Below are 55,307 nucleotides of genomic sequence, written 5' to 3' on the forward strand. Positions count from 1 at the left end.
AGTTTTACCGGTCGATACCTGGCGCCGCTGCTGAAACGCGACGCCGCCAAAAAGTAATGCTGCACACCCCAGGTTGGAGATGGAAATAAGCCATGACCAAGCGTAACGAGGCGCCCGATGAAGGGCAGGTGCAGGATCTGCGCCCACGCCCGGTCAGGCTGACGAGCGACATGAGCCTGCCGAGGCTGTCCGCGGTCGAGATCGGCAGTTACCTGCTGATGCTGTTCGGCATGTGGGCGGTGCTCAATCTCAGGCTGCTCGGCGCGTTGCTGGCCGGGCTGCTGGTGTACCAGCTCATCCAGACGCTCGCGCCGCGCATCGAAAAGCACATGTCCAGCCAGCGCGCGCGCTGGCTCTCGGTGGTGATCCTCGCGGTGGTGATCGTCGGCGGGCTGACGGGTCTCGTAATCGGCATCATCGATCATTTCGAAGGCGACGTACCGAGCGTGCAGATGCTGCTCGACCAGGCCATGCAACTGATCGACGAGGCGCGCGGCCGGATTCCGCAGTTCGTCGCCAACTATCTGCCGGTCGACACCGATCAGATGAAAGCGCGCGCCACCGAGCTGATGCAAACCCACGCCGGCATGCTGCAGCAAGGCGGCAAGAATGCGGCGCGGGTCTTCACGCATATCCTGATCGGCATGATCATCGGCGCGATCATCGCGGTCGGCGCCCAGAAGCACATGCAGCGGCTGCCGCTGTCCACCGCGTTCGTCACCCGCGTGACGCGGTTTGCCGACGCCTTCCGCCGCATTGTCTTCGCCCAGGTGAAGATTTCCGCGATCAACGCGGTGTTCACCGGCATCTTCCTGCTGGTGCTGCTGCCGATCTTCCACGACCGGCTGCCGCTGTCGAAGACGCTGGTGCTCGTCACGTTCATCGTCGGCTTGCTGCCGGTGATCGGCAATCTTATATCGAACACCATCATCGTCGCCGTGGCGCTCTCGGTAAGCTTTCCGGCCGCGGTCATGTCGCTCGTGTTCCTGATCCTGATCCACAAGCTCGAGTACTTCCTGAACGCGCGGATCGTCGGCGGCCAGATTGAGGCGCGTGCGTGGGAATTGCTGGTGGCAATGCTGATCATGGAAGCGGCGTTCGGCATCCAGGGCGTGATCGCCGCGCCGATCTTCTATGCGTATATCAAGCGGGAACTGATCTATCTGCGGCTGGTTTGATGGATCGATGATTTGGCGGCGGCCGTCTTTTTTTACCCAATGCTCCCGGCCGCCTCCGATCAGCGGAACACGACCGTCTTGCTGCCGTTCAGCACGACGCGATGTTCGACATGCCACTTCACCGCCCGCGCCAGCGTCACGCATTCGACGTCGCGGCCGATCGCCGTGAGTTGATCCGGCGTCATGCTGTGGTCGACCCGCTCCACTTCCTGCTCGATGATCGGACCTTCGTCCAGATCGGTCGTCACGTAGTGGGCGGTGGCGCCAATCAGCTTCACGCCGCGATCGAACGCCTGATAGTACGGCTTCGCACCCTTGAAGCTCGGCAGGAACGAGTGGTGAATATTGATCGCACGGCCAGCGAGGCGTTCGCACAACTGCGGCGACAGGATCTGCATATAACGCGCAAGCACCACCAGATCGGCCTTGTGCTCGTCGATCACTTCGAGCACACGCGCTTCCTGCGCCGCCTTGCCCTCGGGCGTCGACGCCATCAGCGGGAAGTGGTGGAACGGAATGTCGTAGCTCGCCGCAAGTTGATAGAACTCCTTGTGGTTCGAGATGATCGCCGGAATCTCGATGCCCAGCTGGCCGGTGCGGTAGCGGAACAGCAGATCGTTCAGGCAATGGCCGATCTTCGAGACCATGATCACCACGCGCGGCTTCACCGTCGCGTCGTGCAACTCCCAGCGCATGCCGAAGCCGTCCGCGAGCGTGCCGAACGCGCTGCGCAGCGCTTCCAGCCCCGGATCGCCGCCCACCTGCTGGAAATGCACGCGCATGAAGAACTCGCCGGTATGGCTGTCGCCGAACTGCGCGGAGTCGAGAATGTTGCTGCCGCGCTCGAACAGGAAGCCCGATACCGCGTGGACGATGCCGGGCCGGTCGGCGCACGACAGTTTGAGAATAAAGCTGTGATCGGTCGACATGACCTGGGTGACTCCCTTGTTCAATGCGTGATTCGTTGAAAGCGTCGTTGAAAGCGCCGTTGAATGGTTATGCGACGGCCGGCGGCACGAACAACGCGTCGATCCCCACGCAGTCCTCTGCATCGATCCAGCGCCGGCGCAACAGGCAGTCGAGCGTGGCGAGGCTGGCGTCGACGGTCAGCGCGTCTTCCTCGATCCAGCGGGCCACTTCGTCGATGCGTGCCAGGCGGTGCTCGCCCACTTCGCCGTCCTGATTGCGCGGCGCGAAATCCGCCGGCAGCGCGAGGTCGTAGACGAAAATCTGCTCGGCCTGGGTGCCTTCCGGCAAGGACTGCAGCACATGCACCGTGCGCCCCGGCGTGGCGCGCGCAGCGATCTCTTCCGGGATGCCGGCTTCTTCCCAGCACTCCTTGACGATTGTCGCCTCGATCCCGAAGCCCCAGCCTATCCCGCCCGCGACCACGTTATCCAGCATGCCGGGGTCCGTGGCCTTGGTGTCGCTGCGGCGCGCGATCCACAATTGCGGCGCGCCCTCCGCGTATTCTACGACGCCGTTCAGATGCACCGCGTAGGTCATGGTGCCGAAGAAGCGCGAGGCGGCGCGTTCGATATACGCGAGCGGCGGTGCATCGAACGCATTGCGGATCGCGTAGGTCTCGTCGCGCCAGCCGGGAATGCGCCCTTCGGCGGCCAGCGCACCGATCACGGCCCCAAGCGCCGCGCTACGCATATCCACGGTGTTCAAGCGCGGCAATAACACCACGCGCGTGGCGTCGATCTCGAAGACGTCGGGCCAGCGGGCCAGCAGGGGCACGTCCGTCGAGCGAATCCAGCCCACCTGCTGGGCGTCGATCCAGAACGGCCGATGCGCGTGCGCATCGAAGCGGCGCGCTTTGATGATAGAGGGCAAGGTCATGAATACTCCAACTGCACGAACGCGATCAATCGCGCAGCGCCACGCGAATGCCGATCGCGATAAAGGTTGCGCCCGCAAGGCGATCGAGCCACACGCCGACACGCGGACGGCGCTTCAGCCAGCCGCCGATCATCCCCGCGCACACGCCGAACAGCGAAAACACCAGCACCGTCTGCAGCATGAACACGAGGCCCAGTTCGAGCATCTGCAGCGGCACGCTCTGCACGCCATGCGGCTCGATGAACTGCGGCAGGAACACGAGGAAGAACAGCGTCACCTTCGGGTTCAGCATATTGCCGAACACGCTTTGACGGAACACCGACCACAGCGGCTGAGCCGGCCGCTCATGGGCCGTGGCGAGCCCCTGGCTGCGCAGCGCCTTGATGCCGATCCAGATCAGGTAAGCGGCGCCGGCGTACTTGATGGCCTGGAAAGCCAGCGGCGACGAGCGCAGCAACGCGGCCACGCCCAGCGTCGCGAGCGTCGTGTGGAACGTGATGCCGGCGGCGAAACCGAGTGCCGCGACGAGTCCGGCGGCACGGCCCTGCGAAATGCCGCGCGCCAGCACCTGAAGGTTGTCCGGGCCGGGAGCCAGCGTGATCGCCATCGAGGTGGCGAGAAACAGCAGGAAATTGGGCATGCGTCTTACCTCATCGCGATGGTCTTGCTGAATGATCGAAGGCGGTTGAAGCGCGGTCAAGGCGCGCTTGCAGCACTCGCCGCGCCGGACACCGGACGTCCCCGCCCGCGGCTTAGTGGCCGCTAAACTCGGTGACGGTGAAGAGCGGCAACCCCGCCGAGCGCAACAGCGCCGAGCCGCCCAGCTCCGGCAGGTCGATGATAGCCGCGCCTTCGATCACCACCGCGCCCAGCCGCTCGAGCAGTTGCTTGCCGGCCATCATGGTGCCGCCGGTTGCGATCAGATCGTCGACGATCAGCACGCGGTCGCCCGCTCCACACGCGTCGGCGTGAATCTCGACGGTCGCCGTGCCGTATTCGAGCTCGTACGACTGCGACTCCGTCCGGTAGGGCAGCTTGCCCTGCTTGCGGATCGGAATGAAGCCCACGTTCAGTTCGTACGCCAGCACCGGCCCGATGATGAAACCACGCGCGTCGAGCCCCGCGATGTAGTCGAGCTTCGCGTCGATATAGCGCTGCACGAACAGGTCGATCAGCACCCGAAACGTCTTCGGATGCTGCAGCAGCGGCGTGATATCGCGAAACTGCACGCCGGCCTGCGGCCAGTCGGGCACGGTGCGAATCTGGCTTTTGACGAACGCAGCCGCGTCGAGCGGTGCGCTCGCAAGCGCGTTGGACATGATGGCTCCAGACGGATCCCCAGGGACCCTGGTAAAAGACTTAAGAATCTCGCGCGGCGGCTTCGGGTCGCGCGCCTCGAATCCCGGCCGCGTGCGTGTGCGCGGCACGGCCCGCTGCCGCATGTTCGCTTATGCCGCCGCCCGCTTCAAACGGCCGGTGCGCCCGCCCGGCGATGCTTCGACAGCCGCTCTTCGGCTGCGGCGAGCGCTTCGGGCAAGCCGCGCAGCACGACGATGTCGCTGGCGCGCAGTTTGGTCGACGGGTCCGGCTCCACGCCGCGAATGCCATGACGGCGGATCGCCGTCACCTCGACGCCCAGTCCGAACAAACCGACCTCGGCCAGCGTACGGCCCACCGCGTCCGCGTTCTCGTCGACCGGCACCGATTGTAGTCGCACCTGCTCGTGACTGTCGTCGTCGCCCACGTCGTCGGCGCCGTGAAAATAGCCGCGCAGCAGACTATAGCGCTCGTCGCGCATCTCCTCGACCCGCCGCACCACGCGCCGCATTGGCACGCCCATCAGCACCAGCGTGTGCGAAGCGAGCATCAGGCTGCCCTCGACGATCTCCGGAATCACCTCGGTCGCGCCGGCCGCGAGCAGCTTTTCGAGGTCGGCGTCGTCGACGGTACGCACGATGACCGGCAGCGTCGGCTCCAGTTCGTGGATGTTGTGCAGCACGCGCAGCGCCGACGGCGTATTGGCGTAGGTGATCGCGACCGCCGCCGCGCGGTGGATACCGGCCGCGAGCAAGGACTCGCGCCGCCCGGCGTCGCCGAACACCACGGATTCGCCGGCCGCCGCGGCCGCCGCCACGCGGTCGGGGTCGAGGTCGAGCGCCACGTATGAAAGACCCTCGTGCTCGAGCATGCGCGCAAGGTTCTGTCCCGCCCGCCCGTAGCCGCAGATGATCGTATGGCCGCTTTGCTTCAGGCTTTGCGTGGCGATGCGCGTCATCTGCAGGGACTGCATCATCCATTCAGTCGACGACAGGCGCAGCACAATGCGGTCCGCGTTCTGGATCATGAAGGGCGCGGCCAGCATGGACAGCAGCATCGCGGCGAGAATCGCCTGCAGGAGCGTGGCGTCGACCAGATGCTTGTCGAGGATCAGGTTCAGGAGCACGAAGCCGAATTCGCCAGCCTGCGCGAGGCCGATGCCGGTACGCATCGCCACGCCCGGCGACGCGCCGAACAGGCGCGACAGCGCGGTGATCATGATCAGCTTCAGCAGCATCGGGCCGAGCAGGAAAGCCAGCACGATCAGCGGATGCGTCCAGATCACCATAGGGTTGAGCAGCATGCCGGTGGTGACGAAGAAGAGGCCCAGCAGCACGTCGCGAAACGGCTTGATGTCTTCTTCAACCTGATGCCGGTAAGGCGTCTCGGCGATCAGCATGCCGGCGATGAACGCGCCCAGCGCAAGCGACAAACCGAATTTATCCGTGATGAACGCCGCCCCGAGCGTGACGAGCAGCAGGTTCAGGATGAACAGCTCCTGCGAGCGGCGCCGCGCCACCACATTGAACCAGCGGGTCATGAACTTCTGCCCGACGATCAGCAGCAGGGCCAATGCGACCACAATCTTCACTGCCGCGAGCCCGAGCGCCGTCATCAGGGTGCGGGAATCGCCACCGAGCGCCGAGATGACAATCAGCAGCGGCACCACCGCCAGATCCTGGAACAGCAGCACGCCGAAGATATTGCGGCCGTGCTCCGTCTCGATCTCGAGCCGCTCCGCCAGCATCTTGCTGACAATAGCCGTCGACGACATAGCAAGCGCCCCGCCCAGCGCGATGCTGCCCTGCCACGTGATATGCACCCAGCGCTCCAGCACGAAGCCGAGCGCCACTGCTACCGCCACCGTGCCGATCACCTGCAGCAGGCCGAGGCCGAACACCAGCCGGCGCATCGAGCGCAGCTTGGCGAGCGAAAACTCCAGCCCGATCGAGAACATCAGGAACACCACCCCGAACTCGGCAAGGTTCTGCGCGCCGATCGAATCCGGAACGATACCGAACGCGTGCGGCCCGACGATGATCCCCACCGTCAGGTAGCCGAGCATCGGCGGCAGGTTCAGGAAACGGAAAACGACGACGCCCGCCACCGATGCCAGCAGCAGGAACAGCGTCATTTCGAGCGGGGAAATCATCTGAAAGCGTCCTGGTTCGTCGACATAACCATCGCACGCAAACCGCCGTGCGACAAGGTTGAGGGGCCGGTGAGGGCAGCGGCCGGAGACAGCCGTCCCGGCGCGGCGAACAAACGCCTTTGCTATACTCCGCGAATGATAGCGAAAATCAATGGCGACCGGGCACTCGCGCTCGCTCGCAACGTGCTCGACATCGAAGCGGACGCCGTGCGCGCGCTTCGCGATCAACTCGACGACGGTTTCGTCGAGGCGATCGATTTCATCCTGGGCTGCCGTGGACGCGTCGTCGTTTCCGGCATCGGCAAATCCGGCCACGTGGCCCGCAAGCTGGCGGCAACCTTCGCCAGCACCGGCACGCCCGCGTTTTTCGTGCATCCGGCGGAGGCCAGCCATGGCGACCTCGGCATGGTCACCTCGGATGACGTGTTCGTGGCCATGTCGAACTCCGGCGAATCCGAAGAGCTGATGGCGATTCTGCCTATCATCAAGCGGCTCGGTTCAAAGCTGATCGCGATCACCGGCAAGCCGGGCTCGAGTCTCGCGCAACTGTCCGACGTGCATCTGAACGCCGGCGTCGCAAAAGAAGCCTGCCCGATGAATCTTGCCCCCACCGCCAGCACCACCGCCGCGCTCGCGCTTGGCGACGCACTTGCGGTTGCCGTGCTGGACGCGCGCGGCTTCGGCCCGGACGACTTCGCCCGCTCGCATCCGGGCGGCGCGCTCGGCCGCCGCCTGCTCACCTATGTGCGCGACGTGATGCGCACCGGCGACCAGGTGCCGAAGGTGATGCCGGAGTCCACCGTGCGCGACGCCCTGTTCCAGTTGACCGCCAAGCGCATGGGCATGACGGCGATCGTCGACGAAAACCAGCGCGTCAAAGGCATCTTCACCGACGGCGACCTGCGCCGCGTGCTCGAGCGCAGCGGCGACTTCCGCGACCTGCCGATCGCCTCCGTAATGACGCCGGGCCCGCGTACCATTGGACCGGATCAACTGGCGGTCGAAGCGGTGGAACTGATGGAACGCCACCGGATCAACCAGATGCTGGTTGTCGACGACGCGGGCAAGCTGATCGGCGCGCTCAACATGCACGACCTGTTCTCCAAGAAGGTGATCTGATGGCTACCGCGTCCCTTACCGCTACCGAGCGCGCGCGCCGCGTCAAGCTGATGATTTTCGACGTCGACGGCGTGCTGACCGACGGCGGCCTGATGTTCACCGCCGAGGGCGACACGATGAAGTCGTTCAACTCGATGGACGGCCACGGCGCGAAGCTGCTACGCGAAGCCGGCATCGACACGGCCATCATCACCGGGCGCAAGTCGGGCATCGTCGCGGTGCGGGCCAAGGAACTGAAGATCACCCATCTGTATCAGGGCATCGAAAACAAGCCTGCGGCCTTCGCCGAGCTGCTCAAGGAAACCGGCCGCACCGCCGAGGAATGCGGCTACATGGGCGACGACTGGGTCGATCTCGGCGTGATGCTGAAGGTCGGCTTCGCCGCCGCGCCCGCCAATTCGCATCCTGAAGTGATCGCGCGGGCCCACTGGGTCAGCGAAGCGCGCGGCGGCCACGGTGCCGTGCGCGAAGTATGCGACACCTTGCTGCGCGCGCAGAACAAGTACGACGCGCTGCTCGCGGCAGCCTGCGCCGGCGGGCAACAGCAGGGCCTTGTCGGATGAACCAGTTCCGCTTCACTTCGCTGATTCCGCTGGTTGCCATGGCGGTGCTCGCCGGGATCACCTGGTGGCTGCTGCAGGCCACCGCGCCGCCGCCGCACGAAGGCGAGATCAAGCCGAAGGAACACACGCCCGACTACTTCGCCGACAACTTCTCGGTGTCGGAGCTGGATCAATCGGGCGCCACGCAGTACCGGCTGACGGCCACCCACCTCGTCCATTACGAAGACGACGAGTTGAGCGATCTCGTCAAGCCGGCCATCCGCGCCTTCCAGCCGGGCAAGCCCATCGTGACGGCGACCGGCGACACCGGCACCGTCAACGGCGATGCCTCGATCGTCGATCTGTACCAGAACGCCCGCATCCTGCGCGCTGCCGGCGACGGCGACCCGGCGATGCAGGCCGATTCCTACCATTTTCGGGTCCTGGTCAACGACGATGTGATTGAGACCGAAAAGCCGGTTAAACTTCAGCGCGGCCTGTCTGTCATGACGGCCAGCGGCATGAACTACAACAACGTCACCCGGGTAATGCAGCTGTTCGGCAACGTCCGTGGCGCGATCGCCGCGTCCGACGCCTCCGGCGGCTCCCTGAAGCAACCCGGGTAATCCAATCCAGCGTGACTGCATGAACGAATCGTTCCCCCGTTTTGACACCGGCCGCGCGCGCACCTTGTCCGCGTGCCGCGCTGGACTTGCTGCGCTGCTGGTCGCGTTGCCGCTCGCAGGCTTTGCGCCGCTGGCGCACGCCGAGCGCGCCGACAAGGACAAGCCGCTCAATATTGAAGCGGACAACATGACCTATGACGACCTGAAGCAGGTCAACATCTTCACCGGACACGTCGTGGCCACCAAAGGCACGATCGTCATCAAGGCGGATCGCGTCGAGGTGACGCAGGATCCGCAGGGCTATCAGTACGCCACCGGCACCTCGAGCGGCGGCAATCTGTCGTACTTCCGCCAGAAGCGCGAGGGGCTGAACGAGTATGTGGAAGGCACCGCCATCCGCATCGACTACGACGGCAAGCAGGACCTCACCACCCTGACGACCAACGCCACCGTGAACCGCCTGCAGGGCCTCTCGACGGTGATGGATACGGTCCACGGCAGCGTCATCACCTATGACGGCCAGAGCGACTTCTATACCGCGAAGGCGGGTCCGGACGTCGCCGGCCCGGGCAATCCGAGCGGCCGCGTGCGCGCCATGCTGTCGCCGCGTAACGGCGGCGCCGCACCGCTGTCCGGCGCCTCGGCCACGCTCGCGCCGTCCACCACGCTTCAGGGAGCCCCGGCCCAGTGAACTCAGTGAATTCGCCTTCCCTCCCCCATCGCAAGCCGGCTGGGACCAGCAGTTCGCTGGTGGTTCGCAATCTGAAGAAGCGCTATGGTTCGCGCACCGTCGTGAAAGACGTGTCGCTCGACGTCAAGAGCGGCGAGGTGGTCGGCCTGCTCGGCCCGAACGGCGCAGGCAAGACCACCTCGTTCTACATGATCGTGGGCCTCGTGCCGCTCGACGCGGGCGAGATCGACCTGGACGGCAAGTCCATCAGCCTGCTGCCCATTCACAAGCGCGCTTCGCTCGGCCTGTCGTATCTGCCGCAGGAAGCCTCGGTGTTCCGTAAGCTCACGGTCGAAGAGAACATTCGCGCGGTGCTGGAGTTGCAGCTCGACGAGAGCGGCAAGCGGCTCAACAAGGACACCATCACCACCCGCACGGAAGCGCTGCTCGACGAACTGCAGATCGCGCATCTGCGCGGCAATCCGGCGCTCTCGCTGTCGGGCGGCGAACGCCGGCGTGTGGAAATCGCGCGGGCGCTGGCGACCAATCCGAGCTTCATTCTGCTCGACGAACCGTTCGCCGGCGTCGATCCGATCGCGGTTCTGGAAATCCAGAAGATCGTCAAGTTCCTGAAGCAGCGCAACATCGGCGTGCTGATTACGGACCACAACGTGCGCGAAACGCTCGGCATCTGCGACCATGCGTACATCATCAGCGATGGCAGCGTGCTGGCCGCCGGCGCGCCTGGCGACATCATTGAAAACGAAAACGTGCGGCGCGTCTATCTGGGCGAGCACTTCCGCATGTAACCGCGCAAGGGGCATGCACGGCGGCATCCCCTGCCGCCCGTCCCTTGCTGCGACGGCCTCAGCGTATTTTTGACGCAACGGGCCGCCCGCTTCCCCCGCAAGCCCAATCCGGGCGCACGCGTTATTGCGAATGTCGCAAGGTATCGCGGTCGTGGCAAACTCTTTACAATGAATCTCAACTTGCCATGAAAGCCAGCCTCCAACTCCGCCTGTCGCAGCATCTTGCGCTGACCCCTCAACTGCAACAGTCCATCCGGCTGCTGCAGCTGTCCACGCTCGAACTGCAGCAGGAAGTCGCGATGGCGATCTCCCAGAATCCGTTGCTCGAAAACGAGGACGACTGGATCGCCAGCCCGCTGCGAGTCGCCGCGGACGGTTCGCTGATTGCCCAAGCGCCGAGCAACGCCGCGCCCGAGCAGATGGGCAGCAGTAGTTCTTCGTCGTCCACCAGCACCAGCGAGCGCGCCGAAAACGGCGAGCCGCAGGGCGTCGACGAGTACAACGGCCTCTCCTCGGACAGCAACGGCGACTCCACCCAGTGGAATCTGGACGACTACGGCCGCTCCGGCACCGCCTCGGACGACGACGACCTGCCGCCGCTGCAGATCCACGAATCCAGCACCTCGCTGCGCGACCACCTGATGGCGCAACTGCGCGTCACCCAGGCGAGCCAGCGCGACCGCGCGTTGATCACCTTTCTGATCGAATCGCTCGACGACGACGGCTATCTGACCGCGACCCTCGATGAAGTGCAGGCCGACCTGCCCGAAGAGCTCGACGTCGACCTCGACGAGCTGAACGCGGCGCTCGCGCTGCTGCACAGCTTCGACCCACCCGGCGTCGGCGCACGTTCGGCGTCCGAGTGCCTGAAGCTGCAATTGCTGCGACTCGATGCCTCGGCGACCCGCACGCTCGCGCTCGAGATCGTTGCGCACCATCTGGAACTGCTCGCCGCGCGCGACTTCACGCGCCTGCGCAAGCACCTGAAAGCCGGCGACGACGACCTGCGCGACGCGCACGTGCTGATCCGCTCGCTCGAACCGTTCCCCGGCGCGGCTTACGGCAAGGCCGAAGCCGACTACGTGGTGCCCGACATCATGGTGCGCAAGACGGGCCAGGGCTGGCAGGCCGAGCTGAATCCCGAGGTGGTGCCGAAGCTGCGCATCAACCATCTGTACGCGAACATCCTGCGCAACAACCGGGGCGATCCGGGCAGCGGTTCGCTGCGCCAGCAGCTCCAGGAAGCGCGCTGGCTGATCAAGAATATCCAGCAACGTTTCGAGACGATCCTGCGAGTCGCCCAGGCTATTGTCGAGCGTCAGAAGAGCTTTTTTGTCCATGGCGAAATTGCCATGCGGCCCTTGGTTTTGCGGGAAATTGCTGATACGCTGGGCCTACACGAGTCAACTGTCAGCCGTGTGACAACCGGTAAATACATGCTGACCCCATTCGGGACGCTTGAATTTAAGTACTTCTTCGGATCACACGTTTCAACTGACACGGGCGGGGCAGCCTCTTCCACGGCTATCCGCGCGCTCATCAAGCAACTGATAGGAGCGGAAAACACCAAATCTCCTCTTTCAGACAGCCGCATCGCCGAATTGCTGGCGGAGCAAGGATTCGTGGTCGCACGGCGTACTGTGGCCAAGTACCGCGAAGCCCTCAAGATCCCAGCAGTTAACCTGCGCAAGTCTCTTTAGCCCGTCGCGTAGTGTGGCGGGCATTTTCCGGCCGCTCCGCCCGTTGGCGGACAGGCCGGCCGATGCGACCTGCCAGTAGTCAGTCAACGGGGGACGACACAGGCGAGCCGTCAGATCGACCGGTACTGCCCCATCGTGCGGACCAAGCGGCCACTAGCTTGGAGAAGCACTATGAATCTGCAGATCAGTGGACACCATCTCGAAGTAACGCCAGCGTTGCGAGAATACGTGATCACCAAACTGGATAGGGTGCTAAGACATTTCGATCAGGTGATCGATGGCAGTGTGGTCCTCTCGGTCGACAACCACAAGGAAAAGGAAAAGAGGCAGAAGGTTGAAATCAACCTGCATCTGAAGGGCAAGGACATCTTTGTCGAGAGCTGTGACGGCGACCTGTACGCCGCGATTGATCTGATGATCGACAAGCTCGACCGGCAAGTCATACGTCACAAGGATCGCCTGCAGGGTCATCAGCACGAAGCGATCAAGTATCAACCGCTGGCGCCGCAAGTGGACGTGCCGCCGCAATAAGTCGTATCAGGCAGGACCCGTCAGGATCCGAAGGTTTTTCCTGACGCAGCTAAACCGCCCGGCAACGGGCGGTTTTTCGTTGGATGCATCTATGCATGGCGCGCCGCACCATCCATGGTCGTGCTGTTCTATAATGGGCCGGTTACCATCGGGGTCAATCGGGGTTATTCAGCGGGAGTCCTGCCTTTTTGGCCTCCCAAGCACATCGCCGTGAGCATCAGTCGAGAATGGAACGCCACTCAAACGCCACAGCGAGGAATATCCAGGCCACGTTTCCGCCTGCCAACATGAATCGTTTAGCCAAATTTCTTCCCCTCGAAAACGTCGTCGTCGGCCTATCGGTCACCAGCAAGAAACGCGTCTTCGAGCAAGCGGGCCTGATTTTCGAAAACCAGAACGGCATCGCCCGCAGCACGGTCACTGACAATCTGTTTGCGCGCGAGCGCCTCGGGTCGACGGGTCTTGGCGAGGGTGTCGCGATTCCGCATGGCCGGATCAAAGGCTTGAAGCAGCCGCTCGCCGCATTCGTTCGGCTCGCCGAACCGATCCCTTTCGAATCGCCCGACGGTCAGCCGGTCTCGTTGCTGATCTTCCTGCTGGTGCCCGAACAGGCCACCCAGCAGCATCTGGAAATCCTCTCGGAAATCGCCCAACTGCTGTCCGACCGCGAAGCACGCGAGCGGCTGCACACGGAAGAAGACCGCGAAGCGTTGCATCGCCTGCTCACTCAGTGGCAACCTTGATGCATCAGCGACAATCCGCATACGAGCGGGCTCAGCCCCGCACCGAAGCCGGCTCTAGCCGGCCGGCCCGGCTGCGTTAGCGCAGCCGGCGTACGCGGGACAGCGGCCCACACTGGAGTCACGGACTCATGGATACGTCCAGCATCAACGCCCAAAGCATTTTCGACGACAACGCCGCCATGCTGAAACTCAGCTGGCTGACGGGGCATGAAGGCTGGGAGCGCGGCTTCTCGGCAGAAACGGTTGCCTATGCCACGTCGAGCGCCGACCTCGTGGGCCACTTGAACCTGATCCACCCGAACCGCATCCAGGTGCTGGGCGACGCTGAAGTCGAGTACTACCAGCGTCAATCCGAAGAAGACCGCTCACGCCATATGGCCGAGCTGATCGCCCTCGAGCCGCCGTTCCTGGTAGTGGCGGGCGGAGTCGCCGCGCCGCCGGAACTGGTCCTGCGCTGTACGCGTTCCTCCACGCCGCTGTTCACCACGCCCATGTCGGCCGCCGCTGTGATCGACAGCCTGCGCCTCTACATGTCGCGCATCCTCGCGCCGCGCGCCACGCTGCACGGCGTGTTTCTCGACATTCTCGGGATGGGCGTGCTGCTCACCGGCGACTCCGGTCTCGGCAAAAGCGAACTCGGCCTTGAACTGATCAGCCGCGGGCACGGCCTCGTGGCCGACGACGCGGTGGATTTCGTGCGCCTCGGGCCGGATTTCGTCGAAGGACGCTGCCCGCCGCTGCTGCAGAATCTGCTGGAAGTGCGCGGCCTGGGCCTGCTCGACATCAAGACCATCTTCGGTGAAACCGCCGTTCGGCGCAAAATGAAGCTGAAGCTGATCGTTCAGCTGGTGCGTCGTCCGGATGGCGAATTCCAGCGCCTGCCGCTCGAAAGCCAGACCGTCGACGTGCTCGGCCTGCCTATCAGCAAGGTCACCATCCAGGTGGCGGCCGGCCGCAACCTCGCGGTGCTGGTGGAAGCCGCCGTGCGCAATACGATCCTGCAATTGCGCGGCATCGACACGCTGCGCGACTTCATGGATCGCCAGCGCCTCGCCATGCAAGACCCGGACAGCCAGTTTCCCGGCAAGCTGATCTGAGCGGCCACGCGGTTGCCGGAGGTGCCCGCCCACCCCGCGTATGCGCCGGCAGGGGGCACGCGCAGGGGGACCAGATGCTATGATGAAACGTACAGATTCGACCACTCCATGCGCATTATTCTGATCACCGGTATTTCCGGCTCCGGCAAATCCGTTGCACTGAACGCGCTTGAAGACGCTGGCTATTACTGCGTCGACAACCTGCCGCCGCGCTTTCTGCCGCAACTCGCCACCTATCTCGCGGAAGACGGTCACGACCGTCTTGCGGTCGCCATCGACGCGCGTTCGAGCGCCTCGCTCGACGACATGCCCGCGATGATCCGCGACCTGTCGCGCCAGCACGATGTGCGGGTGCTGTTCCTGAACGCAAGCACGCAGGCGCTGATCCAGCGTTTCTCCGAAACGCGCCGCCGCCATCCGCTCTCCGGTTCCACCGCGCACGACGCGGACGTCGGCCTGCTCACCTCGCTCGAAGAAGCGATCGAGCGCGAACGTGAACTGGTCGCGAACCTGGCCGAATTCGGCCACCAGATCGATACCAGCAATCTGCGCGCGAACGTGTTGCGCGCGTGGGTCAAGCGCTTCATCGAACAGGAACACAGCGGTCTGGTGCTGATGTTCGAGTCGTTCGGCTTCAAGCGCGGCGTGCCGCTCGACGCCGATTTCGTGTTCGACGTGCGCACGCTGCCGAACCCGTACTACGATCATGAATTACGCCCACTCACCGGGCTCGACCAGCCGGTGATCGATTTCCTCGGCGCACTGCCCGTGGTGCACGACATGATGGGCGACATCGAGACGTTCCTCGCGAAATGGCTGCCGCACTTTCGCGACGACAACCGCAGTTACCTGACTGTGGCTATCGGCTGCACAGGCGGCCAGCACCGGTCGGTGTTCATTGCCGAGACGCTCGCCGCGCGTCTTGCCAAGCAGGCCAATGTAATCGTGCGGCACCGCGATGCGCCGGTCGACGTCGGCGAATCATCGAAGTTAGTGGCTTAACCGGCCGCATCGCGCGGCCTTAACTGAAGCGTTGCGCCATGTCCTCTACTTCTGTGCTTGCCGATGTGCCGCTGTTTCCGCTGCATACGGTGCTGTTCCCCGACGGGCTGCTGCCCCTCAAGATCTTCGAAGCGCGCTACCTCGACATGGCGCGCGACTGTCTGCGCGAAAAGACCCCGTTCGGTGTCTGCCTGCTGAAAAGCGGTGGTGAAGTCGCGCTGCCGGATGAACCGTCGGTCCCGGAACACGTTGGATGTCTCGCTGAAATCGACGAATGCGATGTCGAAACCTTCGGCATGCTGCTGATCCGCGCGCGCGGTACGCGGCGTTTCCGGCTGCTGTCGCATCGCGTGGAACATAGTGGCCTGCTGGTGGGGATGGCGGAGCCGCTGCCCGACGACGTGCCGCTCGAAGGCAACCAGCATCTGGCCAAATTCGGCGCATGCGCGGAAGTACTCGAGCGGATCATCGCGACGATTCGCGAGCGCGATCCCGACGGTCTGCCGTTCGCGGAACCGTTCAAGCTCGAAGACCCGACGTGGGTGTCCAACCGGCTCTCGGAAGTGCTGCCAATTGCGCTAAAGGCGCGGCAAAAGCTGATGGAACTGACAGATGCCGGGGCGCGCATCGACGTGGTTCATCACTACATGCAGCAGCATCAGTTGCTGTGAAGGTGAAGGTGAAGGTGAAGGTGACGGCAACGGCAGTTGGCGCGCTCGCGCCAACCTGCCCCAAGGCAAAGCACTAGATCAGCGACCCTTGCAGGCCGTCCAGCAGCTTGCGCACCGGCGCCGGCACGCCATACGCGTCGATATTGCGCAGCGGCACCCACACGGTTTCCGCGTCGCCCAGCACGGCGCTGCCGCCCCCGGCTCGATCCAGTTCCGCGAGGCGCGGCTCGATATCCAGCTTGAAATGCGTGAATGTATGCGTGAGCGGCGCAAGCGGCGAGACCGCACCGTCACCGCCGAATTCACGTGCGCGCTCGGCGAGCGCGGCTTCATCCGCCGCTTCCGGCAAGCTCCATAGGCCGCCCCAGATACCCGACGGCGGCCGTTTTTCGAGCATCACCGCATCGCCGTCGCACAACACCAGCATCCACGTGCGACGGGTCGGCACGGCCTTCCTGGGACGCGCGGCCGGCAATTGCCGCTGCCGTCCGCTCACGTTCGCCACGCAGTCCGGCGCGAACGGGCAGCGCTCGCAGTCCGGCTTGCCGCGCATGCACAGCGTCGCGCCGAGGTCCATCAAGCCCTGCGTATAGGCGCTCACCTCTGCGTTGCCGGCGTTGGACGGCAAGAGCGATTCGGCCAGCGTCCACATCGCGTTCTCCACACGCTTTTCGCCCGGAAAACCTTCGACGCCGAACACGCGTGCGAGCACGCGCTTCACGTTGCCGTCGAGAATCGTCGCGCGTGCGCCGAACGCGAATGAGGCGATCGCCGCTGCAGTCGAGCGCCCAATGCCCGGCAGTTCGGCCAGCGCTTCCACGGAAGCCGGAAACGCCCCACCGTGCAATTCGACCACCGCCTGCGCGCAACGGTGCAGGTTACGGGCGCGCGAGTAGTAGCCAAGGCCGGCCCACAACGCCATCACATCGTCGAGCGGCGCGGCGGCCAGCGCGGCGACATCCGGAAAACGCTCGAGGAAACGCGCGTAGTACGGAATCACTGTGGACACCTGGGTCTGCTGCAACATGATTTCCGACAACCAGATGCGATACGCGTCGCGCGTATTCTGCCAGGGCAGGTCGTGGCGGCCATGCTGACGCTGCCACGCGATCAGGCGTGCAGAAAAATCGGCGAGCGCCGGCGAAGCGGACAGGACGGGTGCGGCGGCTGTCGAGGACGGCGTTAAGCGAGAGGGCATCGGAAAATTAGCGCTGGCAAGTCGGACAAAAGTAAGTCGAGCGCTGCCCCTGCACGATCTGTCTGATCGGCGTCCCACACACTCGGCATGGCAGCCCCGCGCGATCATAGACGAAATAGTCGAGCTGGAAGTAGCCGCTTTCGCCGTCGCTGCCGACGAAATCGCGCAGCGTACTGCCGCCCTTTTCGATGGCGGCCGCGAGCGTCAGGCGCACGGCGTCCGCCAGCAGGTCGTAGCGGACCAGCGAGACGCGGCCGGCCGGCGTGGTTGGCCGGATGCCGGCGCGAAACAGGCTTTCGGACGCGTAAATATTGCCCACGCCCACCACGATCTCACCTGCCAGCAAGGCCTGCTTGACGGAGACCTTGCGCCCGCGCGTCTGCCGGTGCATCAACGCGCCCGAAAAAGCCGGCGAGAATGGCTCGACGCCGAGCCCCGCGAGCAGCGGATGCGCCAGCACGTCGCCGTCTGCGCGCGCATGCCACAGGACGGCGCCGAAGCGCCGCGGGTCGCGATAGCGGAGAATGAATTCGTCGAAGATCCAGTCGACATGGTCGTGCTTCGCAGCCGCCGGCAGGTGCGGCAGATTGCGCAGCACTCGCAGCGTCCCGGTCATGCCCAGGTGCACAATGAACCAGCCCGCGTCGATCTCGAACAGCAGGTACTTGCCGCGCCGTTCCACCTTGTGGACCACACGGCCCCGCAAGGTTTTAGCAAGGTCGGCGGGAATCGGCCAGCGCAGTGCGGGCGTGCGGACGTCGACGCGTTCGACCCGGCGTCCGGAGACATACGGTTCAATTCCGCGTCGGGTAACCTCAACTTCTGGCAACTCTGGCATGTCTAACTGGTCTGCAACTTGCGTGAGTGGTTGTGCGCTTATTGTAGCGAGCGCGTTACAATCGTCCGAAACATTGAACGGATTTCCATGAACTTGTCCTTCGTGAAGCTGTTTTCGAAGCGCCCGGCGCGCACCTCCCGCGTGCCGCACGCTGTGTCCGCTCGCCGTCTGCTCGGCGCCGCAGCGCTTGCCGTGTGGGCGCTCGCCGCCATGCCGGCGCATGCCCAGGATCCCTCGCCAGATACGGACGACAACTCCGTGTCCATGCCCGATGCGTTAGGCGCGCCGACGGCTGACGATCAAAAGAATCTGCCTGACGTCGCGCTGTCGAGTCAGATCGTGTTCCAGGTGCTCGCGGCCGAAGTCGCGCTGCAGCGGGACCAGCCGGCGCCGGCGTATCAGACCTATCTGGCACTGGCGCGCGACACGCACGATCCACGCATGGCGCAACGCGCCACCGAAATCGCGCTGGCCGCCCAGAGTCCTTCGGACGCGCTGGCGGCTGCGCAATTGTGGCAGCAGTATGCGCCCACGTCGGAACGCGCGGCGCAACTCGATGCATCGCTACTCGTGTTGTCGGGCAAGCCCGACGACGCCGAGCCGCTGCTCGCACGCGAACTGGCGAAGGTGCCTGACGAGAACCGCGGCAGCGCCATCCTCGCGCTGCAATTGCTGGTGTCGCGCGGGCCGAATCGCGTCGGCGGCCTGCACGTGCTGCAGGATCTGCTCAAGAACGACATGAACCGGCCCGAGGCGCAACTGGCCATCGCCCGTCAGCAGATCGTGGCGGACGACGCACCGGGCGCACGCAAGTCGCTCGAGCAGGCGCTCACGCTCAAGCCCGACTATCTGCCGGCCGCGTTGACGCTGTCGCAGATGGGCCCGGAAGAGCGCAAGGAAGGCATCGCGTCGCTCGAAAAATACGTCGCGCAGAATCCGAAATCGCATGATGCGCGGCTTGCGCTGGCGCAGATGTACCTCGCAAGCGACCGTCTCGACGACGCGCAAAAGCAGTTCGAGGCGATGCACAAAGACAACGCGAACGACCTGACGCCGTTGATGGCGCTCGCGCTGATCGACATCCAGAAGAAGGATTTCGCGGGCGCGCAGCCGTATCTGGAGCAGTACGCGCAGAAGGCGGAGAAGACGCCGGGCGCCGATCCGGGCCAGGCGTACATCTATCTCTCGCAGCTGGCGCTCGAGCAGAAGAACGACGCGGCCGCGAGCGACTGGCTCAACAAGATTTCACCCCAGAGCCAGCAATATATTCCTGCGCAGATCACGCGCGCCCAGTTGCTTGAAAAGCAGGGCAAGCCGGACGACGCCCGCAAGCTGCTCGCCGGTCTGCAGGCTCAGGATCCGCGCGATCAGGCCTTGATCGCGCGCACGGACGCGGCCATCCTGTTCGACGCGAAGCGCTATCAGGAAGCGGAAGACCGGCTGGCGCAGGCCACCGCGGACTACCCGGACGACCCCGATCTGACGTACGACTACGCGATGGCGGCCGAGAAGAACGGCCACTACGACACGATGGAAGCGCAGTTGCGCAAGCTGATCGAGACGCAGCCGGATAACCCGCAGGCCTACAACGCGCTGGGCTATTCGCTCGCCGATCGCGGCGTGCGGCTGCAGGAAGCGGACAAGCTGATCCAGAAGGCGTCGTCGCTGGCGCCGGACGACGCGTTCATCATGGACAGCGTGGGCTGGGTCAAGTATCGCCTCGGCGACACACCGGACGCACTCAAGCTGCTGCGCAAGGCCTACGACCTGCAGCCGAATGCGGAAATCGGCGCCCATCTGGGCGAAGTGCTGTGGAAGTCGGGCGCGCAGGATCAGGCGCGCGACGCCTGGCGCGAAGCACGCAAGCTGGAACCTGACAACGATACGCTCCTCAAAACGCTCAAACGTTTTCAGGTCAACGATCTCTGATGCTCATTTCGAACCGCTCTACCCGTTTGTTCGGTCGCCCGTTCGTTAGTCCCCAGGCGCCGCGTCGCGCGGCGCTGGGGCTCGCCGTGGCGGCTGCCGTGGCACTGACCGGCTGTGCGTCGGTCAAGCCGCGTGAGCCGTCCACCTCGAACGCCACGACCTCCGTCACCGCGCAGACGAGCCGCGCCTATCACGGCCGCTTTGCCGTGCAGTACGTCGACCAGAACGGCCAGCAGCGCAACGCCTACGGCAACTTCGACTGGCAGGAAGCAGGCGACACGGTCACGCTGCAGTTGCGCAACCCGCTCGGCCAGACGCTCGCCATCGTCACGTCGTCGCCCGCCTCAGCTTCGCTTGAACTGCCGAATCGCCAGCCGCTCACCGCCGACAACGTGTCCACGCTGATGCAGAACGCGCTCGGCTTTGCGTTGCCGGTCGAAGGCCTGCGCTACTGGCTGCAGCCGTCGGCCGCGCCCAGCTCGCGGGCGAAGACCGAGCAGGATCCACAAGATCCGTCGCACCTGAAGGAAATCGTCCAGGACGGCTGGACCATCGACTATCTCGCGTATGCTGATGCACCGGCCACCGGCCTCAAGCGCGTCAACCTGAGCCGCGAGCAGCCGCCGCTCGACATCAAGCTCGTGCTCGACCAATAGACCGGTAAGCCGCGCCACTGCCCTTTGTCCTGAGTCATGATTGAAACGAACGATTCGCTGCGCGATTGCCTCGCGCCAGCGAAGCTGAATCTCTTCCTGCACATCACCGGTCGCCGGCCGGATGGTTATCATGCGTTGCAGACCGTGTTCCAGTTGCTCGACTGGGGCGATTCGCTGCATTTCACGCGCCGTGACGACGGCCGTGTCACGCGTAGCACCGACGTCTCCGGCGTGCCGCCGGAACACGACCTGACGGTGCGTGCCGCGCTGCTGCTGAAGCACCACACGGGCACGGCGGAAGGCGTCGACATCGAAATCGACAAACGCCTGCCGATGGGCGCGGGCCTCGGCGGCGGCAGCTCGGACGCCGCCACGACACTGCTCGCGCTGAACCGTCTGTGGAAGCTCGATCTGCCGCGCGCGGAATTGCAGGCGCTCGCGCTGAAGCTCGGTGCGGATGTGCCGTTCTTTGTATTTGGAAAAAATGCGTTTGCAGAGGGTGTCGGAGAAGCGTTAGAGACTGTACAATTGCCCGCTCGTTATTTCCTAGTTGTGACGCCGCGGGTTCATGTTCCAACTGCAGCGATTTTTTCCGAAAAATCGTTGACAAGAGATTCAAAACCCCTCACAATTACGGACTTTCTTGCACAACATAGTTGCAGCGCAGAATGGCCAGACAGTTTCGGCCGCAATGACATGCAGCAGGTTGTCGTGGGAAAATACGCGGAAGTTGCGCAGGTGCTGGGATGGTTTGATAACATCGCGCCGGCGCGGATGACTGGATCGGGGGCAAGTGTTTTTGCCGCGTTCCGCAATCGCGATGAAGCAGAAGCGGCGCAAGCCAAACTGCCGAGCGAGTGGAACAGCGCAGTCACAGCAAGCCTGGATACACATCCACTCTTCGCTTTCGCGTCATAGGTTTTGCATCGTCGAGCGGTCCTACACGCTCGGTGAAGCTCAAAGTTAGTGTAGGGGAGTCGCCAAGTTGGTTAAGGCACCGGATTTTGATTCCGGCATTCGAGGGTTCGAGTCCTTCCTCCCCTGCCAAAAATTCTCGCAGTTCCTCGCCCCCCAGCCAGAAGCAGGTGCATGATGAGCAGCCATGACGGCCTGATGGTTTTTACTGGCAACGCGAATCCCGCGCTTGCACAAGAAGTCGTAAAAATCCTCGGTATCCCCCTCGGCAAAGCGATGGTCAGCCGTTTTTCGGACGGCGAAATCCAGGTCGAGATTCAGGAAAACGTGCGTGGCAAGGATGTCTTCGTCCTGCAATCCACGTGCGCACCGGCGAACGACAACCTGATGGAACTGATGATCATGGTCGATGCGCTCAAGCGCGCATCCGCTGGCCGGATCACCGCTGCTATCCCCTACTTCGGCTATGCCCGTCAAGATCGTCGCCCGCGTTCGGCGCGCGTTGCGATCTCGGCCAAGGTCGTGGCGAACATGCTGGAAATCGCCGGCGTCGAGCGGATCATCACCATGGATCTGCACGCTGACCAGATTCAAGGTTTCTTCGACATCCCGGTCGACAACATCTACGCCACGCCTGTGCTGCTCGGCGATCTGCGCAAGCAGAATCACGAGAACCTGCTGGTCGTGTCGCCGGACGTTGGCGGCGTGGTCCGCGCCCGTGCGTTGGCGAAGCAACTGAACTGCGATCTCGCCATCATCGACAAGCGTCGCCCGAAGGCGAACATCGCTGAAGTGATGAACATCATCGGTGAAGTCGAAGGCCGTACCTGCGTGATCATGGACGACATGGTCGACACCGCCGGCACGCTCTGCAAGGCGGCTCAGGTGTTGAAGGAACGCGGCGCGATCAAGGTGTTCGCATACGCCACTCACCCGGTTCTGTCGGGCGGTGCTGGCGAGCGTATCGCGGCTTCCGCGCTCGACGAACTGGTCGTGACGGATACGATCCCGCTCGGCGAAGAAGCTCGCTCGTGCGCGAAGATCCGTTCGCTGACAAGCGCAGGTCTCTTGGCCGAAACGTTCTCGCGGATCCGCCGCGGCGATTCGGTGATGTCGCTGTTTGCAGAAAGTTAAGTATTTGCGAAGGCGCAACGTGCATTGCAACATCGCACGCTGCGCTTTTGCACAATCGGCATGAGCGAACGAAGGTTCGTGCCGTCGAGTCTGGGGCCTCAGCCATAATGGCATGAAGGCCCCGTTTTTACTGCCTGGTCGCGGGCAGTGCATTGGAGATTCAACATGAAAGTAGTCGCTTTCGAGCGTTCCCTGCAAGGTACGGGTGCGAGCCGCCGCCTGCGTATTTCCGGCAAGACGCCGGCAATCGTTTATGGCGCTGGTGCTGAACCGCAATTGATCGAACTCGATCACAACGCGTTGTGGCACGCCCTGAAGAAAGAAGTTTTCCATTCGTCGATTCTCGATCTGGAAATCGGCGATAAGGCGCAACAGGTTCTGCTGCGCGACGTGCAATACCATCCGTTCCGTCAGCTCGTGCTGCACGTGGACTTCCAGCGCGTCGATGCAACGAAGAAGCTGCACACCAAGGTGCCGCTGCACTTCATGAACCAGGAATCGAACCCGGCTGTCAAGCTGTCGGGCGCGGTGATCTCGCACGTTCTGAACGAAATCGAAATCGAGTGCCTGCCGTCGGCACTGCCTGAATTCCTCGAAGTCAACCTCGCAACGATCGAAGCTGGTCACACGATGCACGCCAAGGACATCGTCCTGCCGGCTGGCGTCGCACTGGTTGCACACGTTGAAGCTGAAAACCCGGTGGTCGCCTCCGCGACGATCCCGGCTGGCGCGATCGCCGAAGGCGACGCTGCTGCTGCAAGCGAAGGCGAAACGCCGGCCGCTTAAGCTGCATACAGCGAGCAATCCTCTCGATCCGTTTCAATGGAACGGACGATGTGACCCGCCGCGGTTCGCCCCGGCGGGTTTTTTTGTTTTTTCGGGCCGCGCGGCACGCCGCCGGCCTTTAACCCATCATGACTCAATCATGATCAAGCTGATCGTGGGGCTCGGCAACCCGGGCGCCGAATATACCGCGACGCGTCACAACGCCGGTTTCTGGCTGGTCGATCAACTGGCGCGCGAAGCCGGCACTACCTTGCGTGACGAACGCCGCTTTCACGGTTTCTACGCGAAGGCTCGCTTGCATGGCGAAGAGGTGCACCTGCTCGAGCCGCAGACGTACATGAACCGCTCGGGGCAGTCGGTTGTCGCGCTTGCCCATTTCTTCAAGATCCTGCCCGACGAAATTCTCGTCGCGCACGACGAACTCGATCTGCCGCCCGGCACCGTCAAGCTGAAGCTCGGCGGCGGTAGCGGCGGGCACAATGGCCTGAAGGACATTTCCGCGCATCTGTCGTCGCAACAGTATTGGCGGCTGCGCATCGGCATCGGCCATCCGCGCGATCTGATCCCCGAAAGCGCGCGCGCCGGCGCCAAGCCCGACGTCGCCAACTACGTGCTGAAGCCGCCGCGCCGCGAAGAGCAGGACGTGATCGACGCGTCGATCGAACGTGCGCTTGTGCAGATGCCGCTCGTTGTCAAAGGCGAGCTCGACCGGGCGGTCATGCAGTTGCATCGCAACGCGTAGGCGGCGGGTTTCGCCGCGATTGCCCGGCTATCATCAGGATCGAATCGCAGCCATCTATTGGAGTCCCGCTTGAGCCGCTACTGGAGTGACATCGTTAGTCGTCTGACGCCGTATGTGCCGGGTGAACAGCCCGCACTCGCCCATCCCGTCAAGCTCAATACCAACGAGAACCCGTATCCGCCGTCGCCGCGCGTGCTGGCGGCGATCCGTCACGAACTCGGCGACAGCGCGGAATCGCTGCGCCTTTATCCCGATCCGACTGCGCGCAAACTGCGCGAGACCGTCGCGGCACACCACGGCATCCGCGCCGAGCAGGTGTTCGCCGGCAACGGTTCGGACGAGGTGCTCGCTCTGACGTTCCAGGCGCTGCTCAAGCACGACAAGCCCATCCTGTTCCCGGACATCACGTACAGCTTCTATCCGACGTACGCGCGGCTCTTCGAGGTCGACTACCGCACCCTCTCCGTCGACGACGCATTCGCCATCCGCGTCGACGACTACGTTTTGCCCAACGGCGGCGTCCTCTTGCCGAATCCGAACGCGCCAACGGGCCACCCCTTGCCGCTCGCCGAGATCGAACGGCTGGTGGCGCGGCATGCGGAATCCGTAGTGGTGGTCGACGAAGCGTATGTGGATTTCGGCGGACAATCGGCGGTTTCGCTGATCGACCGCTATCCGAATCTGCTGGTGGTGCAGACGGTCTCGAAGTCGCGCTCGCTGGCCGGCATGCGGGTGGGATTTGCGTTCGGCAATGCGGCGCTGATCGAGGCGTTGACCCGCGTCAAGGACAGCTTCAACTCGTATCCGCTCGACCGGCTCGCCCAGGTCGCAGCGATTGCCGCCTACGAAGACGACGCGTGGTTCCGCAACAGTTGCGCGAAAGTCGTCGCGAGCCGCGAGCGTCTTTCCGCAGGCTTGACGGCGCTTGGCTTCAACGTCGTACCGTCAGGAGCGAATTTCGTGTTCGCTCGCCATGAAGGCTACGACGCGGCCACGCTCGCCGCCCGGCTGCGGGACAAGGAGATTTTCGTGCGCCATTTCAAGGCACCGCGGATCGATCAGCACTTGCGCATTTCGATTGGCACCGACGCGGAATGCGACACACTGCTCGATGCACTGCAGGACGTGTTTCGCGCTTACGTGGGATAAGTGGACTGCGTGGGACAGGTGCCTGCGCCGCCTCGCCCACGCACCCTCAGGCCTTCGCGGCCTGCAACGCGTGGTACTTCGCCATCAGGCCTTCAGGCGTCTCCAGATGCTCCGGGTCGCGCGGAATGCATTCCACCGGGCACACCTGGATACACTGCGGCTCGTCGAAATGACCGACGCATTCGGTGCATTTCTTCGGATCGATCACATAGATTTCCGGGCCCATCGAAATGGCGTCGTTCGGGCACTCAGGCTCGCAGACGTCGCAATTGATGCACTCGTCGGTAATCATCAGGGCCATACTTCTCTCACTTCACGCCGGCGCAAGGCCGGCTGTCATTCCGTCAAGACCACAGTTTACGCCGGTTAGGACTGCCCTGCCTGGCCGTTATCCTGATCCAGCAAGGCCACCTTGTCCTTCAGCCATTTTTCGACGGACGGGAACACGAACTTGCTGACGTCGCCGCCCAATTGCGCAATCTCGCGCACGATGGTGCCGGAGATGAACTGGTATTGATCGGACGGCGTCATGAACATGGTTTCGACGTCGGGCAGCAGATAGCGGTTCATGCCGGCCATCTGAAACTCGTATTCGAAGTCCGACACGGCGCGCAGGCCGCGCACGATGACGCGAGCGTTATTGCTGCGGACGAAATCCTTCAATAACCCCTTGAAGCTCATGACCTGCACGTTCGGATAGTGACCGAGCACTTCGTGGGCGATATCGAGGCGCTCTTCGAGCGTGAAGAACGGCTTCTTGTTGCGGCTGTCGGCGACGCCTACCACCAGCGTGTCGAAAATACTCGACGCGCGCCGAACGAGGTCTTCGTGACCGCGCGTCAGCGGGTCGAACGTACCCGGGTACACGGCGACTACCATGAGACTTCTCCTCTCTTCAGACAAATGGGCACGTCAAGCACGCCCGCAGGACGCGTTTGCCGCCGGTCGCGCGCGTGACGGCTAGCCGTCCGGCGCTTGTTTTAGAACGCGCATTATTCCTCATTTTCGCGCTGCAGCAAATGATAGTGGACCGCTCCCGCCTTGCCCTGCCGCACGATGGTCCAGCCCGCCAGCGCGGGCGTCTGTGCGATCTCGAGCGCCTCGCCGGCTTCCACATAGAGGAATCCTTCGGCGCTGACGAGCCGCACCGCCAGCTCCAGCGCGCGGCCCAGCAGGTCGGAGTCGAACGGCGGGTCGAGGAACACCACGTCGAACGACGCGGGCGCAAGGCTTGCCGCGAGGCGCAGTGCGTCGGCCTCGGCGACTTCAATCGTGTTGGGCGCGAGGCGCGCCTGGTTGGCGCGCAACTGCCCGGCTGCCTTCGCGTGGCGCTCGACCATCAGAACCCGGGCCGCGCCGCGCGACGCCGCCTCGAAGCCCAGCGCGCCGCTGCCGGCGAACAGGTCCAGACAGCGCAGGCCGTCGAGCCGCTGGCCGAGCCAGTTGAAGAGCGTTTCGCGCACGCGGTCCGGCGTGGGGCGCAGACCGTCGAGGTCGAGCACGGGCAACGGCGTGCGCTTCCAGTCGCCGCCAATGATGCGGATGGCGTGCGGCTTGCCGCGGTTGGACGACGCGCTGTGCTGACGGGGTGCAGAAGTACGGGGCATGCAGATTCGAACAGTTGAACAGGTTAGGCGATTTGCCCGCAGGCGCTTGCTGGCACCGGGGTTGGAGCGCCAACGTTACCACATGGGGGCACGCATCTCACCCTGGCCGGACGGCTAATGCTATCCATGCGGGCTTGCCTGATAAAATAAGCGGCTTCCAGCGCCTTGCATCCCGCATTGCCACGCTGCCTGCCGCTGCCACCGGTGTTCGCCGGCTGCGCGCACCGGCGCTCGCTCTCACCACGCCAGACCATGTTCAGCTTTTTCAAACGATTCAAGGGTTCGAAAGAGCCCGACGCAACGCCCGAGGAGTCGCAGACGGCGCCGGAATCCGTTGCGCCCGCGGCAGGCGCCGCTGCGCCTGCCGGGACGCAGCGTAGCGCCTCGCCAGCCTCCGCAGCCGCCGTGGAGCGGCCAGCAGCGCCGGCAGCTCCCAAGGCCGCCGCTGCGCCGCAGCCGGCCAGTGTCAATGGCGCGCAAGCGGCACCCACCCTCAGCCGGCCGCAAACGCCGCTTCAGGCAGAACCTGACGAAAGCGCGCTCGAAACCGTCGAGATCGTGCCGCCGCCGCTGCCCGAAGCCTCGGCGAAGAAGTCCTGGCTCACGCGCCTGAAGAGCGGCCTGTCGAAGACCAGTTCGAACCTGACGGGCATCTTCGTCGGCACCAAGATCGACGAGGACCTGTACGAGGAACTCGAAACCGCCCTGCTGATGTCCGACGCCGGCGTCGACGCCACCGAATTCCTGCTCGAATCGCTCCGCGAAAAAGTGCGCGCCGAGCGGCTGAGCGATCCGCAGCAGGTCAAGACCGCGCTGCGCACGCTGCTGATCGACCTGCTCAAGCCGCTCGAAAAATCCCTGATGCTCGGCCGCGCCCAGCCGCTCGTGATGATGATCGCGGGCGTGAACGGCGCGGGCAAGACCACCAGCATCGGCAAGCTGGCGAAGCATCTGCAGAGCTTCGATCAGTCCGTGCTGCTCGCCGCCGGCGACACGTTTCGCGCCGCCGCCCGCGAACAGCTCGCGATCTGGGGCGAACGCAACAACGTGACGGTCGTATCGCAGGAAAGCGGCGATCCGGCCGCGGTGATCTTCGACGCGGTGGGCGCCGCGCGCGCGCGCAAGATCGACGTGCTGATGGCCGACACGGCTGGCCGTCTGCCGACCCAGTTGCATCTCATGGAAGAGCTGCGCAAGGTCAAGCGCGTGATCGGCAAGGCCATGGACAGCGCGCCGCACGAGGTGCTGCTCGTCATCGACGCGAACACCGGTCAGAACGCCCTCACGCAAGTGAAAGCATTCGACGACGCGCTGGGCCTCACCGGTTTGATCGTCACCAAGCTCGACGGCACGGCCAAGGGCGGCATTCTTGCGGCGATTGCACGGCAACGCCCGATCCCGGTGTACTTCATTGGAGTCGGGGAGAAGGTCGAAGATTTGCAGCCGTTCAGCGCGGAAGAGTTTTCCGACGCGTTGCTGGGCGGTTGACCAGCAACGCGGCCAAAAGGGCTGCAGGCAAGCCGCACAATCACCGCACCAACAAAGAGGGCACCCCGCGGGGTGCCCTCTTTGCTTTTAGCCTGACCGCCAGCCAAACCGGCCAGTCAGTCAGCTACCTTCGTCACTCCGCATCCGGCTGCACACCAGGCGCCGCCCGCGCGAACGCGTCGAGTTGCGACGCGTGATCGTGAATGCGCTGGATCGTCGGAAATCGCGTCACGTCGATCTTGAAGCGTTGCGCGTTGAACACCTGCGGTACGAGACACGCATCGGCGAGCGTCGGCGTGTCGCCGAAGCACAGCTTGCCGGTCCGCGAATCGCCGGCCAGATGCTGTTCGAGCGTCGTAAAACCCGCCTCGACCCAGTGACGATACCAGGCGTCCTTGGTCTCGTCGTCGGTGCCCACCGTGTGCTTCAGATACTTCAGCACACGCAGGTTGTCCAACGGATGAATCTCGCAGGCAATCTGCAGCGCCACCGAGCGCACATAGGCACGATCGGCCGGCGCCTTCGGCAATAACGGCGGCTCGGGATGCGTCTCCTCCAGATACTCGATGATCGCGAGCGACTGCTGCAGCACGTTGTCGCCATCCACCAGCGTGGGCACCACCCCATCCGGATTCAGCTTGCGATACTCCGGCTTGAGCTGCTCACCGCCATCGCGCAGCATGTGGATAGGCGCATAGTCGTACGGCAGATTCTTCAGGTTCAGCGCAATGCGCACGCGATACGACGCCGAGCTCCGAAAATAGCTATAAAGCTTCATATTGATTTGTCTCCTCCCCACCGTGATTTCAGACGACCCGCACGCTGAACTCGCCTAGCCCGTCCACGCCACCTTTCATCGTATCGCCCTTCACCACCGCGCCGACGCCTTCAGGCGTGCCCGTGAAGATCAGATCGCCGGGGTACAGTTCGTACAGCGTCGACAGGTAAGCCACCGTCTCCGCCACCGACCAGATCAGTTGCGACACGTCCGAACGCTGCTTTTCCTCACCGTTGACGTTCAGCCAGATCGCGCCCTTGCCGACCTGTCCCACTGTCGACACCGGATGGATCGGACCCAGCGGCGCCGAGTGATCGAAGCCCTTCGCGGTGTCCCAGGGACGGCCCAGCTTCTTCGCTTCAGCCTGCAGATCGCGACGCGTCATGTCGAGTCCGAGCGCATAGCCGTAGACATGCTCAAGCGCCTGCTCGACCGGAATGTCCTTGCCGGCCTTGCCGATGGCGGCGACCAGTTCCATTTCGAAATGGACGTTCTTCGACTGCGCCGGATACGGGAATTGGCCGGTCTCGCCTGGTGCGACATAGACCACGGCGTCGGCGGGCTTGCTGAAGAAGAACGGCGGCTCACGGTCAGGGTCGTGCCCCATCTCGCGCGCGTGCGCCTCGTAATTGCGGCCCACACAGTAGATGCGGCGCACCGCGAACTGATCGCTGGACCCCACGACCGGCACCGCGACCACCGGTGCGGGAGCAAACACGTAACTCATCCCGTTCTCCAATCTTTAGTAAGCGCCGCGGGCGCGGCAATAAAACGTTGAGTGTAACGCGCAGGGAAACATGGGTGGCGCGAGGAAGGCACAAACGCGCCGCCCAGCGGGCCTTATGGCCGGATGGCCATACCGCCGCCATCTTCCCGCCAGCTTGCAAGATCGCTGCAGATGCGATACTCACTACAGGTACCGCTTCGAGTACCGCCTCCGGCACGGCCGGCGGCAGCACCTTAACCTTTGAATACCGTGACCAACCGCGTCGAGCGCGAGGCCACCCAGCCACACTGAACCCGATGACCGAATCAGCCGAAACCGTTGCCTCCGAGTTCCCCTGCGCCCGCTTTATCAAGGAGATCGGCCGCGGCCCGAACGGCGCCCGCGCGCTCACGTCCGAGGACACGCACGCGCTCTATCGCGCGATGCTCGACGGACGCGTCGGCGATCTGGAGCTCGGCGCGGTGCTGCTGGCCTACCGGGTGAAAGGCGAAACCGCCGACGAACTCGCCGCGATGCTGGCGGCCGCTCACGCCTCGTTCGAACCGATCCAGATTGCGCACGGCGCCTACCGGCCGGTGTCCATTCCCAGCTACAACGGCGCGCGCAAGCAGCCCAATCTGGTGCCGCTGCTCGCGCTGCTGCTGGCCCGTGAAGGCGTCCCGGTGCTCGTGCACGGCGTCACCGAAGATCCGGGCCGCGTGACCAGCGCGGAGATTTTCACGCATCTGCAGATTGCGCACGCGCAAAGCCACGCGGAGATCGAAGACAACCTCGCCGCGCGCCGGCTAGCCTTTGCGCCAATCACCGCTCTCGCGCCGAAGCTCGCGCGCCTGCTCGCCTTACGGCGCCGAATGGGCGTGCGCAATTCCACCCATACGCTCGTCAAGATCCTGCAGCCGTTCGCGCCGGCGGGGCTGCGGCTCGTCAACTACACGCATCCGCCCTATCGCGAGAGTCTCACCCAGTTGTTCAGCACACATCCGGATGCCGCCGCCGGCGGTGCGCTGCTCGCGCGCGGCACCGAGGGCGAAGCGGTGGCCGATACGCGCCGCCAGGTCCAGATCGACTGGCTGCACGACGGCATCTGCGACACGCGGGTGGCCGCCGAACGCTCGTCGGCCGACGCGCCTGAAGTGGAACTGCCGGAAGCGCGCGACGCCGCGACCACCGCCGCATGGATCGACGCCGTGCTGCGCGGCGAGGCGCCGGTGCCGGGCGCGATCGAGCGGCAGATCGAAGTGATCGTGGATATCGCCAGAACCCCTCTATGACGGGCGTCGCGGTATCGCCGAAACCCCAGTCATGACGGGCGTCACGGCGTGCTAAAGCCCGGCGCGCGACGCCGTGCAACGTGTCATTGCGCGGATCGGCGGTTGACACGCCGCGGCTCGCTCGCATACATTGGACCCATGCGTTCCCTTCCGAACACCCTCCGAATTACCTCCGGCCGCCTAGCGCGGCCCCTATCGCTACGTCTAGCGTAAGCCAGGCGTAGCGCCGCGCGTTGGCCGCCTCCGCGGCTCAGGCCCGGTCCTCAAAGCAGTTCCCGTAGTTCAGCGTCACCCCAAACCGTCGTTCCTTTTACAACCTGTCAGTCGTCTGCATTCGTCCGTTTACCATTCGGACGAGTCGCGAGGGTCACATGCACGTTGCCTCTGCATCACTCAATCCCTTTACCGGCGTCATGATCGCCATGATGTGCCTTGTCCGCGCCCGTTCGTTGCTCCCGCTAGCGCCCGGCTGGCGGGCCGTGCACCTGTGGCAGCCCGCCCGCCGCTCGACGCCACACCCCTTGGCATCCAACGAAACGAACGAGGCTCACCATGTTGCGCAACCCCGCTGAAAAATACCGTCCCTTCCCCGCCGTCCGTTTGACCGGCCGAAAATGGCCCAGCCGCACGATCCAGCAGGCGCCGGTCTGGATGAGCACCGATCTGCGCGATGGCAACCAGGCGCTGATCGAACCCATGAACAGCGCGCAAAAGCTCGAATTCTTCGAGATGCTGGTCGCGATCGGCTTCAAGGAAATCGAAGTCGGCTTTCCGTCGGCTTCGCAGACCGACTTCGATTTCGTGCGCAAGCTGATCGACGAAAAACGCATTCCCGACGACGTGACGATCGAAGTGCTCGTCCAGGCACGCGAGGAACTGATCGCGCGCACCTTCGAGGCGCTCGACGGCGTGCCGCGCGCGATCGTGCATCTCTACAACGCAATCGCGCCGTCGTTCCGCAAGATCGTCTTCAACCAGTCGAAGGATGAGGTGAAAGCGCTCGCGGTCGAGGGCACCCGGCTCATCAAGCAGTACGCGCAAGCGCGGCCGCAGACGCACTGGATCTACCAGTACTCGCCGGAAACCTTCAGCATGACCGAGCTGCCGTTTGCCCGCGAGGTGTGCGACGCGGTCGCGCAAACGTGGCGGCCCACGCGCGATCACAAGATGATCGTGAACCTGCCCGCCACGATCGAGTCCGCCACGCCGAACGTGTACGCCGATCAGATCGAATGGATGGACCGCAACCTCGGCTACCGGGACAGCATCGTGTTGTCGGTGCATCCGCATAACGACCGCGGCACCGCGGTCGCGGCCGCCGAGCTCGCGCTGATGGCCGGCGCCGACCGCATCGAAGGCTGCCTGTTCGGCAATGGCGAACGCACCGGCAACGTCGACCTCGTCACGCTCGCGATGAACCTCTACTCGCAGGGCATCGACCCGGGCCTCGATTTCTCGGACATCGACGCCGTGCGCCGCGTGGTGGAGCGTTGCAACCAGTTGCCCGTGCATCCGCGCCATCCGTACGCCGGCGACCTCGTCTATACGGCGTTCTCCGGCTCGCATCAGGACGCCATCCGCAAGGGCTTCGCGCAGCAGGCGCCGGATGCCGTCTGGGAGGTGCCGTACCTGCCGGTCGACCCGGCCGATGTAGGACGCAGCTATGACGCCGTGATCCGCGTCAACAGCCAGTCGGGCAAGGGCGGCTCGACCTATCTGCTCGAGCGCGGTATGGGCTTCACGCCGTCGCGCCGCGTGCAAATCGAGTTCAGCCAGGCCGTGCAGGCGGCCGCGGATCACAGCGGCGCCGAGATAAGCGGCGAGGCGATCTGCGCGTTGTTCGCGCGGGAATACTTCGAGGTTGCAGGGCCGGCGCGGCGCGTCAATGCGTCGACGGTCCGGTGGGAGAACCGCGACTTCAGCGTGGCTGCGGCGAAACCTGCGCGCGGCAGTGCGCAGGGGCAGGGGCAGGGGCAGGGGCAGGGGCAGGGGCAATACGAAGCGGTTGAGCAACACGCCCAGCGTGTTACCGCCGCGCTCGCGACCGCCTCAGAGCAGCCTGTCGAACTCACCTCGGTGGAAAGCACGCGTACAGCAGACGGCCGCACGGCCGTGTTCGTGGGCTGCCGCGTCGGTGAACAGGGAGTCCGTTACGGCGTTGGGGTCAGCGCAGAGGACGTAGCCGCAGTCGTGGACGCGGTTGTCAGCGCGGTCAACCGGGCCTGCGGGGCGAATCGGACCGTGTGGCAAGAGCCTGACCGTCGAGCCGCAGCCTGAGGTCCACACGTCGGCCAGCAGGCATGCAAAGGCAGGCGAAGGCTTGAGCGGGCGCGGCACGATCTGCCGCCTCCGTGCGCGGACCGCTCAAAAAGCGGCCTGACGAAAGAAGCCCACCGGCCTCACTCGATCGCGCAACGCGTCGCCTGCCATGCCACCAGCCGCCAATGCCCGTCTACCTGAGCGTGGATCGCGGTATAGGCAATCGGAAACAGCAACGCGCCGTTGTTCGCCTCCATCTCGATCAGCGCGCGGCCCGTCACGATAAAGGTCTCGCGCCCGGCCGGCAGCACATCCTGCGACTGGATCTCGATCTGCCGGTAGCGGCGGCGCCCGGCCGTGATCCCGTCGATGAACTGCTGCTTCGTTTCGCGTTTGCCATTCGTATGGATATAGCTCACGTTGTCGGAGAGCAGCGTGTCGAGCAACGGCCCGTTACCGTCGACCATCGCGCGAAAACGGTCGCGCTCGAGCCCACGAATCGCTTCGATCACCTTTTCGGCCATTGCTCAGCCCCTTTGCCTCGACGGGCCGACAGTGGCCACGGTCGTCAGAAGTTACGTTGCAAATATAGCTGGCTGAAATTTATACCAGGATTCGGCTCTTTGATACCGCTGTTCGCCAGGTGCTGAATCCGGTAGCTCGCCAGGTGCGCTGGACGGCTGCCGGGCAGCCATCCGATCGAATTCGGCCCCGACCCAGGCCGGAATCCGCCCTTCCCGGTGCGGTTCGCCCCCGCCAGACACCGAGTAAACCCTCTATATATTGGGGGCCGCAAGAGCAATAAATCATAAGAAGAAAGCCTGAAACCGCCGGATTGCTGCCCCAAACCTCAAAAAACCGGTGATTCCGCACAGACAGACGCGTATCCACAGCAAATCCTACGCTCATCCCCGGGAAGTTGCAGAAGGCGTATGATGCTATTGAAAATCAAATTTCGATAGCCATGCGGGAACCGGGATACCCCCACGCACTCTAAGTATTAGCACTCGGTAATTCAGAGTGCTAACATCCACGCTGGAGTCGAAGTTCGACTGAGCAATTTGCTGATTCCAAGGAGTTTTCTACGTGAGCAACGCAATGACCCTTCCGAGTACTCTAAGCCCGTCGTCGGCTAAGGCCGCTTCGGCAGGTGCACTGGCGCTCTCGCATTCTTCGCTGCTGCCCGGTCAACTGGGCAATATCGACGCCTACATCCAGGCCGTGAACCGGATTCCGATGCTGACGCCGGCGGAAGAACGCCAGTTCGCCACTGAATTCCGCGACCAGGCCAATCTGGAGTCTGCGCGCCGCCTTGTCCTGTCGCACCTGCGGCTGGTGGTTTCGATCGCGCGTAACTATCTGGGCTACGGTCTGCCGCATGCCGACCTGATCCAGGAAGGCAATATCGGCCTGATGAAGGCCGTGAAGCGCTTCGACCCGGAGCAGAACGTACGTCTCGTGTCGTACGCCATGCACTGGATCAAGGCTGAGATTCACGAATACATCCTGCGCAACTGGCGCATGGTGAAGGTCGCCACCACCAAGGCGCAGCGCAAGCTGTTCTTCAACCTGCGCAGCCACAAGCAGGGCTTGGGCGCGTTCACGCCGGACGAGATCGAAGGTCTCGCCAAGGAACTGAACGTCAAGCGCGAGGAAGTGGCCGAGATGGAAACGCGGCTGTCCGGCGGCGACATCGCGCTGGAAGGCCAGGTCGAGGACGGTGAGGAATCGTACGCGCCCATCGCCTATCTGGCCGATTCGCATAGCGAACCGACGGCTGTGCTCGCCGCGCGTCAGCGCGACAAGCTGCAGAGCGACGGTATCGCCAGCGCGCTGGAATCGCTGGATGCACGCAGCCGCCGCATCATCGAAGCGCGCTGGCTGCACGTCGAAGACGACGGCTCGGGCGGTTCCACGCTGCATGATCTCGCCGACGAATTCGGCGTGTCGGCCGAGCGGATTCGCCAGATCGAAGCCAGCGCCATGAAGAAAATGCGCAGCGCATTGAACGAGTACGCTTAACGCCCAACACGGCGCCCTCCGGTGCCCTGTCAGACACTAGCCCTGCCTTCGTAAGACGGCAGGGCTTTTTCTTGCTCCCGTGGAAATCGCACCCCGTTTCCTTGACGTATCGCAAGCTTGCTTGTATTACTGAGATGGACGGCACCCTTCCGCGACCCAATGCCACGGTCGCGAACTTCCTCGCTGCCAGCCCCTATCTTAATATCGTTATGTACTCGCCAAGCCGCCCAGGTCACCTGCGCGGTTTGAATCCGACCGGGCAAACCGGTGTGAAGTCGTCCATCGACCGATCATGACCATAACGCTACACGACAGGAATCCGCCTCGCGTCACCCTGCGCGCGCGAATCGCCAACTGGGCGCGCGGACCCACCTTTGGGCGAGATATCGCCATCGTGCTCGCCATCAAATTTGCACTCCTGATGGTCCTGAAGTACGCCTTCTTCAATCATCCTCTGGCGGACAACATGTCCATGCCGCCCGCACTCGTTGCGCAAGCCCTGCTTTCAGCGCCTGCCCCGCATCCGTCTCAAGGTGATCAACATGCCCGTTAGCGAAGTCGTCGATCTTTCGCGCCTCCAGTTCGCCGTGACGGCGCTTTATCACTTTCTGTTCGTCCCCCTGACGCTTGGACTGTCGTGGCTGCTCGTCATCATGGAAGCCGTCTACGTGATGACCGGCAAGCAGATCTACAAGGACATGACGCAGTTCTGGGGCAAGCTGTTCGGCATCAACTTCGCCATGGGCGTCACGACCGGCCTCACGCTCGAGTTCCAGTTCGGCACCAACTGGTCGTATTACTCGCATTACGTGGGCGACATCTTCGGCGTGCCGCTCGCCGTCGAAGGGCTGATGGCTTTCTTCCTCGAATCGACTTTCGTCGGCCTGTTCTTCTTCGGCTGGAACCGTCTGTCGCGAGTGCAGCATCTGATCGTCACCTTCCTCGTGGCGCTGGGCTCGAACCTGTCGGCGCTGTGGATTCTGGTCGCGAACGGCTGGATGAACAATCCGGTCGGCGCCGAGTTCAACTACGAAACCATGCGCATGGAGCTGTCGAGCATCTTCGCCGTGCTGTTCAACCCGGTGGCGCAGGTGAAGTTCGTGCATACGGTGTCGGCCGGTTATGTGACCGCGTCGATGTTCGTGCTCGGCATCTCGTCGTGGTATCTGCTCAAGCGCCGCGACACGGAATTCGCGCTGCGCTCATTTGCGATTGCGGCGGGTTTCGGCCTGGCGTCGACGGTCTGTGTGATCGTGCTCGGCGACGAATCGGGCTACCGCACCGGCGAAGTCCAGCAGGTCAAACTCGCCGCCATCGAATCGGAATGGGAAACCGCGCCGGCACCGGCGCCGTTCACGATCTTCGGCATTCCGAACCAGAAGGAAGAGCGGACCGACTACGCGATCCGGATTCCGTACGCACTCGGCATTATCGCGACGCGTTCGCTCGATGAACCGGTGCTGGGCCTGAAGGATCTGATCGCGCACAACGAAATCCGCATCAAGGACGGCATGCTCGCGTACGGGGCGCTGCAGCAGTTGAAGCAAGGCAATGCCACCGACGACGCCAGGACCACCTTCGCACTCCACAAGGACAATCTCGGCTATGCGCTGATGCTCAAGCAGTTCACCGCCAACGTCACCGACGCGACGCCGGAGCAGATCGCCCAGGCGGCGAAGAAGACCATCCCGCCCGTGCTGCCGGTGTTCTTCTCGTTCCGGATCATGGTCGGCCTCGGCATCCTGTTTCTTGCGACCTTCGTGCTGGCGTTCTGGTTCTGCGCACAGCGTTCGCTGCTGCTCGACAAGCGCCGCTGGTTCCTGCGCTGGGCCGTGTGGGCCATTCCATTGCCGTGGATCGCGGCGGAATTCGGCTGGGTGGTGGCCGAAGTGGGCCGTCAACCGTGGACCATTGCCGGCATCCTGCCCACGGCATTGTCTGCCTCGAGCCTGACGGCCACCGACCTGTATCTGAGCATTGGCGGCTTCGTGGTGTTCTACACAGCGCTCTTCGTGATCGAGATCACGCTGATGTTCAAGTACGCGCGCCTCGGCCCGTCGTCACTGCATACGGGACGCTACCACCACGAAACGCCGCCGCCCGGTCAGCCGTCCAAGCCGCTGAGCACCACGGCCGCATGAGTCGCCATCACGCTGCGCAAGCTGTCCAAGCTGTGTAAAAGGGAAAAATCATCATGGATTACGCAACCCTCAAAGTGATCTGGTGGGTCCTGATCGGCGTGTTGCTGATCGGCTTCGCCCTCACCGACGGTTTCGACATGGGCACGGCCATTCTGCTGCCCTTCATCGCGAAGACCGATACGGAGCGGCGCATCGTCGTCAATACGGTCGGCGCAACGTGGGAAGGCAACCAGGTCTGGTTCATCACCGCGGGCGGCGCGATGTTCGCCGCGTGGCCGCTCGTCTACGCCGCGTCGTTTTCGGGTTTCTATTTCGCCATGCTGCTGGTGCTGTTCTCGCTGTTCTTCCGGCCGGTGGGTTTCGACTACCGCAGCAAGCGTGAAGATCCGCGCTGGCGTAGCGCGTGGGACTGGGCGCTGTTCATCGGCGGCTTCGTGCCGGCGCTGGTGATCGGCGTCGCCTTCGGCAACCTGCTGCAAGGCGTGCCGTTCTCGTTCGATACGGACTTGCGCGTCACCTACCACGGCAGTTTCTTCGCGCTGCTCAATCCGTTTGCGGTGCTGTGCGGGCTCGTCAGCGTGTCGATGCTGGCCGCGCACGGCGCCGCCTTCGTGAAGATGAAAACGGACGACGTGATTGCGCGTCGCGCGTCGCTGGCGTTGCGCATCGCGTCGCTGGCCGGCGTGGTGTTGTTCCTGGTTGCCGGCGCGCTGGTTGCGACGATGATCGGCGGCTATCAGATCGTCGACGCCGCGCCGTTCGATACGGTCGCCAATCCGCTGTTGAAGAGCGTGATCGGAGCGCCCGGTTTGTGGCTCACCAATTACTCCACCTACCCGTGGATGGTCGCGGCGCCGGTGATCGGCGTAGTGGGCGGCATGCTGGCCGTGCTGCTCGCAAGCTCGCGCTTTGAGAAGAGCGCGTTTATCTGCACCGGGCTGATGATCGTCGGCGTGATCCTGACGGCAGGCTTCTCGATGTTCCCGTTCATCATGCCGTCGTCGCTCGACGGACGCAGCAGCCTCACCGTGTGGGATTCGACTTCGAGCCAGATGACGCTGCAGATCATGCTGATCGCCGTGATCATCTTCCTGCCCATCATCCTGATCTACACGAGCTGGGTGTACCGCGTGATGCGCGGCAAGGTGACGAGGGCCGCGCTCGAGGAGAACAGCCACTCGATGTATTGAGGTGTCCTTCCCATGATGTCGCAGACGTAACTGAAACTGAATTCACAGGAGCACATGATGTGGTATTTCAGCTGGATTCTCGGTATTGGCGTGGCCCTCTCGTTTGGCATCATCAATGTGATGTGGCTCGAGTCGCAGCGGCCGGCTGAGGCGGCGGCAAAGCGCAAGACGGATTGACCACCTGCTGAGGAACCCTGATGAGCGGCTTGTTCAAGCAGCTCATTCATGACGAGCGGTAAACGAAAGAGCGGCGCCTGTATGACAGGCGCCGCTCTTTTTCGTGCAGATTCATTCACCGTGACACGGAGACGGTCGAAACCGCTCCCGTGTCACATCGCGTCACGCCGGTTGAGGCGCAGCCGCACCCGTTGCACCCGCCGCCGGCAGACGTGCCGACAACTGCTGCGCATAACGCGGTGCAGCCTCACCGACGACAATGTGGAACGTATCCGGCGAGATCCACGCCACGTCGAGCGCGGCGAGACGCTGACGATCCACCGCGGTCGGGTCCGTCACCACGACGCGCAGACGGGTCGACGCCACCGCATCCAGCGACACGATATTGGTCGCACCGCCGAACACCGCGAGCCAGCGCGCCGGATCGGGATCGAGCGGACCGCTTTGCGCACCGGCAACCGCTGCAGCAGGAGCAGCAGACGCTGCCGCCGCCACTGCCGGCTTAGCCTCGACGCCGCCGCCCTGAGCAATCACGGTACGGATTTCGTCGGCGATGATGTCCGCTTCCGGTCCGATGATCACCTGCACGCTGGTAGCGCCACGCTTCAGCACACCACGCGCACCGATCGTCTTCAGATCCGCTTCCGAAACCTTGCTCGGGTCCACCACCGACAGACGCAGACGCGTCGTACAGGCATCGACGATCGACAGGTTCGCGGCGCCACCCAATGCTGCGATATAGCGCTGGGCACGCGGCACGGATGCGGCAGCAGCCGGTGCAACGTAACCGCCCTTGTCGAACGACTCGATCTGTTCTTCAGCAGCAGCGGGTTCGCGGCCCGGCGTCGCCATATTGAACTTGCGGATGAAGAAGCGGAACAGGCCGTAGTACACGACGGCGTAGATCGCACCGATCACCAGCGCCCACCAGCCCTTGGTCGACAGACCGTAGTTCAGCACATAGTCGATCGCGCCGGCCGAGAAGGTGAAGCCGAGGTGAATCCCCAGCGCCGAGCAGACGGCGAGCGAGATCCCGGTCAGCACCGCGTGGATCGCATACAGCACCGGTGCGAGGAACATGAAGCTGAATTCGATCGGCTCGGTCACGCCCGTCAGGAACGAGGTGAGCGCCATCGAGAACAGCAGGCCGCCGACCATCGCGCGGCGTTCCTTCGGTGCCTCATGGAACATCGCGAGACACGCGGCCGGCAGGCCGAACATCATCACCGGGAAGAAGCCCGTCATGAAGGTGCCGGCGGTCGGGTCGCCCGCGAAGAAGCGGTGCAGGTCGCCCGTGACCGCAGCCCCGCCACCCGGCGGCGTGAAGCTGCCGAACACGAACCACGTCAGCGAGTTCAGGATGTGGTGCAGGCCCGTCACCAGCAGCAAGCGGTTCAGCACGCCGAACACGAAGGCGCCGATCGCGCCGGCGGTGGTCAGCCAGTGGCCGGCCATGTCGATCGCCGACTGCACCGGTTGCCAGACGTAGCCGAGCACAATGCCGATCACCAGACAGGTCACCCCCGTGACAATCGGCACGAAGCGTTTCCCTCCGAAGAACGCGAGGTACTCGGGTAGCTTGATGTCCTTGTACTTGTTGTACAGCATCCCGGCCACGAGACCCGCCACGATCCCCGACAACACGCCCATGTTGAGCTTGTCGTTGATGTCCTTCATCACCGCGATTTCGACCAGATAACCGATCGCGCCCGCGAGCGCCGCCACGCCGTTGTTGTCCTTCGCGAAGCCGACCGCGATGCCGATTGCAAACAGCAGCGGCAGGTTGTCGAAAATCGCACCGCCCGCGTCGGCGATCATCTTGATGTTGAACACATCAGGCTGGCCAAGTCGCAGCAGCAGCCCGGCAACCGGTAGCACCGCAATCGGCAGCATCAGCGCGCGGCCGAGCCGCTGCACCTTCAGAAACGGATTCCCATCCATTTACACCTCCAATCCTTTGTCTCTTCGTCGAGTCGTAGCTTTACGTGGTTATGTAGCGAAATTGCGCCGTGGACTGTGTGGGGTTCAGTCCAGCGGCCAGGTTTCGCGGCTCACTGCTCTTACCGCCTGCGCCGACTCCAGCGCCAGGACATCCTGGGCACGTTGTTGGCATAGCTGATAATTGAGGTTGCGCACTCGCGCTTTGATGCCCGGCACCGACACCGGGTCCACCGACAGCTCGGTCACGCCCAGGCCGACGAGCAGCGGCACGGCCAGCGGATCGCCCGCCAGTGCCCCGCACACGCCCACCCATTTGCCATGCCTGTTCGCGCCCTGCACGGTCGCTGCAATCAGGCGCAGCACCGCCGGATGCAGACCGTCGGCTTGCGCGGCGAGGTCGGCCTGGCAGCGGTCCATCGCCAGCGTGTATTGCGTCAGATCGTTGGTGCCGATCGAGAGGAAGTCCGCGTACTGCGACAGTTGATCGGCCAGCAACGCCGCCGACGGCACTTCGATCATCACGCCGACTTCGATCGGATCGGTGCGGCCCATCTCGCGGGCGAATTCGTCGATGCGCTTGCGCAAGCGGATCAGTTCGCCGGCGTCCGTCACCATCGGCAGCAGGATGCGCACAGCGCCGAGCGGTTGCACCGCCAGCAGGCCGCGTAACTGGTCGTCGAGCAGGTCCGGGCGGACTTGCGCCAGACGGATGCCGCGCAGGCCGAGCGCGGGGTTCGGCTCGGGCGGCAGCGTCAGATAATCGACTTCCTTGTCCGCGCCGACATCCAGCGTGCGGATGATCGCGGTACGGCCGGCGAGCGCATCGACGATCGACTGATAGCTTTGGCGATGCTCGTCGGTGGTCGGAGCCGAGGCGCGGTGGATGAACAGCAGTTCGGTGCGCAGCAGACCAACCGCATCCGCGCCGTTCTCGACCGCCGTCCTCGCGTCGTCCAGCGTGGCGATGTTCGCCGCCACTTCGACCGCGTGGCCGTCCGCCGTCGCGGCTGCCTGTTGCGAGGTGCGGCGGTTCGCTTCGCGCACGCCGGCAAGCCGTGTGCGTTCGACGCGGGCGCGCTCTACGTCCAGCGCCGTCGGCGCAAATTCGATTCGCCCGGCAGACGCATCGACCACGACTTCGGTGCCTTCGGGAATCGCATGCAGGGCGTCGCCCACGGCTACCAGCGCCGGAATGCCGCTCTGCCGCGCGAGAATCGCCGCGTGCGAGGTCGCGCCGCCACGGGCCATCACCAGTGCCGTGACATGCGTACGGTCCAGCGACGACAGATCGGAAGGCGTGAACTCTTCGGCCACCAGCACGGCTTCGTTCGGCAGCGTCCGCGCCGCGTTGTTCGAATAGCCGAGCGCGCGCAGCACGCGCTTTTCCAGATCGCGCAGATCCGCGGCCCGTTCGGCGAGCAGCGCGTCGTCGACTTTCGTCAGGACTGCGATCTGTGCGCGGATCGACTGGCGCCATGCAAAGCCGGCGCTCTTTCCAAGGCTGATCTGATCGCGTGCCGCGTCGAGCAGCGTCGGATCTTCAAGCAAGACGCGGTGGACCGCGAAAATGCCCGCCTCGCCATGCGCGCCGCGTTGCGAGGCGTCGCGCACTGTTGTGTTCAGTTCGGCGTCGACGGTGGCAAGCGCCTTGTCGAGCAGACGGCTTTCCGCCGCCGACGTGCCGCTTGCCGTCTCGGGTGGATCGAGATCCGCATCGTCCCAGCGCACCAGCTTGCCGACCGCGATGCCAGGCGCCGCGCAAACGCCCGCGAGCGTATTGGGCGCGAGCGGCGCACCGCCTGTCTGGGCCATCAGAGGCGCCGGCGAACTTTGCCGGGCCGGCTTTTCTTCGACTTCGCCATGCGCTTCGCGCAGCAACTCATGCGCGACCGCTTCGACCGCGGCAGCCGCTTGCGGACCGACGCCGAGAATTTCGACCGTCGCACCTTCGCCCGCGCCGAGGCCGAGCAGACCCACGACGCTTTCGACCGGCGCCTTACGGCCGTCGTAGCGCACTTCAACGCGTGCATCGAGACCGCGCGCCGCTTCACGCGCACGAGCCGCGGGACGCGCATGCAAACCGCCGGCGTGACCGAGCGTCACCGTCTGGCGCGCCTCTTCCGTCACATGAGTCGCCTGGCGCGAGGCTTCCGCCGCCGCGCCGCCTCGCTCGCGCAGCACCAGCAACGGCGTTTTACCCGCCTTCAGCATGCCGCCTTCCGCGCGCTCGACGATCTCGAACGCATCCGAGTTCGCAATCGCAATCACCGACACCAGGCTCGGCGCGTTGCACGCCACCAGATCCTGATCGAACTCGATCAACAGATCGCCAGTGCGCACCTGGGCGCCCTGCGCGACCTTCGGCGTAAAGCCGCGGCCGTTCAGTTCGACCGTGTCGATACCGATGTGCAGCAGGATCTCCGCGCCCTCGGCCGTCGCCAGCGTCAGCGCATGACCGGTGCGCGCCAGATGCGTGACAACCCCGTCGCACGGCGCGACGAGTTTGCCCTCCAGCGGATCCACGCCAATCCCGTCGCCGAACATGCCGCCCGAAAACACAGGATCGGGCACGTTCGCGAGCGGCACGACCGGACCGGTCATGGGCGCGAGCAAAACAATATGGCCTTGGGAATGGCTCATCAAGCGGGACTCCTCGACACGTCGCATCTGATTTCTCGATCAGTGAGTTTCGGTGACTTTATTCAGATGGCGCGGCGCATCGGGATTGCGTCCGCGTGCGGCGGCAAGACCCGCAGCCATCACGTAAAAGGAAAGAATGGCGGCGATCGGGTCGAGCGCCGCATGGGCCGTCGTCACGAGCGGCAAAGTGGCTTCCGGCACATCGGCCGGGGCGGCGAGCAGCACGCGTGCGCCGCGCGCCTGCATGTCGCGGGCAAGCTGGATCAGGCCGGCCTGCTCGGGGCCGCGCGGCGCGAACACCAGCAGCGGGTAGTCGCGATCGATCAACTCCATCGGACCATGGCGCACTTCGGCGCTTGAAAACGCCTCGGCCTGGATGCCCGAGGTTTCCTTGAGCTTAAGCGCCGCTTCCTGCGCGATCGCAAGACCGAGACCCCGGCCGATCACGATCATGCGTTCGACACCGCGCAATTCTTCAACGGCCTGGCTCCAGTCGAGCTGGCCGGCGCGCCGCAAGGCTTCGGGCAAGTCGCGCAGCGCAGCGAGCAACGCTTCGTCGCGCTGCCAGTGCGCCACCAGTTGCGCGGAGATCGACAGCATCGCGATATAGCTCTTGGTGGCCGCGACGCTCAATTCAGGACCGGCGACGAGCGGCAGGTGCCATTCGCACGCGTCGGACAGCGGCGATTGCGGCGCGTTCACGGCGGCCACGGCCAGGGCACCGGCCTCGCGCAACGCAACCATCGTGCCCACCAGATCCGGGCTCTTGCCGGACTGCGAGAACGCGACAGCCAACTGATCGCGCACTTGCAATGGCGCCTGCTGCAGCGTCGCCACGGACATCGGCAACGAAGCGACCGGCACGCCGATGCGGCTCATGGTAAGGCTTGCGAAATAACTGGCTGCGTGGTCCGAGCTACCGCGTGCCACGGTGAGCGCGACATGGCGCGGATGTTCAGCGAGCTTCCGCGCGAGCGCCTCGACGCGCGACGTATCGGCAAGCTGCGCGGCGACCACTTCGGCGGACGCCAGCGCTTCGTTAAGCATATTCGACAATTGATTCTCCTTCGACGTAAGTCGCGGTCAGCGCCAGTTCACGATCGAACACGACGATATCGGCCCAGGCACCGCGCGCGATGCGGCCGCGGTCTTCGATGCCAAGGTAGTCGGCGGCGTAGCGCGACAGACGGTTTGACACATCGGCCATAGGCAGGCCGATCGATACCAGATTGCGCAGCGCCTGATCCATCGTCAGGGTGCTGCCGGCGAGCGTGCCGTCGGCAAGACGGACGCCGCCCAGACACTTCGTGACATGCTGGCTGCCGAGACGGTACTCACCGTCCGGCATGCCGGTAGCGGAGGTGCTGTCGGTCACCACATACACACGCGGAATCGCCCGCATGGCGGCGCGAATCGCGCCAGGATGCACGTGCAGCAGATCGGGGATGATCTCCGCGAACTCGGCGTGCGCGAGCGCGGCGCCGACCATGCCGGGATTGCGGTGATGCAGCGGCGACATCGCGTTGAACAGGTGCGTAAAGCCGCACGCGCCGTGCTTGAGCGCGGCGACGGCATCGTCGTAGGTGCCGAGCGAATGGCCGAGCTGCACGCGCACGCCGCGCGCAGCGATTTCGGAAATGATGTCCATGTGGCCGGAGATTTCCGGCGCGATCGTGACCACGCGGATCGGCGCGATGGACAGATACTTCAGCACTTCATCGAGCACCGCCGACACCGCGGCGTCCGGCTGCGCACCGAGCTTGCCGGGATTGATATACGGGCCTTCGAGGTGAACCCCCAGCACGCGCGAACCACCCGGCGTGCGCACCCGGGCGACGTCGCCGAGATTCGCGACCACGTTCATCAGCTCTTCGCGCGGCGCGGTCATCGTGGTGGCGAGCAGGCTGGTGGTGCCGAAGCGGGCGTGCGTGCGCGTGATCGTCTCGATCGCGTTGCCCGCCTCCATGACGTCGGAGCCGCCGCCGCCGTGCACGTGCAGATCGATGAAGCCCGGCAGGATATAGGGCGCGTCGTTGGTGGACGGGTCGACCCGCTCGCCCGTGAGCGACGTGATGCGGCCGTTTTCGTATTCGAGCGTGCCGTAAATCCACCCATCGGTGGTGAGTATGTTTCCGGTCAGCATGAGTCTCTCTGATATTACGTAGTGCGATACGTTGCCAATTCGCGCTCTTCAGCCTTGCGCGAGGGTTGCGCCGATACTGCGCCGGTCCTGCGACGTTATTGCGCCCTCATTGGCGCAACTCGGCGACAAAGTCGTAGTAATCGTCCCGGCAGTAGGTGTCCGTCAATTCGATCGCGCGCTGATCGGCGCTATAGCCGATGCGCGTGATCACCAGCAGCGCCGAGCGCGGCTCGATGTCCATCAACGACGCAATCTCGCTCGTCGCATTGACGGCCCGAAAGTGCTGCAGCGCGCGCACCACCGCCATGCCGCGCTGTTCCAGATAGCTGTACAACGACACGCCGATGGCCTGCGGGTCGGGCACGATCGAGGCCGGCAACGCCGAATGCTCCACCGCCATCACGATGCCGTCCGCGCGCCGCAGGCGCCGCAGACTCGTGACCGCCGCGCCCGGCGACAGGCCGAGGTGCACCAGTTCGTCGCGATTCGCCGCGCGGATGCCGCGCTCGAGCCAGACCGAGTCCGGACGAAAGCCGCGTTGCTGCATCTTTTTCGTGAAGCCGGTGAGCCGCGACAGCGGATCTTCGACGCGCGGCGTGATGAAGCTGCCCGCTCCTCGCGCACGCCGGATCAGGCCTTGCTCGACCAGCAGCTCAATCGCCTTGCGCGCGGTAATGCGCGACACGCCAATCGCATCCGACAACGTACGCTCCGACGGCAACGCCTCGCCCGCCGACCAGACGCCACAGTGGATCGCCGTGGCCAGGTTGCGCGCGAGTTGCAGGTAGAGCGGCGTGACGTTGCGAGCGTCAGGCATCAATGCGGACCAGCGTGTTTCCATGGGACTCGGATGGGTCGAAAGGACGAGCACGGGCTACGAAAGGAGAGCCCATTATATAACCACCATAATACCAGTCAATCGAGTTGTTTCAGGCCTCGCAGATCGCCCTCAAAGCCTTGATGGGAAAGGGATTTAGCGTGATTTACAGCGATTTTCCGGGCATCTTCGATGATCGGTATTTACCCGTATTCGGCATCATTTCAGGCCCAGTAGCGAACCACTGGTTCGCTACCGCACAGAGCGCTTAACATCACCTTGCTAGTTTCGTCTTACTAATGCCTTGCGATGCGGCTGGAGCACAATATTTTCCGTTTTTATATAGGATGGCAGCCAATATCCCGCTGTGTGACACTCACGAAAACCCCCGGAGAGCCGTACGTTGACCGATCCCACAGCGCTGCGGCGCGCTGAGGCAGTTCGCCACTTCAACCGCTTCTATACGAAGCACGTCGGCGCACTGCATGAGCGCCTGCAAAAAAGCGCGTTCTCATTGACCGAAGTGCGCGTGCTGCATGAACTGGCACGCGAACGCGCACAAACCGCCGCGGTACTGACGCGCAACCTGGGACTCGACAGCGGCTATCTGAGCCGTCTGCTGACGAGCTTCGAGCGCCGCAACCTGATCACCCGGCGTCCCTCGGAAAGCGACGCGCGTCAGTCGCTCATCGCGCTTACCGACGAGGGTCATGCCGCTTATGCACCGCTCGACTGCGCCGCCATCGAAGAAGTGCTGTCGGTGCTGGAACGGCTCGCAGACAGTTCGCAGGAGCAACTGATCGGCGCCATGAAGCTCGTCGAACGGCTGCTCGACGATCAGCCGCGGCGCGGCATCATCACCTTGCGGGCGCCGCGCGGCGGCGAATATGGCTGGCTGGTGCACCGGCAAGCCATATTGTTCGCCAGCGAACACGGCTGGGATCAATCCTTCGAAGGATGGCTCGCGAAGACGGTCGCGGACTTCACGCTGAATCGCGATCCGCTACGCGAGACCTGCTGGATCGCCGAACAGGACAATTCGATTGTCGGTTCAGCCATGGTGATGGGCGTGTCGGCCACGGTTGCGCGGGTCGAACTGCTGTACATCGAGCCCGATATGCGCCGCCTCGGTATCGGCACGCAACTGGTCGACGAATGCGCGCGATTCGCGAGACGCGCGGGCTATACCAAGCTGACGCTCTCGACCGTCACCACGCTCGCCGAATCGCGGCGGCTCTGCGAGCGCGCCGGGTTTATCTGCGCCAGCTCGACGCCGGAGCTACGCTTCGGCCATGACCTGACGGTGGAGCGCTGGGAGCGCGATCTGTAGAGGGGCTTGGGGGGCTGCAGCTCGAAGAGAATCTAGAAAATCAACTCCCCCACCGCCGCCGCCAATGCCACCACCAGCCATGGGGGCGTACGCAGTGCCCACAGCAGCACCAGCGCAGCGGCAGCAAAGGCAACGTCGGTGAGGCTGCGGAGTGAATGAACACAAAGCGGCGAGTAGAACGCTGCGCCCAGCAAGCCAACGACGGCGGCATTGATACCCAGTAGCGCGTAACGCACCCAGCGCACCGAGCGCAGCCGGTCCCACAGGGGCACCACGCCAACCACGAGCAGAAACGAAGGCAGAAAGATGGCGACCACCGCGATTGCCGCTCCGACAATGCCCGCCGGCTGCTGGCTGGAAACGCTGCCGAGGAAAGCCGCGAAGGTGAAGAGCGGGCCCGGCACCGCTTGAGCAGCACCGTAACCGGCGATAAAAGCGTCGGGCCGAACCCAGCCGGCCGGCACCACGACTGACTCGAGCAAGGGCAGCACGACGTGACCGCCGCCGAAAACCAGCGAACCCACCCGAAAGAAACTGCTGAACAGATGCAGCGCGTAACTGCCCGAGAGTGCCGCCATGGCCGGCAACCCGAACAGCAGCGCCGCAAACAGCGCGAGCACGAGTGCAGGATGCGCCGCGGTACTCCTCGTGATCGGCTCACCCGCGCTACCCGGTACGGGCAAGCGGTGTCGCAGCAACCAGCCCGCCAGTGCACCGACCAGCAGTGCGGCAATTTGCATCAACGGCGTCGCGCCGCTGAGCATCATGGCCGCAGCCACTGCAGCAATTGCCAGCCGCGGCAAATCCGGACAGAGCGTGCGAGCCATGCTCCAGAGTGCTTGCGCGACGACCGCTACGGCGGCCAGTCCGAGGCCATGCAACCAGCCGGCGGAGGCGGCGCCGGCGCCGTAGTGCGTCATCACGAGCCCAAACGCCCACAACAAAACCGCGGACGGCAAGGTAAAGCCGAGCCACGCGGCAAACGCACCAGCGAGACCACCCTGTCTCAGCCCAAGTGCGATGCCGACCTGGCTGCTCGACGGTCCCGGCATGAACTGGCAGAGCGCAACGATATCGGCAAATGCTTCGTCGCTCAGCCATGCCCGCCGTTTGACGAATTCATCGCGGAAGAAGCCGATATGCGCGACCGGACCGCCGAAGCAAGTAAGGCCCAGTTTCAGGAAGATCAGGAAAATGCGCGGCGCAGTGAGGCGCGCCATTGAGTCCTGTGAAGCCATGCAGCAATCCTCGTAGAACAGGCGTGGCGAATTATCCAGCATCTGCGACGTGGCCAGAGCGAGGCGCAGTGTTTCGATGGCGCGGGTTGGTTCGGGTGGCGTAAAAAAAGCGCCATGGTCATCCATGGCGCCTGGTGTTTCGCGGCCCGCTGTCGCGGTCTACGCCGTGCTTAGAACGACGGCACCACCGAACCCTTGAACTGCGTCTTGATGAACTGGCGCACGTCTTCCGATTGATAAGCCGCCACCAGCTTCTTCACCCACGGCTTGTCCTTGTCCTGGGTGCGCACGGCAATCAGGTTCGCGTACGGGCTGTGGATGTCCTCGAGCGCGATGGCATCCCTGGTCGGCTGCAAGCCGCCGGCAAGTGCGTAGTTGGTGTTGATGGCAGCGGCGTCGACGTCGGACAGCGAGCGCGGCAATTGCGCCGCATCCAGTTCGACCAGCTTCACCTTCTTCGGATTGTCGGCAACGTCGAGCGGCGTCGCGCTGTTGCCGTTCGTGCCGGCGCCGGCCTTCAGCTTGAGCACGCCCTGCGCCTGCAGCAACAGCAGCGCGCGGTTCTCATTGGACGGATCGTTCGGCACGGCGACCTTCGCACCCTGCGGCAGGTCCTTCAGCGACTTGATCTTCTTCGAGTAGATGCCGAGCGGCGAGATGTAGGTGAGACCGGCGCTGACGATCTTGTAGCCGCGCTGCTTCACCTGGCTGTCGAGGTAGGGCTGGTGCTGGAAGCTGTTGGCATCCAGATCGCCGGCGTCGAGCGCGGCGTTCGGCTGCACATAATCGTTGAATTCGATGACCTTCACGTTCAGGCCTTCGCGCTGCGCCACTTTCTGGACCACGGCCCAGATTTGCGCATCGGGACCGCTGATGGTGCCGACCTTGATGACCTTGTCATCGGCATGAGCGGAGAAGCTGGTGACGAATGCGGCGGTAGCGACAACTGCGGAGAGGGCTTTCAGGATATTTCTGCGCTGCATGGTGTTCTCGTTGGTTCTGATCGGTGTCAGATTCAGGTGAAAGGCCGGCGGCGTATTGCGTACCGCCGACTGGACCGCAAATGGTCTCATAGGGCCGGCGAGAAGTGAAATATCACGATCTCATATCGGTATGCCGTGGGGCGTACGGGGATGCGATGCGTGAGCACCGGGGCTGAATCTGCCGACTCCGGGTGTGATGCTTCGAGACCAACAGGGATCAACAGAACGAAAAGAAATAGCGGGTCGCCATGCGCGTGCCGGGAGCACGCGCATGGCATCCAGCCTCAATCGAGCAGCAGCTTGATATCGTGCACCCAGGGCGCGGCGCCCTGACCATCGCGGGCGAAGAGCCGCAGCTTGCCGTCCGGGTCGAAGACATAGCTCGCAGCCGTGTGGTCCATCGTATAGCTGTCGGGCGTCTTGCCCGGCACCTTCGCGTAGTAGACGCGGAAGTCCTTTGTCACCTTGGTGAGCTGCGCCTCGTCGGCGGGACGCAAGCCGACAAACGAAGGATTGAAGGCCGGCACATACTGCGCGATCAGCGCCGCGGTATCGCGCTCGGGATCGACGGTGACGAACAACACCTGGACGCGGCTGGCATCCGTGGGTCCGAGTTGCTGCAGCGCTTGCGAAAGCTCGGCCATCGTCGTCGGACAGACGTCCGGGCAATGCGTGTAGCCGAAGAACAGTACCACCACCTTGCCCTTGTAGTCCGCGAGCGTGCGAGTCTTACCGGTGGTGTCGGGCAACGAGAAGTCCGTGCCGAACTGCGCATTGCCGGTGATGTCGACGTTCTGGAACGAGGGAGCGGGTTTGCCGCAGCCAGAGGCCAGTAGCGCGCCGCCGAGCGCACAGGCCATCATGGCGGCGCGCGCGAGGCGCGCTAGCCGGTTTGTGAGCATGGTGTTACGCGCCGATCAGGACACGTGCATAGTGATCGATCAACAGCGCGGCGAACAGCAGCGACAGATAAATGATCGAATAACGGAACAACTGACGCGCGAGTGTATCGGAGTACTCCCGATAGATCTTCCACGCGTAGGCGAGAAACACGGCGCCGAGCAGCACCGCGGCCAGCAGATAAACGACGCCGCTCATGCCGGAGATGAACGGCATCAACGTGACCGCGAACAGGATCACGGAATACAGGAAAATATGCAGCCGCGTGTACTGCTCGCCATGGGTGTTCGGCAGCATCGGCAGGCCGGCGTTTTCGTAGTCCTTGCGGCGATACAGCGCGAGCGCCCAGAAATGCGGCGGCGTCCACACGAAGATGATCAACACCAGAATCCATGCATCGCCGGGCACGTGGCCCGTGACTGCGGCCCAGCCCAGCGCCGGCGGCATGGCACCCGAAGCGCCGCCGATCACGATGTTCTGCGGCGTGGCCGGCTTGAGCAGCAGCGTGTAGATAACGGCATAGCCGACGAAAGTGGCGATCGTCAGCCACATGGTCAGCGGATTGGCGAACGTATAAAGCGTCCACATGCCAAGGCCGCCGAGCACCGCCGAAAACAGCAGGATTTGCCCCGTGGTGATTTCGCCGCGTGCCGACGGACGCCACGAGGTGCGGCGCATCTTCGCGTCGATCTTCTGTTCGACGAGGCAATTGATGGCGAAGGCCGCGCCGGCCAGCAGCCAGATGCCGACGGTGCCGCCGATCAGCACGGTCCACGGCACCATGCCGGGCGTGGAGAGGAACATACCGATCACCGCGCAGAACACGGCAAGCTGCGTCACGCGCGGCTTGGTCAGCGCGATGTATTGGGAGATCCGGCTACCGGGGGTCTGGGAAAGAGTTGTGCTGTCCATGAGGGTCACGCTGGCGCGGCATCGCGCGCGGGCAACGCGGCGCGGCCGGGACGGCTATAAGCGATCCGAAAGTTTAGCATAACGAGCAGGAGCAGCAGGATTGCGGCGCCACCGTTATGGGCGACTGCAACGGCCAACGGCCATTGCAGGACGATGTTGGAGAGGCCCGTGACGAACTGGATCAGCACCACCAGCAACACGCCGTTGGCGGGACGCCGCAGCGATTCGAAGCGGCGCACCTTCAGCGCGAACCAGAGCAGATAGGCGACCACCACGATCGCAAAGGTCCGGTGGGTCCAGTGGATCGCCACCAGCGCATCCTGGGTGATCATCTCGCCGTCGCCGGTCATGCCAAGCGCGCGCCACAGGTGGAAACCGTGGGCGAAGTCCATCGGCGGAATCCATTGGCCGTTGCAGGTCGGGAAGTCGGTGCAGGCCAGCACCGCGTAGTTCGTACTGACCCAGCCGCCCAGCGCAATCTGCACGATCAGTAGCGCCAGGCCGGCAAGCGCCGCCGCACGCCAGTGCGCGACCTCGGGCTCGTAGGCAGGCAGCGGCGTCTGGCGCGCCGCCAGCCAACCGAGCGTGCCGAGCAAGGCGAGGCCCAGCAGCAGGTGCGTCGTCACGATCACCGGTTGCAGCTTGAGCGTCACGGTCCACGCGCCGAACGCGCCCTGCACCAGAATCAGCAGGAGCAGCGAGGTCGGCCACCAGGGCGACACATGCAGCGGACGCCGCTTGATACGCGCCACCCATGCGATCAGCGTCTGCGCGACGATCAGCACGCCGATCGCCATCGCGAAGTAGCGGTGGATCATTTCGATCCACGCCTTGGTCATGCTGACGGGCCCGGTAGGCATGGCCTGGTGAGCCGCGGCGATCGCGGCGTGCGCGATGAAGGGCGAGGACGTCCCGTAGCAACCGGGCCAGTCCGGGCAGCCGAGACCGGAGTCGGTGAGGCGCGTGAAGCCGCCGAACATCACGAGGTCCAGCGTCATGAAGGTGGTGACCCAGACCAGCTTGCGGAATTTATTGTCGTCGGCCTTGACCCATACGTAGGACAGCGGCAACAACGCTATGCACAAGCCGATCAGGCCCAGTTGCAGTACGAACATCTCTCTACCTTCTCGCGATAAACGGTGCGGCCGATGGTGCTACAGGCGGTCCACTCCGCGGTGCACTCCGGCATGCGATAAAACGCCGCATCAGCCGATGCTCGACCACTTCAGCAGCTTCGTGATGTCACCCTTGATCTTGCTCGGGTTCGGATCTTTCGGGAAACGCATCATCAGATTGCCGTTCGGATCGACCACGAAGATGTGATCGGTGAGGCTCGTGCCGGCATCGACCGGCAGCCAGGCGGTCAGCGCGGCCGGGTCGGCGATCAGCTTGCGCGTGTCCGGATAGGCTTTTTCGATGACGTCCGACACGTTGCCGGCGTCGGTGCGCAGCCAGACCTCGACCACCCGCTCACGCTCCGGTCCTTGCGTCGCGCGCACCTGGCGCATGAAATACAGCTTGGTGACGCAAGCCTTGTCGCAGGCGCTGCTGTCGACGGAAACCAGCAGCCATTTGCCGCGCAGCGAGGCGAGCGCCAGCAGCTTGCCGTCGTCGCCCGTCACGACCAGGCCCTCGGGAATCGGCCGCTGCGGCTCGACCAGCGCGCCGTAACTCGTGCTGCCGCCGGTGGGTTTGATGACGTAGTACGTGAAGTACGAGCCGATTACCGGCGCGGCGCAGACGAGCGCGATCAGCAGCATCATCCAGCGGCCGCGATGCCACGATCCTTTGCCGTGGGGCTGACCGGGCATCACGGCCGGGCCAGCGGATTTGCCGGCTTGCGGCGAACGGGGAGATTGCGTCGACACTACAAAACCTCTTTAAATGTTAGGTGCTGGGCGCGTGCTCTTTCTTTGCTGCGCGCCGCGCGGCATAGAGACCGAAGGCCAGCGCCGCGATTGCCATGCCCCACCATTGCAGCATGTAGCCGTAGTTGCGCTCGACATCGGTGTCCGGCGCCGGCCAGTCGCGCACCAGCTTGTCGCCATCGTCGCTCAACTGCTGGATCACGAACGGCTGCAGCGGCAACCCGGTCTCCGCAGCGTACGCGCTCACATCCAGATTCTGCCGGATCAACTGGTGCGCGGCCGAGCCGCCCTGCCCCAGTTCGAACGCGCGGGTTGCATCGGCGCGCGCAATGCCTTCGATCTCGATCTGACCTGCCGGCGTGACGTACGGTGCGATAGTGGTGCGATCGGCGATGTTGCGCGGCAACCAGCCGCGATTGACCAGCACGTAACCGCCATCGGCGAGTTTAAAGGGCATCACGACGTAAAAGCCCGGCTGGTCGTTATACGGGCGATTGTCGAGATACACCACCTTGTCGGCGACGAAGCTGCCGCGTGCGCGCACCCGGTGAAATTCGATATCCTTCAGCGCAACCGGCGCGCCGCTGAGCGGCTCGGCCGGCGCGTTTTCGAACTGCGTGATGTGGGCCTGCAGAGCCTCTTTCTGATGCGCGCGATCGCGCTGCCAGAAACCCAGCCGCACCGTCACCGCCACGACGATCAGGATCAGCAGTGCCGGCAACCAGCGGATCTTCATCGTGCCGGCCCCAGGGCCATACGCGGCGCAACGCACGGTGCGATAATAACCATCTTGCCTTTGCGCTCCTGAATTTCAGCTGATTTCATGCACATTATCGTTCCCATCGCCTTTGCCCTGATCATTGCCAGTATGGCCTCGGCGCTGTACTTCATGATGCACGACAAGGGCAAGACGAAACGCATGGTCTGGTCGCTGGCCACTCGCGTGGGCCTGTCGATCTCGCTGTTCCTCTTCATCCTGTTTGCTCACTGGATGGGGTGGATCCAGTCGACCGGCATTCCTTACGGCCGCTAAGCCATGCTCATAGGCGGCGCGATTGAGCGCCCGCCAGAAGCAAAACGCCGCCCTGACAGGGTCGAGGGCGGCGCTGCATCAGCCTGCATACTACTCGTGGGCTCCGCCGCTTGCAGCGAACCCGGCAATCCAGACGCCTGCGCGTAGCGGGTAACAATGACCGCGCGCAGGCCCGTCAAGCTTTACAGCCAGTACACGACAACGTACAGCCCGAGCCACACCACGTCCACAAAGTGCCAGTACCAGGCCGCCCCTTCAAAGGCGAAGTGGTGATCCGCCGTGAAGTGGCCGCGGATCACACGCACCAGCACCACCGTCAGCATCGTGCCGCCCAGAAACACGTGGAAGCCGTGGAAGCCGGTCAGCAGGAAGAACGTCGAACCATACACGCCTGAGGCCAGCGTCAGGTTCAGTTCGTTGTACGCGTGGTAGTACTCGAAACCTTGCAGGAACAGGAAGCACAGTCCCAGCAACACCGTCGCGGCCAGCCACG

The 55,307-nt window shown here is 63.9% G+C and carries 57 protein-coding genes and 1 tRNA gene (2 of these 58 only partly in view); 31 read left to right on the plus strand and 27 right to left on the minus strand.

The window, feature by feature from the left end; all coding sequences use genetic code 11:
* Both uvrA and BUS12_RS29260 read left to right on the plus strand, forming a co-directional pair.
* A protein-coding gene (gene uvrA / locus BUS12_RS29255; protein WP_074300844.1) for an excinuclease ABC subunit UvrA crosses the window boundary here: on the plus strand, nt 1-57 show its final stretch. Its footprint begins 2,817 nt before the window's first position; 57 of the gene's 2,874 nt are visible here — the last part of the coding sequence; the start codon falls outside the window, past its left edge; its stop codon occupies nt 55-57.
* 35 nt (nt 58-92) lie between these two features.
* Complete coding sequence (locus tag BUS12_RS29260; RefSeq protein WP_074300845.1) at nt 93-1,178, plus strand: AI-2E family transporter; 1,086 nt, start codon at nt 93-95, stop codon at nt 1,176-1,178.
* 59 nt (nt 1,179-1,237) lie between these two features.
* On the opposite strand, the gene purU is transcribed toward BUS12_RS29260, so the two are convergent.
* The 5 genes from purU to BUS12_RS29285 all read right to left on the minus strand — a co-directional run bounded on the left by purU (nt 1,238) and on the right by BUS12_RS29285 (nt 6,492).
* Complete coding sequence (purU, locus tag BUS12_RS29265; RefSeq protein ID WP_074300846.1) at nt 1,238-2,107, minus strand: formyltetrahydrofolate deformylase; 870 nt, start codon at nt 2,105-2,107, stop codon at nt 1,238-1,240.
* 67 nt (nt 2,108-2,174) lie between these two features.
* Entirely contained in the window at nt 2,175-3,023 is an 849-nt protein-coding gene (locus BUS12_RS29270; protein WP_074300847.1) for an NUDIX hydrolase, read from the minus strand.
* Nucleotides 3,024-3,048: 25 nt separating this feature from the next.
* Nucleotides 3,049-3,663, minus strand: a complete 615-nt coding sequence (locus BUS12_RS29275; protein ID WP_074300848.1) for a LysE family translocator — start codon at nt 3,661-3,663, stop codon at nt 3,049-3,051.
* A 112-nt stretch (nt 3,664-3,775) separates the two neighbouring features.
* Nucleotides 3,776-4,342: an adenine phosphoribosyltransferase gene (locus BUS12_RS29280; RefSeq protein ID WP_074300849.1), complete on the minus strand. Its 567-nt coding sequence runs from the start codon at nt 4,340-4,342 to the stop codon at nt 3,776-3,778.
* 146 nt (nt 4,343-4,488) lie between these two features.
* The gene (locus BUS12_RS29285) at nt 4,489-6,492 is read right to left on the minus strand and encodes a monovalent cation:proton antiporter family protein (protein ID WP_074300850.1); all 2,004 of its coding nucleotides are present in this window, start codon (nt 6,490-6,492) and stop codon (nt 4,489-4,491) included.
* A 135-nt stretch (nt 6,493-6,627) separates the two neighbouring features.
* Between BUS12_RS29285 and kdsD the strand changes: the two genes are divergently transcribed.
* The 11 genes from kdsD to BUS12_RS29340 all read left to right on the plus strand — a co-directional run bounded on the left by kdsD (nt 6,628) and on the right by BUS12_RS29340 (nt 16,002).
* Nucleotides 6,628-7,611: an arabinose 5-phosphate isomerase KdsD gene (gene kdsD, locus BUS12_RS29290; protein WP_074300851.1), complete on the plus strand. Its 984-nt coding sequence runs from the start codon at nt 6,628-6,630 to the stop codon at nt 7,609-7,611.
* Nucleotides 7,611-8,174 (plus strand): KdsC family phosphatase, encoded by a 564-nt coding sequence (locus tag BUS12_RS29295; protein WP_074300852.1) that lies wholly within the window; start codon nt 7,611-7,613, stop codon nt 8,172-8,174. Before kdsD ends, BUS12_RS29295 begins: the two co-directional genes overlap by 1 nt.
* On the plus strand, nt 8,171-8,779 hold the full coding sequence (gene lptC / locus BUS12_RS29300) for an LPS export ABC transporter periplasmic protein LptC (RefSeq protein WP_074300853.1): 609 nt from the start codon (nt 8,171-8,173) through the stop codon (nt 8,777-8,779). Before BUS12_RS29295 ends, lptC begins: the two co-directional genes overlap by 4 nt.
* A gap of 19 nt (nt 8,780-8,798) precedes the next feature.
* Entirely contained in the window at nt 8,799-9,470 is a 672-nt protein-coding gene (lptA, locus tag BUS12_RS29305) for a lipopolysaccharide transport periplasmic protein LptA (protein ID WP_074300854.1), read from the plus strand.
* A gap of 5 nt (nt 9,471-9,475) precedes the next feature.
* On the plus strand, nt 9,476-10,258 hold the full coding sequence (gene lptB, locus BUS12_RS29310) for an LPS export ABC transporter ATP-binding protein (RefSeq protein WP_074301773.1): 783 nt from the start codon (nt 9,476-9,478) through the stop codon (nt 10,256-10,258).
* Between the two features lie 185 nt (nt 10,259-10,443).
* Complete coding sequence (locus tag BUS12_RS29315; protein ID WP_074300855.1) at nt 10,444-11,958, plus strand: RNA polymerase factor sigma-54; 1,515 nt, start codon at nt 10,444-10,446, stop codon at nt 11,956-11,958.
* Between the two features lie 171 nt (nt 11,959-12,129).
* The gene (hpf, locus tag BUS12_RS29320; RefSeq protein ID WP_074300856.1) at nt 12,130-12,489 is read left to right on the plus strand and encodes a ribosome hibernation-promoting factor, HPF/YfiA family; all 360 of its coding nucleotides are present in this window, start codon (nt 12,130-12,132) and stop codon (nt 12,487-12,489) included.
* Nucleotides 12,490-12,716: 227 nt separating this feature from the next.
* The gene (locus tag BUS12_RS29325) at nt 12,717-13,232 is read left to right on the plus strand and encodes a PTS sugar transporter subunit IIA (RefSeq protein WP_074300857.1); all 516 of its coding nucleotides are present in this window, start codon (nt 12,717-12,719) and stop codon (nt 13,230-13,232) included.
* Nucleotides 13,233-13,360: 128 nt separating this feature from the next.
* On the plus strand, nt 13,361-14,329 hold the full coding sequence (gene hprK / locus BUS12_RS29330) for an HPr(Ser) kinase/phosphatase (protein ID WP_074300858.1): 969 nt from the start codon (nt 13,361-13,363) through the stop codon (nt 14,327-14,329).
* A 108-nt stretch (nt 14,330-14,437) separates the two neighbouring features.
* Nucleotides 14,438-15,331, plus strand: coding sequence for an RNase adapter RapZ (gene rapZ, locus BUS12_RS29335; protein WP_074300859.1), 894 nt, complete (start codon nt 14,438-14,440; stop codon nt 15,329-15,331).
* Between the two features lie 38 nt (nt 15,332-15,369).
* Nucleotides 15,370-16,002: an LON peptidase substrate-binding domain-containing protein gene (locus BUS12_RS29340; protein ID WP_074300860.1), complete on the plus strand. Its 633-nt coding sequence runs from the start codon at nt 15,370-15,372 to the stop codon at nt 16,000-16,002.
* Nucleotides 16,003-16,075: 73 nt separating this feature from the next.
* Here BUS12_RS29340 and mutY read toward each other — a convergent pair whose 3' ends face one another.
* Nucleotides 16,076-17,200: an A/G-specific adenine glycosylase gene (gene mutY / locus BUS12_RS29345; RefSeq protein WP_083640664.1), complete on the minus strand. Its 1,125-nt coding sequence runs from the start codon at nt 17,198-17,200 to the stop codon at nt 16,076-16,078.
* Nucleotides 17,201-17,207: 7 nt separating this feature from the next.
* The gene (mutM, locus tag BUS12_RS29350; protein WP_074300861.1) at nt 17,208-18,038 is read right to left on the minus strand and encodes a bifunctional DNA-formamidopyrimidine glycosylase/DNA-(apurinic or apyrimidinic site) lyase; all 831 of its coding nucleotides are present in this window, start codon (nt 18,036-18,038) and stop codon (nt 17,208-17,210) included.
* Nucleotides 18,039-18,125: 87 nt separating this feature from the next.
* Here mutM and BUS12_RS29355 point away from each other — a divergent pair, with 87 nt between their 5' ends.
* The 8 genes from BUS12_RS29355 (at nt 18,126) to hisC (ending at nt 25,349) form a co-directional block, all read left to right on the plus strand.
* Complete coding sequence (locus BUS12_RS29355) at nt 18,126-19,967, plus strand: tetratricopeptide repeat protein (protein ID WP_074300862.1); 1,842 nt, start codon at nt 18,126-18,128, stop codon at nt 19,965-19,967.
* Nucleotides 19,967-20,623: a lipoprotein insertase outer membrane protein LolB gene (lolB, locus tag BUS12_RS29360; protein WP_074300863.1), complete on the plus strand. Its 657-nt coding sequence runs from the start codon at nt 19,967-19,969 to the stop codon at nt 20,621-20,623. Before BUS12_RS29355 ends, lolB begins: the two co-directional genes overlap by 1 nt.
* Nucleotides 20,624-20,659: 36 nt before the next feature.
* Complete coding sequence (gene ispE, locus BUS12_RS29365) at nt 20,660-21,541, plus strand: 4-(cytidine 5'-diphospho)-2-C-methyl-D-erythritol kinase (RefSeq protein WP_074300864.1); 882 nt, start codon at nt 20,660-20,662, stop codon at nt 21,539-21,541.
* Between the two features lie 52 nt (nt 21,542-21,593).
* Nucleotides 21,594-21,670, plus strand: a tRNA-Gln gene (locus BUS12_RS29370).
* A 45-nt stretch (nt 21,671-21,715) separates the two neighbouring features.
* A complete protein-coding gene (locus tag BUS12_RS29375; RefSeq protein WP_074300865.1) occupies nt 21,716-22,672 on the plus strand; it encodes a ribose-phosphate pyrophosphokinase in 957 nt (318 codons plus the stop codon).
* Between the two features lie 165 nt (nt 22,673-22,837).
* A complete protein-coding gene (locus BUS12_RS29380) occupies nt 22,838-23,458 on the plus strand; it encodes a 50S ribosomal protein L25/general stress protein Ctc (protein WP_074300866.1) in 621 nt (206 codons plus the stop codon).
* Nucleotides 23,459-23,597: 139 nt separating this feature from the next.
* Nucleotides 23,598-24,200, plus strand: a complete 603-nt coding sequence (gene pth / locus BUS12_RS29385) for an aminoacyl-tRNA hydrolase (RefSeq protein WP_074300867.1) — start codon at nt 23,598-23,600, stop codon at nt 24,198-24,200.
* 69 nt (nt 24,201-24,269) lie between these two features.
* Nucleotides 24,270-25,349 (plus strand): histidinol-phosphate transaminase, encoded by a 1,080-nt coding sequence (hisC, locus tag BUS12_RS29390; protein WP_074300868.1) that lies wholly within the window; start codon nt 24,270-24,272, stop codon nt 25,347-25,349.
* A 46-nt stretch (nt 25,350-25,395) separates the two neighbouring features.
* Here hisC and BUS12_RS29395 read toward each other — a convergent pair whose 3' ends face one another.
* The 3 genes from BUS12_RS29395 to rsmD form a co-directional block, all read right to left on the minus strand.
* A complete protein-coding gene (locus tag BUS12_RS29395; RefSeq protein ID WP_074263289.1) occupies nt 25,396-25,650 on the minus strand; it encodes a YfhL family 4Fe-4S dicluster ferredoxin in 255 nt (84 codons plus the stop codon).
* A gap of 65 nt (nt 25,651-25,715) precedes the next feature.
* Nucleotides 25,716-26,228 (minus strand): pantetheine-phosphate adenylyltransferase, encoded by a 513-nt coding sequence (gene coaD, locus BUS12_RS29400; protein WP_074300869.1) that lies wholly within the window; start codon nt 26,226-26,228, stop codon nt 25,716-25,718.
* A 113-nt stretch (nt 26,229-26,341) separates the two neighbouring features.
* Entirely contained in the window at nt 26,342-26,956 is a 615-nt protein-coding gene (gene rsmD, locus BUS12_RS29405; RefSeq protein ID WP_074300870.1) for a 16S rRNA (guanine(966)-N(2))-methyltransferase RsmD, read from the minus strand.
* A gap of 252 nt (nt 26,957-27,208) precedes the next feature.
* Between rsmD and ftsY the strand changes: the two genes are divergently transcribed.
* Complete coding sequence (ftsY, locus tag BUS12_RS29410) at nt 27,209-28,444, plus strand: signal recognition particle-docking protein FtsY (RefSeq protein WP_074300871.1); 1,236 nt, start codon at nt 27,209-27,211, stop codon at nt 28,442-28,444.
* A 133-nt stretch (nt 28,445-28,577) separates the two neighbouring features.
* Here ftsY and maiA read toward each other — a convergent pair whose 3' ends face one another.
* Together maiA and BUS12_RS29420 are read right to left on the minus strand one after the other, a co-directional pair.
* Complete coding sequence (gene maiA / locus BUS12_RS29415; RefSeq protein WP_074300872.1) at nt 28,578-29,222, minus strand: maleylacetoacetate isomerase; 645 nt, start codon at nt 29,220-29,222, stop codon at nt 28,578-28,580.
* A gap of 28 nt (nt 29,223-29,250) precedes the next feature.
* Nucleotides 29,251-29,949 (minus strand): fumarylacetoacetate hydrolase family protein, encoded by a 699-nt coding sequence (locus BUS12_RS29420; RefSeq protein ID WP_074300873.1) that lies wholly within the window; start codon nt 29,947-29,949, stop codon nt 29,251-29,253.
* Nucleotides 29,950-30,245: 296 nt separating this feature from the next.
* Here BUS12_RS29420 and ybiB point away from each other — a divergent pair, with 296 nt between their 5' ends.
* Together ybiB and leuA are read left to right on the plus strand one after the other, a co-directional pair.
* Nucleotides 30,246-31,220, plus strand: coding sequence for a DNA-binding protein YbiB (gene ybiB / locus BUS12_RS29425; RefSeq protein WP_074300874.1), 975 nt, complete (start codon nt 30,246-30,248; stop codon nt 31,218-31,220).
* Between the two features lie 552 nt (nt 31,221-31,772).
* Nucleotides 31,773-33,497 carry a 2-isopropylmalate synthase gene (gene leuA / locus BUS12_RS29430; protein ID WP_074300875.1) on the plus strand — a complete coding sequence of 575 codons (1,725 nt, stop codon included), beginning with the start codon at nt 31,773-31,775 and terminating at the stop codon, nt 33,495-33,497.
* A 122-nt stretch (nt 33,498-33,619) separates the two neighbouring features.
* On the opposite strand, the gene BUS12_RS29435 is transcribed toward leuA, so the two are convergent.
* Together BUS12_RS29435 and BUS12_RS39500 are read right to left on the minus strand one after the other, a co-directional pair.
* Nucleotides 33,620-34,003: a nuclear transport factor 2 family protein gene (locus tag BUS12_RS29435; RefSeq protein WP_074300876.1), complete on the minus strand. Its 384-nt coding sequence runs from the start codon at nt 34,001-34,003 to the stop codon at nt 33,620-33,622.
* 44 nt (nt 34,004-34,047) lie between these two features.
* Nucleotides 34,048-34,179, minus strand: coding sequence for an acyloxyacyl hydrolase (locus BUS12_RS39500; RefSeq protein ID WP_429307531.1), 132 nt, complete (start codon nt 34,177-34,179; stop codon nt 34,048-34,050).
* A 386-nt stretch (nt 34,180-34,565) separates the two neighbouring features.
* Here BUS12_RS39500 and rpoH point away from each other — a divergent pair, with 386 nt between their 5' ends.
* From rpoH to cydX, 5 genes are all read left to right on the plus strand, one after another.
* Entirely contained in the window at nt 34,566-35,501 is a 936-nt protein-coding gene (gene rpoH, locus BUS12_RS29445; RefSeq protein ID WP_074300878.1) for an RNA polymerase sigma factor RpoH, read from the plus strand.
* A 292-nt stretch (nt 35,502-35,793) separates the two neighbouring features.
* Nucleotides 35,794-36,054, plus strand: coding sequence for a cytochrome oxidase putative small subunit CydP (gene cydP, locus BUS12_RS29450; RefSeq protein WP_074300879.1), 261 nt, complete (start codon nt 35,794-35,796; stop codon nt 36,052-36,054).
* On the plus strand, nt 36,044-37,642 hold the full coding sequence (locus BUS12_RS29455) for a cytochrome ubiquinol oxidase subunit I (RefSeq protein ID WP_074300880.1): 1,599 nt from the start codon (nt 36,044-36,046) through the stop codon (nt 37,640-37,642). Before cydP ends, BUS12_RS29455 begins: the two co-directional genes overlap by 11 nt.
* A 53-nt stretch (nt 37,643-37,695) precedes the next feature.
* Entirely contained in the window at nt 37,696-38,832 is a 1,137-nt protein-coding gene (gene cydB / locus BUS12_RS29460; protein ID WP_074300881.1) for a cytochrome d ubiquinol oxidase subunit II, read from the plus strand.
* 57 nt (nt 38,833-38,889) lie between these two features.
* The gene (cydX, locus tag BUS12_RS29465; protein WP_074300882.1) at nt 38,890-39,009 is read left to right on the plus strand and encodes a cytochrome bd-I oxidase subunit CydX; all 120 of its coding nucleotides are present in this window, start codon (nt 38,890-38,892) and stop codon (nt 39,007-39,009) included.
* Between the two features lie 162 nt (nt 39,010-39,171).
* Here cydX and nagE read toward each other — a convergent pair whose 3' ends face one another.
* The 5 genes from nagE to BUS12_RS29490 form a co-directional block, all read right to left on the minus strand.
* Nucleotides 39,172-40,950, minus strand: a complete 1,779-nt coding sequence (gene nagE, locus BUS12_RS29470; protein WP_074300883.1) for an N-acetylglucosamine-specific PTS transporter subunit IIBC — start codon at nt 40,948-40,950, stop codon at nt 39,172-39,174.
* Nucleotides 40,951-41,034: 84 nt separating this feature from the next.
* On the minus strand, nt 41,035-43,590 hold the full coding sequence (gene ptsP, locus BUS12_RS29475; protein WP_171991730.1) for a phosphoenolpyruvate--protein phosphotransferase: 2,556 nt from the start codon (nt 43,588-43,590) through the stop codon (nt 41,035-41,037).
* A 39-nt stretch (nt 43,591-43,629) separates the two neighbouring features.
* The gene (locus tag BUS12_RS29480) at nt 43,630-44,637 is read right to left on the minus strand and encodes an SIS domain-containing protein (RefSeq protein WP_074300885.1); all 1,008 of its coding nucleotides are present in this window, start codon (nt 44,635-44,637) and stop codon (nt 43,630-43,632) included.
* Nucleotides 44,630-45,733 (minus strand): N-acetylglucosamine-6-phosphate deacetylase, encoded by a 1,104-nt coding sequence (nagA, locus tag BUS12_RS29485; protein ID WP_074300886.1) that lies wholly within the window; start codon nt 45,731-45,733, stop codon nt 44,630-44,632. Before nagA ends, BUS12_RS29480 begins: the two co-directional genes overlap by 8 nt.
* Before the next feature lie 106 nt (nt 45,734-45,839).
* Complete coding sequence (locus tag BUS12_RS29490) at nt 45,840-46,574, minus strand: GntR family transcriptional regulator (protein ID WP_074300887.1); 735 nt, start codon at nt 46,572-46,574, stop codon at nt 45,840-45,842.
* Nucleotides 46,575-46,953: 379 nt separating this feature from the next.
* Here BUS12_RS29490 and BUS12_RS29495 point away from each other — a divergent pair, with 379 nt between their 5' ends.
* Nucleotides 46,954-47,880, plus strand: a complete 927-nt coding sequence (locus BUS12_RS29495; RefSeq protein ID WP_074300888.1) for a bifunctional helix-turn-helix transcriptional regulator/GNAT family N-acetyltransferase — start codon at nt 46,954-46,956, stop codon at nt 47,878-47,880.
* 32 nt (nt 47,881-47,912) lie between these two features.
* Here BUS12_RS29495 and chrA read toward each other — a convergent pair whose 3' ends face one another.
* From chrA to BUS12_RS29530, 7 genes are all read right to left on the minus strand, one after another.
* Complete coding sequence (chrA, locus tag BUS12_RS29500) at nt 47,913-49,118, minus strand: chromate efflux transporter (protein ID WP_074301775.1); 1,206 nt, start codon at nt 49,116-49,118, stop codon at nt 47,913-47,915.
* Nucleotides 49,119-49,288: 170 nt separating this feature from the next.
* Nucleotides 49,289-50,101, minus strand: a complete 813-nt coding sequence (locus BUS12_RS29505) for a MetQ/NlpA family ABC transporter substrate-binding protein (protein ID WP_074301776.1) — start codon at nt 50,099-50,101, stop codon at nt 49,289-49,291.
* A gap of 284 nt (nt 50,102-50,385) precedes the next feature.
* On the minus strand, nt 50,386-51,003 hold the full coding sequence (locus BUS12_RS29510) for an SCO family protein (RefSeq protein WP_074300889.1): 618 nt from the start codon (nt 51,001-51,003) through the stop codon (nt 50,386-50,388).
* 4 nt (nt 51,004-51,007) lie between these two features.
* Nucleotides 51,008-51,913: a heme o synthase gene (gene cyoE, locus BUS12_RS29515; protein WP_074300890.1), complete on the minus strand. Its 906-nt coding sequence runs from the start codon at nt 51,911-51,913 to the stop codon at nt 51,008-51,010.
* A 5-nt stretch (nt 51,914-51,918) separates the two neighbouring features.
* Nucleotides 51,919-53,028, minus strand: a complete 1,110-nt coding sequence (locus BUS12_RS29520; RefSeq protein ID WP_074300891.1) for a COX15/CtaA family protein — start codon at nt 53,026-53,028, stop codon at nt 51,919-51,921.
* A 90-nt stretch (nt 53,029-53,118) separates the two neighbouring features.
* A complete protein-coding gene (locus BUS12_RS29525) occupies nt 53,119-53,781 on the minus strand; it encodes an SCO family protein (RefSeq protein ID WP_074300892.1) in 663 nt (220 codons plus the stop codon).
* 19 nt (nt 53,782-53,800) lie between these two features.
* Entirely contained in the window at nt 53,801-54,517 is a 717-nt protein-coding gene (locus BUS12_RS29530; RefSeq protein ID WP_074300893.1) for an SURF1 family protein, read from the minus strand.
* An 87-nt stretch (nt 54,518-54,604) separates the two neighbouring features.
* Between BUS12_RS29530 and BUS12_RS29535 the strand changes: the two genes are divergently transcribed.
* Nucleotides 54,605-54,814, plus strand: coding sequence for a twin transmembrane helix small protein (locus BUS12_RS29535; RefSeq protein ID WP_074300894.1), 210 nt, complete (start codon nt 54,605-54,607; stop codon nt 54,812-54,814).
* A gap of 182 nt (nt 54,815-54,996) precedes the next feature.
* Here the strand turns inward: BUS12_RS29535 and BUS12_RS29540 are convergent, their stop codons facing one another.
* A protein-coding gene (locus tag BUS12_RS29540) for a cytochrome c oxidase subunit 3 (protein ID WP_074300895.1) crosses the window boundary here: on the minus strand, nt 54,997-55,307 show its end. The gene runs 547 nt beyond the window's last position; only the last 311 of its 858 coding nucleotides appear in the window; the start codon falls outside the window, past its right edge; it ends in the stop codon at nt 54,997-54,999.

The organism is Paraburkholderia phenazinium (assembly GCF_900142845.1).
GTDB lineage: Bacteria > Pseudomonadota > Gammaproteobacteria > Burkholderiales > Burkholderiaceae > Paraburkholderia > Paraburkholderia phenazinium_A.

What these genes read in the sequence shown, in the direction of transcription:
- maiA (WP_074300872.1), bottom strand. Translation starts at nt 29,222, where the DNA reads ATGAAGCTTTATAGCTATTTTCGGAGCTCGGCGTCGTATCGCGTGCGC.
- BUS12_RS29530 (WP_074300893.1), bottom strand. Translation starts at nt 54,517, where the DNA reads ATGAAGATCCGCTGGTTGCCGGCACTGCTGATCCTGATCGTCGTGGCG.
- cydB (WP_074300881.1), top strand. Translation starts at nt 37,696, where the DNA reads ATGGATTACGCAACCCTCAAAGTGATCTGGTGGGTCCTGATCGGCGTG.
- BUS12_RS29420 (WP_074300873.1), bottom strand. Translation starts at nt 29,949, where the DNA reads ATGAGTTACGTGTTTGCTCCCGCACCGGTGGTCGCGGTGCCGGTCGTG.
- ispE (WP_074300864.1), top strand. Translation starts at nt 20,660, where the DNA reads ATGATTGAAACGAACGATTCGCTGCGCGATTGCCTCGCGCCAGCGAAG.
- cydX (WP_074300882.1), top strand. Translation starts at nt 38,890, where the DNA reads ATGTGGTATTTCAGCTGGATTCTCGGTATTGGCGTGGCCCTCTCGTTT.
- BUS12_RS29275 (WP_074300848.1), bottom strand. Translation starts at nt 3,663, where the DNA reads ATGCCCAATTTCCTGCTGTTTCTCGCCACCTCGATGGCGATCACGCTG.
- BUS12_RS29285 (WP_074300850.1), bottom strand. Translation starts at nt 6,492, where the DNA reads ATGATTTCCCCGCTCGAAATGACGCTGTTCCTGCTGCTGGCATCGGTG.
- BUS12_RS29355 (WP_074300862.1), top strand. Translation starts at nt 18,126, where the DNA reads ATGAACTTGTCCTTCGTGAAGCTGTTTTCGAAGCGCCCGGCGCGCACC.
- coaD (WP_074300869.1), bottom strand. Translation starts at nt 26,228, where the DNA reads ATGGTAGTCGCCGTGTACCCGGGTACGTTCGACCCGCTGACGCGCGGT.
- BUS12_RS29280 (WP_074300849.1), bottom strand. Translation starts at nt 4,342, where the DNA reads ATGTCCAACGCGCTTGCGAGCGCACCGCTCGACGCGGCTGCGTTCGTC.
- mutM (WP_074300861.1), bottom strand. Translation starts at nt 18,038, where the DNA reads ATGCCAGAGTTGCCAGAAGTTGAGGTTACCCGACGCGGAATTGAACCG.
- BUS12_RS29375 (WP_074300865.1), top strand. Translation starts at nt 21,716, where the DNA reads ATGAGCAGCCATGACGGCCTGATGGTTTTTACTGGCAACGCGAATCCC.
- cyoE (WP_074300890.1), bottom strand. Translation starts at nt 51,913, where the DNA reads ATGGACAGCACAACTCTTTCCCAGACCCCCGGTAGCCGGATCTCCCAA.
- lolB (WP_074300863.1), top strand. Translation starts at nt 19,967, where the DNA reads ATGCTCATTTCGAACCGCTCTACCCGTTTGTTCGGTCGCCCGTTCGTT.
- rapZ (WP_074300859.1), top strand. Translation starts at nt 14,438, where the DNA reads ATGCGCATTATTCTGATCACCGGTATTTCCGGCTCCGGCAAATCCGTT.
- ptsP (WP_171991730.1), bottom strand. Translation starts at nt 43,590, where the DNA reads ATGAGCCATTCCCAAGGCCATATTGTTTTGCTCGCGCCCATGACCGGT.
- BUS12_RS29295 (WP_074300852.1), top strand. Translation starts at nt 7,611, where the DNA reads ATGGCTACCGCGTCCCTTACCGCTACCGAGCGCGCGCGCCGCGTCAAG.
- BUS12_RS29520 (WP_074300891.1), bottom strand. Translation starts at nt 53,028, where the DNA reads ATGTTCGTACTGCAACTGGGCCTGATCGGCTTGTGCATAGCGTTGTTG.
- lptA (WP_074300854.1), top strand. Translation starts at nt 8,799, where the DNA reads ATGAACGAATCGTTCCCCCGTTTTGACACCGGCCGCGCGCGCACCTTG.
- chrA (WP_074301775.1), bottom strand. Translation starts at nt 49,118, where the DNA reads ATGGCTTCACAGGACTCAATGGCGCGCCTCACTGCGCCGCGCATTTTC.
- kdsD (WP_074300851.1), top strand. Translation starts at nt 6,628, where the DNA reads ATGATAGCGAAAATCAATGGCGACCGGGCACTCGCGCTCGCTCGCAAC.
- BUS12_RS29510 (WP_074300889.1), bottom strand. Translation starts at nt 51,003, where the DNA reads ATGCTCACAAACCGGCTAGCGCGCCTCGCGCGCGCCGCCATGATGGCC.
- cydP (WP_074300879.1), top strand. Translation starts at nt 35,794, where the DNA reads ATGACCATAACGCTACACGACAGGAATCCGCCTCGCGTCACCCTGCGC.
- nagE (WP_074300883.1), bottom strand. Translation starts at nt 40,950, where the DNA reads ATGGATGGGAATCCGTTTCTGAAGGTGCAGCGGCTCGGCCGCGCGCTG.
- leuA (WP_074300875.1), top strand. Translation starts at nt 31,773, where the DNA reads ATGTTGCGCAACCCCGCTGAAAAATACCGTCCCTTCCCCGCCGTCCGT.
- BUS12_RS29480 (WP_074300885.1), bottom strand. Translation starts at nt 44,637, where the DNA reads ATGCTTAACGAAGCGCTGGCGTCCGCCGAAGTGGTCGCCGCGCAGCTT.
- mutY (WP_083640664.1), bottom strand. Translation starts at nt 17,200, where the DNA reads ATGCCCTCTCGCTTAACGCCGTCCTCGACAGCCGCCGCACCCGTCCTG.
- BUS12_RS29490 (WP_074300887.1), bottom strand. Translation starts at nt 46,574, where the DNA reads ATGGAAACACGCTGGTCCGCATTGATGCCTGACGCTCGCAACGTCACG.
- BUS12_RS29270 (WP_074300847.1), bottom strand. Translation starts at nt 3,023, where the DNA reads ATGACCTTGCCCTCTATCATCAAAGCGCGCCGCTTCGATGCGCACGCG.
- nagA (WP_074300886.1), bottom strand. Translation starts at nt 45,733, where the DNA reads ATGCTGACCGGAAACATACTCACCACCGATGGGTGGATTTACGGCACG.
- rsmD (WP_074300870.1), bottom strand. Translation starts at nt 26,956, where the DNA reads ATGCCCCGTACTTCTGCACCCCGTCAGCACAGCGCGTCGTCCAACCGC.
- BUS12_RS29325 (WP_074300857.1), top strand. Translation starts at nt 12,717, where the DNA reads ATGGAACGCCACTCAAACGCCACAGCGAGGAATATCCAGGCCACGTTT.
- lptC (WP_074300853.1), top strand. Translation starts at nt 8,171, where the DNA reads ATGAACCAGTTCCGCTTCACTTCGCTGATTCCGCTGGTTGCCATGGCG.
- ybiB (WP_074300874.1), top strand. Translation starts at nt 30,246, where the DNA reads ATGACCGAATCAGCCGAAACCGTTGCCTCCGAGTTCCCCTGCGCCCGC.
- purU (WP_074300846.1), bottom strand. Translation starts at nt 2,107, where the DNA reads ATGTCGACCGATCACAGCTTTATTCTCAAACTGTCGTGCGCCGACCGG.
- BUS12_RS29395 (WP_074263289.1), bottom strand. Translation starts at nt 25,650, where the DNA reads ATGGCCCTGATGATTACCGACGAGTGCATCAATTGCGACGTCTGCGAG.
- BUS12_RS29315 (WP_074300855.1), top strand. Translation starts at nt 10,444, where the DNA reads ATGAAAGCCAGCCTCCAACTCCGCCTGTCGCAGCATCTTGCGCTGACC.
- BUS12_RS29380 (WP_074300866.1), top strand. Translation starts at nt 22,838, where the DNA reads ATGAAAGTAGTCGCTTTCGAGCGTTCCCTGCAAGGTACGGGTGCGAGC.
- ftsY (WP_074300871.1), top strand. Translation starts at nt 27,209, where the DNA reads ATGTTCAGCTTTTTCAAACGATTCAAGGGTTCGAAAGAGCCCGACGCA.
- hprK (WP_074300858.1), top strand. Translation starts at nt 13,361, where the DNA reads ATGGATACGTCCAGCATCAACGCCCAAAGCATTTTCGACGACAACGCC.
- BUS12_RS29260 (WP_074300845.1), top strand. Translation starts at nt 93, where the DNA reads ATGACCAAGCGTAACGAGGCGCCCGATGAAGGGCAGGTGCAGGATCTG.
- BUS12_RS29340 (WP_074300860.1), top strand. Translation starts at nt 15,370, where the DNA reads ATGTCCTCTACTTCTGTGCTTGCCGATGTGCCGCTGTTTCCGCTGCAT.
- hpf (WP_074300856.1), top strand. Translation starts at nt 12,130, where the DNA reads ATGAATCTGCAGATCAGTGGACACCATCTCGAAGTAACGCCAGCGTTG.
- BUS12_RS29435 (WP_074300876.1), bottom strand. Translation starts at nt 34,003, where the DNA reads ATGGCCGAAAAGGTGATCGAAGCGATTCGTGGGCTCGAGCGCGACCGT.
- BUS12_RS29535 (WP_074300894.1), top strand. Translation starts at nt 54,605, where the DNA reads ATGCACATTATCGTTCCCATCGCCTTTGCCCTGATCATTGCCAGTATG.
- BUS12_RS29505 (WP_074301776.1), bottom strand. Translation starts at nt 50,101, where the DNA reads ATGCAGCGCAGAAATATCCTGAAAGCCCTCTCCGCAGTTGTCGCTACC.
- pth (WP_074300867.1), top strand. Translation starts at nt 23,598, where the DNA reads ATGATCAAGCTGATCGTGGGGCTCGGCAACCCGGGCGCCGAATATACC.
- BUS12_RS29455 (WP_074300880.1), top strand. Translation starts at nt 36,044, where the DNA reads ATGCCCGTTAGCGAAGTCGTCGATCTTTCGCGCCTCCAGTTCGCCGTG.